Annotated in this window: 49 protein-coding genes, 1 rRNA gene, 6 pseudogenes and 1 riboswitch (1 of these 57 running past the window's edge); of the genes and pseudogenes, 36 read left to right on the forward strand and 20 right to left on the reverse strand. The window is 72.4% G+C overall.

Annotation, left to right across the window (positions count from 1 at the left end):
* Positions 1-87 precede the first annotated feature (87 nt).
* The 11 genes from rrf (at position 88) to C6N75_RS06945 (ending at position 11040) form a co-directional block, all read left to right on the forward strand.
* Positions 88-204: ribosomal RNA gene (gene rrf / locus C6N75_RS06895) — 5S ribosomal RNA — on the forward strand.
* 151 nt (positions 205-355) lie between these two features.
* Entirely contained in the window at positions 356-964 is a 609-nt protein-coding gene (locus C6N75_RS06900) for a CDP-alcohol phosphatidyltransferase family protein (RefSeq protein ID WP_105867958.1), read from the forward strand.
* A 121-nt stretch (positions 965-1085) separates the two neighbouring features.
* Positions 1086-3581 carry a mannose-1-phosphate guanyltransferase gene (locus C6N75_RS06905; RefSeq protein ID WP_105867959.1) on the forward strand — a complete coding sequence of 832 codons (2496 nt, stop codon included), beginning with the start codon at positions 1086-1088 and terminating at the stop codon, positions 3579-3581.
* Between the two features lie 100 nt (positions 3582-3681).
* Positions 3682-4605 (forward strand): DUF881 domain-containing protein, encoded by a 924-nt coding sequence (locus tag C6N75_RS06910; RefSeq protein ID WP_105867960.1) that lies wholly within the window; start codon positions 3682-3684, stop codon positions 4603-4605.
* Positions 4602-4934 (forward strand): small basic family protein, encoded by a 333-nt coding sequence (locus tag C6N75_RS06915; RefSeq protein WP_105867961.1) that lies wholly within the window; start codon positions 4602-4604, stop codon positions 4932-4934. The genes C6N75_RS06910 and C6N75_RS06915 overlap by 4 nt, the downstream gene beginning before the upstream one ends.
* A gap of 275 nt (positions 4935-5209) precedes the next feature.
* Positions 5210-6106 (forward strand): DUF881 domain-containing protein, encoded by an 897-nt coding sequence (locus tag C6N75_RS06920; RefSeq protein WP_407703203.1) that lies wholly within the window; start codon positions 5210-5212, stop codon positions 6104-6106.
* An 82-nt stretch (positions 6107-6188) separates the two neighbouring features.
* The gene (locus C6N75_RS06925) at positions 6189-7133 is read left to right on the forward strand and encodes an FHA domain-containing protein (RefSeq protein ID WP_105867962.1); all 945 of its coding nucleotides are present in this window, start codon (positions 6189-6191) and stop codon (positions 7131-7133) included.
* A gap of 17 nt (positions 7134-7150) precedes the next feature.
* The gene (gene ftsR, locus C6N75_RS06930) at positions 7151-7945 is read left to right on the forward strand and encodes a transcriptional regulator FtsR (RefSeq protein ID WP_105868002.1); all 795 of its coding nucleotides are present in this window, start codon (positions 7151-7153) and stop codon (positions 7943-7945) included.
* 109 nt (positions 7946-8054) lie between these two features.
* Positions 8055-8528, forward strand: a complete 474-nt coding sequence (locus tag C6N75_RS06935) for a bifunctional nuclease family protein (protein WP_105867963.1) — start codon at positions 8055-8057, stop codon at positions 8526-8528.
* A gap of 183 nt (positions 8529-8711) precedes the next feature.
* A complete protein-coding gene (locus C6N75_RS06940; protein ID WP_181160378.1) occupies positions 8712-9389 on the forward strand; it encodes a MerR family transcriptional regulator in 678 nt (225 codons plus the stop codon).
* Between the two features lie 115 nt (positions 9390-9504).
* Positions 9505-11040: a DNA polymerase IV gene (locus C6N75_RS06945; protein WP_105867965.1), complete on the forward strand. Its 1536-nt coding sequence runs from the start codon at positions 9505-9507 to the stop codon at positions 11038-11040.
* 77 nt (positions 11041-11117) lie between these two features.
* Here the strand turns inward: C6N75_RS06945 and C6N75_RS06950 are convergent, their stop codons facing one another.
* Positions 11118-11486, reverse strand: coding sequence for a PRC-barrel domain-containing protein (locus C6N75_RS06950; RefSeq protein ID WP_105867966.1), 369 nt, complete (start codon positions 11484-11486; stop codon positions 11118-11120).
* 114 nt (positions 11487-11600) lie between these two features.
* Positions 11601-11699, forward strand: a riboswitch (glycine riboswitch).
* A 177-nt stretch (positions 11700-11876) separates the two neighbouring features.
* Here C6N75_RS06950 and gcvP point away from each other — a divergent pair.
* On the forward strand, positions 11877-14762 hold the full coding sequence (gene gcvP, locus C6N75_RS06955; RefSeq protein WP_105867967.1) for an aminomethyl-transferring glycine dehydrogenase: 2886 nt from the start codon (positions 11877-11879) through the stop codon (positions 14760-14762).
* A gap of 102 nt (positions 14763-14864) precedes the next feature.
* Here the strand turns inward: gcvP and C6N75_RS06960 are convergent, their stop codons facing one another.
* Both C6N75_RS06960 and C6N75_RS06965 read right to left on the reverse strand, forming a co-directional pair.
* Positions 14865-15071 (reverse strand): DUF5999 family protein, encoded by a 207-nt coding sequence (locus C6N75_RS06960; RefSeq protein WP_305124919.1) that lies wholly within the window; start codon positions 15069-15071, stop codon positions 14865-14867.
* Between the two features lie 266 nt (positions 15072-15337).
* The gene (locus C6N75_RS06965; protein WP_105867969.1) at positions 15338-15961 is read right to left on the reverse strand and encodes a hypothetical protein; all 624 of its coding nucleotides are present in this window, start codon (positions 15959-15961) and stop codon (positions 15338-15340) included.
* A gap of 552 nt (positions 15962-16513) precedes the next feature.
* Between C6N75_RS06965 and C6N75_RS06970 the strand changes: the two genes are divergently transcribed.
* Together C6N75_RS06970 and C6N75_RS06975 are read left to right on the forward strand one after the other, a co-directional pair.
* Complete coding sequence (locus C6N75_RS06970; protein ID WP_105867970.1) at positions 16514-18019, forward strand: glutamate-cysteine ligase family protein; 1506 nt, start codon at positions 16514-16516, stop codon at positions 18017-18019.
* 87 nt (positions 18020-18106) lie between these two features.
* Positions 18107-18889, forward strand: a complete 783-nt coding sequence (locus C6N75_RS06975; protein ID WP_105868003.1) for a CPBP family intramembrane glutamic endopeptidase — start codon at positions 18107-18109, stop codon at positions 18887-18889.
* 10 nt (positions 18890-18899) lie between these two features.
* On the opposite strand, the gene C6N75_RS06980 is transcribed toward C6N75_RS06975, so the two are convergent.
* On the reverse strand, positions 18900-19733 hold the full coding sequence (locus C6N75_RS06980; protein WP_105867971.1) for a PhzF family phenazine biosynthesis protein: 834 nt from the start codon (positions 19731-19733) through the stop codon (positions 18900-18902).
* A 438-nt stretch (positions 19734-20171) separates the two neighbouring features.
* Between C6N75_RS06980 and C6N75_RS06985 the strand changes: the two genes are divergently transcribed.
* From C6N75_RS06985 to C6N75_RS07000, 4 genes are all read left to right on the forward strand, one after another.
* Positions 20172-20852 (forward strand): PadR family transcriptional regulator, encoded by a 681-nt coding sequence (locus C6N75_RS06985; protein ID WP_105868004.1) that lies wholly within the window; start codon positions 20172-20174, stop codon positions 20850-20852.
* A gap of 179 nt (positions 20853-21031) precedes the next feature.
* Positions 21032-21571, forward strand: a complete 540-nt coding sequence (locus tag C6N75_RS06990) for a Clp protease N-terminal domain-containing protein (protein WP_105867972.1) — start codon at positions 21032-21034, stop codon at positions 21569-21571.
* 22 nt (positions 21572-21593) lie between these two features.
* Entirely contained in the window at positions 21594-22700 is a 1107-nt protein-coding gene (locus C6N75_RS06995; RefSeq protein WP_105867973.1) for an EamA family transporter, read from the forward strand.
* A 200-nt stretch (positions 22701-22900) separates the two neighbouring features.
* A complete protein-coding gene (locus tag C6N75_RS07000) occupies positions 22901-23896 on the forward strand; it encodes a DMT family transporter (protein ID WP_258177271.1) in 996 nt (331 codons plus the stop codon).
* Here C6N75_RS07000 and C6N75_RS07005 read toward each other — a convergent pair.
* Positions 23878-24561, reverse strand: a complete 684-nt coding sequence (locus tag C6N75_RS07005) for a pyridoxamine 5'-phosphate oxidase family protein (RefSeq protein ID WP_105867974.1) — start codon at positions 24559-24561, stop codon at positions 23878-23880. The genes C6N75_RS07000 and C6N75_RS07005 overlap by 19 nt on opposite strands.
* 37 nt (positions 24562-24598) lie before the next feature.
* On the opposite strand from C6N75_RS07005, the gene C6N75_RS07010 reads away from it, so the two are divergent.
* On the forward strand, positions 24599-25933 hold the full coding sequence (locus C6N75_RS07010; RefSeq protein ID WP_105867975.1) for an aminotransferase class I/II-fold pyridoxal phosphate-dependent enzyme: 1335 nt from the start codon (positions 24599-24601) through the stop codon (positions 25931-25933).
* On the opposite strand, the gene C6N75_RS07015 is transcribed toward C6N75_RS07010, so the two are convergent.
* Positions 25924-27021, reverse strand: coding sequence for a DMT family transporter (locus C6N75_RS07015; RefSeq protein ID WP_407703202.1), 1098 nt, complete (start codon positions 27019-27021; stop codon positions 25924-25926). The genes C6N75_RS07010 and C6N75_RS07015 overlap by 10 nt on opposite strands.
* 38 nt (positions 27022-27059) lie before the next feature.
* Between C6N75_RS07015 and C6N75_RS07020 the strand changes: the two genes are divergently transcribed.
* On the forward strand, positions 27060-27986 hold the full coding sequence (locus C6N75_RS07020; protein WP_105867977.1) for a LysR family transcriptional regulator: 927 nt from the start codon (positions 27060-27062) through the stop codon (positions 27984-27986).
* On the opposite strand, the gene C6N75_RS07025 is transcribed toward C6N75_RS07020, so the two are convergent.
* Both C6N75_RS07025 and C6N75_RS07030 read right to left on the reverse strand, forming a co-directional pair.
* The gene (locus C6N75_RS07025; protein WP_105867978.1) at positions 27973-28440 is read right to left on the reverse strand and encodes a Rieske (2Fe-2S) protein; all 468 of its coding nucleotides are present in this window, start codon (positions 28438-28440) and stop codon (positions 27973-27975) included. The genes C6N75_RS07020 and C6N75_RS07025 overlap by 14 nt on opposite strands.
* 288 nt (positions 28441-28728) lie before the next feature.
* Positions 28729-28971 carry a hypothetical protein gene (locus tag C6N75_RS07030; RefSeq protein WP_105868006.1) on the reverse strand — a complete coding sequence of 81 codons (243 nt, stop codon included), beginning with the start codon at positions 28969-28971 and terminating at the stop codon, positions 28729-28731.
* Positions 28972-29058: 87 nt separating this feature from the next.
* On the opposite strand from C6N75_RS07030, the gene C6N75_RS30490 reads away from it, so the two are divergent.
* The 4 genes from C6N75_RS30490 (at position 29059) to C6N75_RS07045 (ending at position 32803) form a co-directional block, all read left to right on the forward strand.
* The gene (locus C6N75_RS30490) at positions 29059-29220 is read left to right on the forward strand and encodes a hypothetical protein (RefSeq protein ID WP_181160379.1); all 162 of its coding nucleotides are present in this window, start codon (positions 29059-29061) and stop codon (positions 29218-29220) included.
* Between the two features lie 1589 nt (positions 29221-30809).
* Positions 30810-31340, forward strand: a complete 531-nt coding sequence (locus C6N75_RS07035; RefSeq protein ID WP_105867979.1) for a hypothetical protein — start codon at positions 30810-30812, stop codon at positions 31338-31340.
* A gap of 466 nt (positions 31341-31806) precedes the next feature.
* Positions 31807-32190 carry a nuclear transport factor 2 family protein gene (locus tag C6N75_RS07040; protein WP_105867980.1) on the forward strand — a complete coding sequence of 128 codons (384 nt, stop codon included), beginning with the start codon at positions 31807-31809 and terminating at the stop codon, positions 32188-32190.
* A gap of 217 nt (positions 32191-32407) precedes the next feature.
* On the forward strand, positions 32408-32803 hold the full coding sequence (locus tag C6N75_RS07045) for a nuclear transport factor 2 family protein (protein WP_105867981.1): 396 nt from the start codon (positions 32408-32410) through the stop codon (positions 32801-32803).
* Between the two features lie 256 nt (positions 32804-33059).
* On the opposite strand, the gene C6N75_RS30495 is transcribed toward C6N75_RS07045, so the two are convergent.
* The 4 genes from C6N75_RS30495 to C6N75_RS07070 all read right to left on the reverse strand — a co-directional run bounded on the left by C6N75_RS30495 (position 33060) and on the right by C6N75_RS07070 (position 35751).
* On the reverse strand, positions 33060-33602 hold the full coding sequence (locus tag C6N75_RS30495) for a hypothetical protein (RefSeq protein ID WP_181160380.1): 543 nt from the start codon (positions 33600-33602) through the stop codon (positions 33060-33062).
* A complete protein-coding gene (locus tag C6N75_RS07060; protein WP_105867983.1) occupies positions 33589-33867 on the reverse strand; it encodes a hypothetical protein in 279 nt (92 codons plus the stop codon). Before C6N75_RS07060 ends, C6N75_RS30495 begins: the two co-directional genes overlap by 14 nt.
* Before the next feature lie 380 nt (positions 33868-34247).
* On the reverse strand, positions 34248-34643 hold the full coding sequence (locus C6N75_RS07065) for a helix-turn-helix domain-containing protein (RefSeq protein WP_105867984.1): 396 nt from the start codon (positions 34641-34643) through the stop codon (positions 34248-34250).
* Positions 34644-34944: 301 nt separating this feature from the next.
* Positions 34945-35751 (reverse strand): SDR family NAD(P)-dependent oxidoreductase, encoded by an 807-nt coding sequence (locus C6N75_RS07070; protein ID WP_105867985.1) that lies wholly within the window; start codon positions 35749-35751, stop codon positions 34945-34947.
* Positions 35752-36684: 933 nt separating this feature from the next.
* On the opposite strand from C6N75_RS07070, the pseudogene kdpB (C6N75_RS07075) reads away from it, so the two are divergent.
* Positions 36685-38846, forward strand: a pseudogene (gene kdpB / locus C6N75_RS07075) (potassium-transporting ATPase subunit KdpB).
* 56 nt (positions 38847-38902) lie between these two features.
* Here kdpB (C6N75_RS07075) and C6N75_RS07080 read toward each other — a convergent pair.
* Positions 38903-40449 (reverse strand): annotated as a pseudogene (locus tag C6N75_RS07080) (APC family permease); the annotation flags it as partial.
* 280 nt (positions 40450-40729) lie between these two features.
* Between C6N75_RS07080 and kdpF (C6N75_RS07095) the strand changes: the two are divergent.
* The 6 genes from kdpF (C6N75_RS07095) (at position 40730) to C6N75_RS07120 (ending at position 48772) form a co-directional block, all read left to right on the forward strand.
* Complete coding sequence (gene kdpF, locus C6N75_RS07095; RefSeq protein ID WP_105867987.1) at positions 40730-40819, forward strand: K(+)-transporting ATPase subunit F; 90 nt, start codon at positions 40730-40732, stop codon at positions 40817-40819.
* A gap of 8 nt (positions 40820-40827) precedes the next feature.
* Entirely contained in the window at positions 40828-42492 is a 1665-nt protein-coding gene (kdpA, locus tag C6N75_RS07100) for a potassium-transporting ATPase subunit KdpA (protein WP_105867988.1), read from the forward strand.
* Positions 42489-44594 (forward strand): potassium-transporting ATPase subunit KdpB, encoded by a 2106-nt coding sequence (gene kdpB / locus C6N75_RS07105; protein WP_105867989.1) that lies wholly within the window; start codon positions 42489-42491, stop codon positions 44592-44594. The genes kdpA and kdpB (C6N75_RS07105) overlap by 4 nt, the downstream gene beginning before the upstream one ends.
* Before the next feature lie 7 nt (positions 44595-44601).
* Entirely contained in the window at positions 44602-45318 is a 717-nt protein-coding gene (locus C6N75_RS07110; protein ID WP_105867990.1) for a potassium-transporting ATPase subunit C, read from the forward strand.
* A 154-nt stretch (positions 45319-45472) separates the two neighbouring features.
* A complete protein-coding gene (locus C6N75_RS07115; RefSeq protein WP_105867991.1) occupies positions 45473-46156 on the forward strand; it encodes a response regulator in 684 nt (227 codons plus the stop codon).
* A gap of 69 nt (positions 46157-46225) precedes the next feature.
* A complete protein-coding gene (locus C6N75_RS07120) occupies positions 46226-48772 on the forward strand; it encodes a sensor histidine kinase (protein WP_105867992.1) in 2547 nt (848 codons plus the stop codon).
* A gap of 128 nt (positions 48773-48900) precedes the next feature.
* Here C6N75_RS07120 and C6N75_RS30105 read toward each other — a convergent pair whose 3' ends face one another.
* The 5 genes and pseudogenes from C6N75_RS30105 to C6N75_RS32060 all read right to left on the reverse strand — a co-directional run bounded on the left by C6N75_RS30105 (position 48901) and on the right by C6N75_RS32060 (position 52069).
* Positions 48901-49089, reverse strand: a complete 189-nt coding sequence (locus tag C6N75_RS30105; RefSeq protein WP_146132502.1) for a hypothetical protein — start codon at positions 49087-49089, stop codon at positions 48901-48903.
* Positions 49086-49628 (reverse strand): universal stress protein, encoded by a 543-nt coding sequence (locus tag C6N75_RS07125; RefSeq protein WP_105867993.1) that lies wholly within the window; start codon positions 49626-49628, stop codon positions 49086-49088. The genes C6N75_RS30105 and C6N75_RS07125 overlap by 4 nt, the downstream gene beginning before the upstream one ends.
* 734 nt (positions 49629-50362) lie before the next feature.
* Positions 50363-51439: a cation:proton antiporter gene (locus C6N75_RS32050; RefSeq protein ID WP_322888032.1), complete on the reverse strand. Its 1077-nt coding sequence runs from the start codon at positions 51437-51439 to the stop codon at positions 50363-50365.
* On the reverse strand, positions 51328-51672 hold the full coding sequence (locus tag C6N75_RS32055; RefSeq protein WP_322888033.1) for a cation:proton antiporter domain-containing protein: 345 nt from the start codon (positions 51670-51672) through the stop codon (positions 51328-51330). The genes C6N75_RS32050 and C6N75_RS32055 overlap by 112 nt, the downstream gene beginning before the upstream one ends.
* Positions 51561-52069 (reverse strand): annotated as a pseudogene (locus C6N75_RS32060) (cation:proton antiporter domain-containing protein). The gene C6N75_RS32055 and the pseudogene C6N75_RS32060 overlap by 112 nt, the downstream one beginning before the upstream one ends.
* A 340-nt stretch (positions 52070-52409) precedes the next feature.
* Here C6N75_RS32060 and kdpF (C6N75_RS07135) point away from each other — a divergent pair.
* Together kdpF (C6N75_RS07135) and C6N75_RS07140 are read left to right on the forward strand one after the other, a co-directional pair.
* Positions 52410-52499: a K(+)-transporting ATPase subunit F gene (kdpF, locus tag C6N75_RS07135; RefSeq protein WP_105868007.1), complete on the forward strand. Its 90-nt coding sequence runs from the start codon at positions 52410-52412 to the stop codon at positions 52497-52499.
* A gap of 3 nt (positions 52500-52502) precedes the next feature.
* Positions 52503-55160: pseudogene (locus C6N75_RS07140) on the forward strand (ATP-binding protein).
* A 189-nt stretch (positions 55161-55349) separates the two neighbouring features.
* On the opposite strand, the pseudogene C6N75_RS07145 reads toward C6N75_RS07140, so the two are convergent.
* Positions 55350-55619, reverse strand: a pseudogene (locus C6N75_RS07145) (WhiB family transcriptional regulator); the annotation flags it as partial.
* Between the two features lie 161 nt (positions 55620-55780).
* Positions 55781-56063: pseudogene (locus C6N75_RS07150) on the reverse strand (zinc finger domain-containing protein); the annotation flags it as partial.
* Positions 56064-56128: 65 nt separating this feature from the next.
* On the opposite strand from C6N75_RS07150, the gene C6N75_RS07155 reads away from it, so the two are divergent.
* From C6N75_RS07155 to C6N75_RS07165, 3 genes are all read left to right on the forward strand, one after another.
* Positions 56129-56293 carry an integrase gene (locus tag C6N75_RS07155; RefSeq protein WP_258177272.1) on the forward strand — a complete coding sequence of 55 codons (165 nt, stop codon included), beginning with the start codon at positions 56129-56131 and terminating at the stop codon, positions 56291-56293.
* Between the two features lie 110 nt (positions 56294-56403).
* On the forward strand, positions 56404-57261 hold the full coding sequence (locus tag C6N75_RS07160) for a HipA family kinase (protein WP_105867995.1): 858 nt from the start codon (positions 56404-56406) through the stop codon (positions 57259-57261).
* Positions 57258-57446, forward strand: partial view of a DUF3037 domain-containing protein gene (locus tag C6N75_RS07165; protein WP_105867996.1) — the 5' end (the start) only. 195 nt of this gene lie beyond the right edge of the window; 189 of the gene's 384 nt are visible here — the first part of the coding sequence; the start codon lies at positions 57258-57260; its stop codon lies off the right edge, out of view. The genes C6N75_RS07160 and C6N75_RS07165 overlap by 4 nt, the downstream gene beginning before the upstream one ends.

The following is a 57446-nucleotide window of genomic DNA, read 5'->3' on the forward strand; positions in this document are numbered from 1 at the left end:
CCTCAGTTGCTCGCGTCCACTGTGTTAGTTCTGAAGTAACGAACAGCCGTGAATTTTGCCCGGTTGGTTTGTTTAACTTCATAGTGTTTCGGTGGTCATAGCGTTAGGGAAACGCCCGGTTACATTCCGAACCCGGAAGCTAAGCCTTTCAGCGCCGATGGTACTGCAGGGGGGACCCTGTGGGAGAGTAGGACGCCGCCGAACAAATTGTGTGGGTGAGCCCCGTGCCAGGAATCTGGTACGGGGCTTACTTGCGTTCAGGGGCATTGAGGCGGCACCCTCCTTATTGGCCGGGGGTGTGCTGGCGGTAGGGTCGGGGGGCATCGTCGGCACGTTTCCCCCAGGAGGCCCCCGGGTGGAGGTTCAGGAGACTCGCGTCCAGACCGACCGAGTCCTCACCATCCCCAACATCCTCAGCATGGCCCGGCTCGTCGGCGTACCGCTGTTCCTCTGGCTCATTCTGCTGCCGGAGTTCGGCGGGCCGAAGGCGGACGGGTGGGCGCTGCTGGTGCTGCTGTTCAGCGGGGTCAGCGACTACCTCGACGGGAAGCTGGCCCGGCGGTGGAACCAGATCAGCAGCCTGGGGCGCATCCTCGACCCGGCCGCCGACCGGCTGTACATCCTGTCCACGCTGGTCGGACTGACCTGGCGGGAGATCCTGCCGCTCTGGCTCACCCTCGCGCTCCTGGCGCGCGAACTCATGCTGCTGGTGATGGTGGGCATCCTCCGCCGGCACGGCTATCCGCCGCCCCAGGTGAACTTCCTCGGCAAGGCGGCCACCTTCAACCTGATGTACGCCTTCCCGTTGCTGCTGCTCAGCGACGGCACCGGATGGCTCGCGTCGCTCGCTGAAGTTTTCGGGTGGGCGTTCGCCGGATGGGGTACAACTCTCTATTGGTGGGCAGGAATCTTGTATGTGGTCCAGGTCCGCCGACTTGTCACGGCGGATGCAACGGCCGACTGAGTCTGTCTGAGCACGGCGTCGTGCGCCCATGCGCACACGTCTGTCAGCCGTGAGCGGGGGTGTGGTCCCGGACGGACGCGGTCGGCTTGACCGTCGTTTCTGCTAGGAGGACGCTTCCGACATGAAGGCCGTCGTTATGGCCGGCGGCGAGGGCACTCGCCTTCGCCCCATGACCTCAAGCATGCCCAAGCCGCTCCTGCCGGTGGCCAACCGGCCGATCATGGAGCACGTGCTGCGGCTGCTCAAGCGGCACGGTCTCAACGAGACCGTGGTCACGGTGCAGTTCCTCGCCTCCCTCGTCAAGAACTACTTCGGCGACGGCGAGGAACTCGGCATGGAACTCACCTACGCCAACGAGGAGAAGCCGCTCGGCACCGCGGGAAGTGTCAAGAACGCCGAGGAGGCGCTGAAGGACGACGCTTTCCTGGTGATTTCCGGCGATGCGCTGACCGACTTCGACCTCACCGAGCTCATCCGTTTCCACAAGGAAAAGGGTGCGATGGTCACGGTCTGCCTGACGCGGGTGCCGAACCCGCTGGAGTTCGGCATCACCATCGTCGACGAAGAGGGCAAGGTCGAGCGGTTCCTGGAGAAGCCCACCTGGGGGCAGGTCTTCTCCGACACGGTGAACACCGGCATCTACGTGATGGAGCCCGAGGTCTTCGACTACGTCGAGGCCGACGTGTCGGTGGACTGGTCCGGCGACGTGTTCCCGCAGCTCATGAAGGAAGGCAAGCCGATCTACGGCTATGTCGCCGAGGGCTACTGGGAGGACGTCGGCACCCACGAGAGCTACGTCAAGGCGCAGGCCGACGTGCTGGAGGGGAAGGTCGACGTCGAGCTGGACGGGTTCGAGATCTCCCCGGGCGTGTGGGTGGCCGAAGGTGCGGAGGTGCACCCGGACGCTGTGCTGCGCGGGCCGCTCTACATCGGCGACTACGCCAAGGTGGAGGCCGGCGCGGAGCTGCGCGAGCACACCGTGGTCGGCTCCAACGTGGTGGTCAAGACCGGGGCGTTCCTGCACCGGGCGGTGGTGCACGACAACGTGTACATCGGCCAGCACAGCAATCTGCGCGGCTGTGTCATCGGCAAGAACACCGACATCATGCGGGCCGCCCGGATCGAGGACGGCGCGGTCATCGGCGACGAGTGCCTGATCGGCGAAGAATCGATTGTCCAGGGCAACGTCCGGGTCTACCCGTTCAAGACGGTCGAGGCCGGCGCGTTCGTCAACACCTCGGTCATCTGGGAGTCCCGCGGCCAGGCGCACCTGTTCGGCGCGCGCGGCGTCTCCGGCATCCTGAACGTGGAGATCACCCCGGAGCTGGCGGTGCGGCTGGCGGGCGCGTACGCCACCACGCTGAAGAAGGGCGCGACCGTCACCACGGCCCGTGACCACTCGCGTGGTGCGCGGGCGCTGAAGCGGGCGGTGATCTCGGCGCTTCAGGCCAGCGCCATCGACGTACGCGACCTGGAGAACGTGCCGCTGCCGGTGGCCCGCGAGCAGACGGCGCGCGGCAGTGCCGGCGGCATCATGATCCGTACGACTCCGGGCGTGCCGGACTCCGTCGACATCATGTTCTTCGACGAGCGCGGCGCGGACCTGTCGCAGGCCGGGCAGCGCAAGCTGGACCGGGTCTTCGCCCGACAGGAGTACCGGCGGGCGTTCCCCGGCGAGATCGGCGACCTGTCGTTCCCGTCCAGCGTCTACGACTCCTACACCGGGTCGCTGCTGCGGTCGGTGGACACCTCGGGGGTCGCCGAGGCGGGGCTGAAGATCGTGGTGGACGCCTCGAACGGCAGCGCGGGGCTCGTGCTGCCCAGCCTCCTCGGGCGGCTGGGCGTCGATTCGCTGACCATCAACCCGGGTCTGGACGAGTCGCGGCCCACCGAGTCCGCCGAGTCCCGGCGGGCCGGGCTGGTGCGGCTCGGCGAGATCGTGGCGTCGGCGCGGGCCGCGTTCGGCGTCCGGTTCGACACCGTCGGCGAGCGTCTCTCGCTGGTGGACGAGCGGGGCCGGATCATCGAGGACGACCGGGCGCTGCTGGTGCTGCTCGACCTGGTCGCCGCCGAGCGGCGCAGCGGGCGGGTGGCGCTGCCGGTGACCACGACCAGGATCGCCGAGCAGGTGGCCGCCTACCACGGCACCCAGGTGGACTGGACGACGACGTCGCCGGACGACCTGACCCGGGTGGGCCGCGAGGACTCCACGATCTTCGGCGGCGACGGCCGCGGCGGCTTCATCGTGCCGGAGTTCAGCAGCGTCTTCGACGGCACGGCCGCGTTCGTGCGGCTGATCGGGCTGGTGGCCCGTACCCAGCTCACGCTGAGCCAGATCGACGCGCGCATCCCGCGGGCCCATGTGCTCAAGCGGGATCTGGCCACCCCGTGGGCGGTCAAGGGCCTGGTGATGCGCCGGGTCGTGGAGGAGGCCGGCGACCGGCACGTGGACACCACGGACGGTGTGCGCGTGGTGGAGGCCGACGGCCGCTGGGTGATGGTGCTGCCGGACCCGGCGGAGGCGGTCACCCACCTGTGGGCCGAGGGGCCGGACGACGGTTCGGCGCAGGCCCTGCTGGACGAGTGGGCCGCCGTGGTGGAGAGCGCGGGCCGCTGACGCGTTCACCGGTGTGCCGCACCCGGCGCCGTACGACACGGGTGCGGCACACCGGTACTCCATTCGGCGGAACCCGACGCGACGTGCGACGATGTGCGGCATGTCGCAGCAGCCACCTGATCGGAGCATCGGCGCGCCGCCGCGGCCCGACGCGTCCATGTCGCTGCTGAACAACGTCATGGACCACGCGCTGGACGACGGGTACGCGGAGGCCGCGGCCCGGCGGGCGGCCGAGGACCGGGGTCTGCCGCGCACCCTGCGGGCCAAGCTGGGGCTCGCGGCCGGGCTGGTGCTGGCCGCGCTCGTCGTCACGCTCGGTGCCGCACAGGCGCGTACGGCGGCCCCGGTGGTGGCCAAGGAGCGCGAGGAGCTGATCGACCGCATCCAGTCGGAGACCTCGGCGGCCGACGAGCTGGAGAAGCGGGTGGAGGGCCTGCGGGCCGAGGTGGGGGAGCGGCAGCGCCAGGCCCTACAGGAGCACGGCGGTGACCAGGGGGACCTGGTCGGACTGCTGTCGGGGGCCACCGCGGTCAAGGGGCCGGGGCTGAAACTCGTCATCGACGACGCCGAGGCCAGCGACAAGGGCGGCGGCGGGCCGCGCGAGAGCGCCTCCTTCACGGACACCGGCCGGGTGCGCGACCGGGACATGCAGCGGGTGGTCAACGGCCTGTGGCAGGCGGGCGCGGAGGCGGTCGCCATCAACGGGCAGCGGCTGACCGCCCTGTCGGCGATCCGGGCCGCGGGCGACGCCATACTGGTCGACAACCGGCCGCTGGCGCCCCCGTACACCGTGCTGGCGGTGGGGGACGCCAAGCGGCTCCACACCTCCTTCCAGGACAGCGCCGACGGGGCGTACCTGGAGGTGCTGCGCGAGAACTACGGTGTCCGCAGCACCGTTTCGGAGCAGGACGAGGTCGGTCTGCCGGCCGCGCCGAGCCTCATCGTCCGCACCGCGCAGCCGAGGATCGCCGGCGACGGCGACGGCGGGGACGGGACCGACACAGCAGGGAAGGGCACATCGTGATCGCCGTACTGGGCCTCGTCGTGGGAGTCGTGGTCGGACTGTTCATCCGGCCCGAAGTGCCGGCGGCGGTCGAGCCCTATCTGCCCATCGCCGTCGTCGCGGCGCTGGACGCGGTCTTCGGCGGTCTGCGGGCGATGCTCGACGGGATCTTCGTGGACAAGGTCTTCGTGGTCTCGTTCCTCTCCAACGTCGTCGTCGCCGCGCTGATCGTCTTCCTCGGCGACGAGCTGGGCGTGGGCGCGCAGCTCTCCACCGGTGTGGTGGTCGTGCTCGGCATCCGCATCTTCTCCAACGCCGCCGCGATCCGGCGGCACGTGTTCCGGGCGTGAGGCCGATGAGCAACGACGACCAGAGGCCCGAGACCGGCCCCGAGGCGGGCGTGGAGGGCGTTCCGGCGGCCGGTGAGCGGCCCGCCGCGACCCCGCCGCCCCCGGGGCGGCCCGAGGTGGCGGCGCAGCCGGCGGGGGACGCGGGGCAGCCGCCGCCGGAGGCCCCGGTCGAGCAGACGCTGGCCTTCCTGCCGCCGGTCGCCGCCCAGCAGCCGCCGTCGCGGCCGGTTCCGCCGGTCCGCTCGGCGCACGAGCCGCTGCCGCCGCAGCAGCCGGTGGGCGGTACGGCGGGACCGGCGTACGGGGAGGCGCGGACGTCGCCCGTCCCGGAGCGGACCCCCGAGGCGACGCCGACGCCGACACCGGCTCCGGCCGTGCCGCCCGCCGAGTCGGCCGCGTCCAGCGAGTCGACCGCGCCCGCCGAGCCGTCGGCGGGAAGCGGCGGGGACGAGGTGACCGGTCGGCAGCGGCTCTTCGCGGGGCTGTGGCCGCCGCGGGTGACGCGGGCCCAACTCGTCGTCGCGCTGCTGCTGTTCGGGCTCGGTCTCGGGCTGGCCATCCAGGTCCGCTCGACCGGTGACGACCAGGCGCTGCGCGGCGCGCGGCAGGAGGACCTGGTCCGCATCCTGGACGAGCTGGACGACCGCACCCAGCGGCTGGAGGACGAGAAGTCCCGGCTGGAGGACCAGCGCACGGAGCTGGAGAACAGCTCCGACCAGGCCGAGGAGGCCCGTAGGCAGACGGTGGAGAAGGAGCGGCAGCTCGGCATCCTGGCCGGTACGGTGGCCGCGCAGGGTCCGGGGATCACGCTCACCGTCCAGGACGGCGGCGGCGCGGTCGACGCGGACATGCTGCTGGACGCCATCCAGGAGCTGCGCGCGGCCGGCGCCGAGGCCATCCAGGTCAACGGGGTGCGTACGGTGGCCAACAGCTACTTCAGCGGCGACGCCGGCGAGATCGAGGTCGACGGGCACGAGATCAAGGCCCCGTACGTCTTCAAGGTGATCGGGAAGCCGGAGGATCTGGAGCCGGCCCTGAACATTCCGGGCGGTGTCGTGCAGACGCTGGAGAAGGAGCAGGCCACCGCGGTGGTGACCAGGTCGGAGAAGATCGTCGTGGATGCCTTGCGACCGGTGCAGCGGCCTGACTACGCTCGGTCGTCACCGCAGTGAGCCACAGGTGTACGGCGGCCGTCCGGCAGGGGCGCCGGGTTGCGGGGGGTCGGCGCACCGAGATCGCGGTGCGTGAGGGAAACTGTCCGGAGGATACGGACGTTGTGAGAATGTCCGGGTCGGCAGGTGTGTTCGTCCGAAGGTCGTCCTGCCCCACGGGCGGGTCTGTTTCGTTCAAGGGGAATCGCCCGTGAAGTTGTTTGCGAAGTTGTTCGGCAAGAGCGCACGCGAGGACGGCGGCAACGCCCGGCACCGCGCACCGCGCCATGGCCAGAGTGAGGAGCAGGGCGGCGAGCGCCCCCTGTTCCGTGACGAGGTCGCCCATCCCGGTGGTGACGTTCCCGGTGCCCAGGGCGCGTCTGTTGACCCTGCCGCGGCCGGGCCCATAGGTTTCGGGGATTCACCGACCTCGGGTGCGGGCGGCGGGTACACCCCCGACCCGTACGCCACCAGCCCGCACCACGCGGGCCAGCTTCGGCAGGAGGGTTCGTCCATGCCGGTGTGTTCGAGGTGTGGTCACCGCAACCCCGAGGCGAGCCGGTTCTGCTCCAACTGCGGCGCTCCGCTGCGCGCCGGAGCGGTGCCCGAGCGCGCCTCCGAGACCACGTCGACGATCTCGATCTCGGGCCTGGAGGCGTACGACTCCGAGGCCACCGGCCAGACGGCGCTGCCGTCGCTCTCCCCGGAGGCCCAGGCCGCCGTGGAGGCGCTGCCGCTCGGCTCGGCGCTGCTGGTGGTGCGCCGGGGCCCCAACTCGGGCAGCCGGTTCCTGCTGGACGGCGACCTGACGACGGCCGGCCGGCACCCGCAGAGCGACATCTTCCTCGACGACGTGACCGTCTCGCGGCGGCACGTGGAGTTCCGCCGCGGGCCGGACGGCAGCTTCACGGTCTCCGACGTCGGCAGCCTCAACGGCACCTACGTCAACCGCGAGCCGATCGACTCGGTGCTGCTCAACAACGGCGACGAGGTGCAGATCGGCAAGTACCGCCTGGTCTTCTTCGCGAGCCAGCAGCGGGGCGTGTGACCCGGCCGGGCACCCCCGTGCCGCGCGGCGCCGGCGACGGCGCCGCGCGCGGGGAGCAGCGCCTGGTGAGCATCGGCACGGTGCTCACCAGGCTGCGCCAGGAGTTCCCCGAGGTGACCATCTCCAAGATCCGCTTCCTGGAGGCGGAGGGGCTGGTCGAGCCGCGGCGGACGGCTTCCGGTTACCGGAAGTTCTCGCCGGCGGACGTGGAGCGGCTGGTGCGCATCCTGCGCATGCAGCGCGACCACTACCTTCCGCTGAAGGTCATCCGCGAGCACCTGGACGCCGTCGAGCGAGGCGAGGCCGAGGCCGCGGCCCCGGCCGGCCCCGGTCGGCAGCGCCGGCCGGCGGACGACATCCCCTGGACGGACGGCCCCCGGCCCGACGGCTCTCGCCCGGACGCGCCGGGGGATCCGGCGGCGGACCCGGCCGAGCCCGCGCCTCCGGTGCGGATCGGGCGGGCCGAGCTGCTGGCGGCCGCCGGGGTGGACGAGGGCCTGCTCGTCGAGTGGGAGTCCTACGGCCTGCTCCAGCCCGGTCCGGACGGCGGCTATCCGGCGGACGCGGTGACGGTGGCCAAGCTGGTCGCCGAGCTGGGCCGGTTCGGCCTGGAAGCGCGCCATCTACGGGCCGCGAAGGCGGCGGCCGAACGCGAGGCGGGCCTCATCGAGCAGGTCGTGGCACCGCTGCGGCGCCACCGCAACCCGCAGACCAGGGCGCACGCGGAGGCGACCGTCCAGGAGCTGGCCGAGCTGTCCGTACGGCTGCACGCGGCGCTGGTCCGCACCGCTCTGGGCGCGCGCCCGAGGTAGCGGGCACGGCCCTGCGCACGGCCGTTTTCGGACGCCGGGCGACGGTGTGCGGCCGATCTTGGGAGGGCCCGACTATCCAAATCGGTCCGGCACGTCCTAGGGTTGCCATGTGAACGAGCTCGATGTCGTCGGTGTCCGGGTGGAAATGCCGTCCAACCAGCCGATCGTGCTCCTGCGTGAAGTGGGAGGCGACCGGTACCTCCCGATCTGGATCGGGGCGGGAGAGGCGACGGCGATCGCCTTCGCCCAGCAGGGCATGGCCCCTGCCAGGCCGCTCACCCATGATCTGTTCAAGGACGTGCTGGAGGCGGTGGGCCAGGAGCTCACCGAGGTGCGCATCACCGACCTGCGCGAGGGCGTCTTCTACGCCGAGCTGGTCTTCGCCAGCGGGGTGGAGGTGAGCGCGCGGCCGTCCGACGCCATAGCGCTGGCCCTGCGGACCGGGACGCCGATCTTCGGCAGCGACGGGGTGCTCGACGACGCGGGCATCGCCATCCCGGACGAGCAGGAGGACGAGGTGGAGAAGTTCCGCGAGTTCCTCGACCAGATCTCGCCCGAGGACTTCGGTTCCAGCAGCCAGTAGCGCCGGGCCGGGCCGCCTCCGGCCTGCCTGCCCTCTGACGAAACGCCGATCCTTACCCGGTTAGAGGACACGCCAAACCACTCTCAGGGTGATTATCACTCGGCGTGGCGAGTGTGGCGATCGTTGACGCACCCCCGGTGACTGCCTACCTTCGACAGGGCAGGTCAAGGACGGAGGGTCGGCGTGGTGATCAGCGGCGACGGTGCGACGGGGAGCGCCCCCGGACGAGGTCCGGTGGAGCAGGGGCCGTACCCGCTTCACGGCAGAACGACCGGCCTGGGGCCGAGCGGCGCGGCGCGCGCCTCCCGCGGCGGTGCGTACGCCGCACCCGACGCCGTGCACGACGAGCGGGCCGAGACGGCCGCGGACGCCGTCGGCTACCGCGGGCCCACCGCCTGCGCCGCCGCCGGCATCACCTACCGGCAGCTCGACTACTGGGCCCGCACCGGGCTGGTGGAGCCCAGCGTGCGGGCCGCCGGCGGATCGGCCGGCCAGCGCCTGTACAGCTTCCGCGACGTGGTCCTGCTGAAGATCGTCAAGCGGTTCCTGGACACCGGCGTCGCCTTGCAGAACATCCGCACCACGGTGCGGCACCTGCGGACCCGGGGCGGGCGGGACCTGGAGCGCATGACCCTGATGAGCGACGGGGCCACCGTCTACGAGTGCTCCTCGCCCGGCGAGGTGGTGGAGCTGCTCCAGGGCGGTCAGGGCGTCTTCGGGATCGCGGTCGGCGTGGTCTGGAGCGATGTCGAGACGGCGCTGTCGCAGTTGCACGGCGAGCGGGTGGACACCGGCGAGACCCTGGTCGGCCACCACCCGGGCGACGAGCTGGCGCGCCGCCGGCGCGACCGGGCGGTCTGAGCCGGGTCGGGCCGCGGGCCCCGGACCCGCTGGTCCAGGCGGGCGGGAAGCGGCGCCCACGACGTCGTACAGGCATGCGGGGCGGTTGTCAGTGGGGTGCGGCAGGATCGGAACCGTGAGAGCCGCGCCGACCATCCTCCATCTGGACATGGACGCCTTCTACGCCTCGGTGGAGCAGGCGGCCAAGCCCAGCCTGCGTGGCAAGCCGGTGGTGGTCGGCGGGCTGGGTCCGCGCGGCGTGGTGGCGACGGCGTCCTACGAGGCCAGACGGTTCGGAGTGCACTCGGCCATGCCGACCGGGCAGGCGCGCAGACTCGCGCCGAACGCCGCGTACCTGGTGCCCAGGTTCACCGTCTACCGGTCGGTCAGCGACCAGGTGATGGCGCTGCTGCGGGAGCTGTCGCCGCTGGTGGAGCCGCTCAGTCTGGACGAGGCGTTCGTCGACCTGGAGGCCGCCGGCACGGCGTTCGACGCGCCGGGCGCGCTGCGCACGGGGGAGAGGCTGCGGGCGGACATCCGCGCGGTCACCGGGCTGACCGGGTCGGTGGGGCTGGCCGGCTCCAAGATGCTCGCCAAGATCGCCTCCGAGGAGGCCAAGCCGGACGGACTGCTGCTGATCGAGCCGGGCACCGAGCGGGAGCTGCTGGGGCCCAAGCCGGTGCGCATCCTGCCCGGGGTGGGTCCGGCGACCGGCGAGCACCTGCGGCGGGCCGGGATCACCACGGTGGCCGAGCTGGCCGAGGCGGGCGAGGACGAGCTGGTCCGGCTGGTGGGCCGGGCGCACGGGACCGGGATGTACCGGATGGCCCTGGGGCACGACGACCGCCCCGTGGTGGCCGAGCGGGACGCCAAGTCGGTGTCGGTGGAGGACACCTTCGACGTCGACCTGCACGACCGGGTGCGGGTGCGGGCGGAGGTCGAGAAGCTGGCCGAGCGCTGTGTGCGGCGGCTGCGGGGCGCCGGCCGGTCGGGGCGCACGGTGGTGCTGAAGGTCCGCCGCTACGACTTCTCGACGCTGACCCGCTCCGAGACGCTGCGCGGCCCCACCGACGACCCCGCCGTGGTCCGGGAGGCGGCGGCCCGGCTGCTGGAGCTGGTCGACACCACCGGCGGGGTGCGGCTGCTCGGGGTGGGCGTGACGGGGCTGGCCGACTACACCCAGGAGGACCTGTTCGCCCAGGCGGCGGAGGCACGCGAGGCGGCCGCGCTCGCCGGAGCCGCCGGAGTCGCGGCGGATGCCGCCCCGGGGGCGCCCGCCGCCGGATCGGACACCGCCGGGAGCCCGTCGGGCGCCCCGGACCCGGACGCCGACCCGCCGGCGGGCGCGGAGCCCGTACGGCCGCCGGAAGCCCCTGGCGGGAGCCCCCGCCAGGGGGCGGCGCCCGAGGCGGAGGCGGACGCACGGGAGCCCTCCGCGGAGGCGTCGCCGGACGGCGGGGCACGGAAGTGGCTGGCGGGGCAGGACGTGCACCACGCGGAATACGGGGCCGGGTGGGTGCAGGGGAGCGGGATCGGGCGGGTGACCGTGCGGTTCGAGTCGCCCGGCTCCGTGCCCGGACGGGTGCGCACCTTCGCCGCCGGCGACCCGCTGCTCAGCCCGTCCGAGCCGCTGCCGCTGGTGCCGCGGGACGAGACCGACCGCCCGGCGTGAGCGCGGCGGGTCCAGCCGGCCCGCCGCGGCGCCGGGGCGGGCCGGGCGCGCCGTGCCGGTCTCGCCGGTCGGCGCGGTCAGTCCTCGTGGCCGGCCAGCCGGCCGAAGTCGCGGTCGGCGGGGGGCGGCGCGGGCGGCAGGGCGATGCCGTAGTGGTGGTAGAGCTGGACCTCCTGCTGCGGCGAGAGGTGGCGGCCCACGCCGAAGTCGGGGGCGTCCCGGATCAGGGCGCGCTCGTAGGGCACCCGCAGCTCCTCGCCTACCAGTTCGCTGGGCTCCAGGGGGACGAAGGCGTCCCGGCTGAACAGCCCCGTGCGCACGGCCGCCCACTCGGGGACGCCGGTCGCGTCGTCCAGGTACACCTCGTCGATCGTGCCGATCTTGTCCCCGTTGCGGTCGAACGCCTTGCGGCCGATCAGGCTGCGCGGATCGATGTCGGTCTGCACGGTCCCTCCAACAGGTCGCGCCCGCGGTACGGACACTACGAAAGGGCATGACGGTGACGTCGGCCACTCGAGGGATGCGCCCGGGACCCCGCTGGTAGGCTGGCTGATGGCCGCTGAACCCGCGCGGGAGAGTCCTCCGAGCAGCACCGTCGGAGGCGCCGAAGGAGCAAATCCTCCCCGGAATCTCTCAGGCACCCGTACCGCGTGGACGAGGTCACTCTGGAAAGCAGGGCAGGCGTCGGACGGCACCCGCCCTCACCGACGGTGAAAGCCGGTCCGCCCCCGGGCGGCCCGGTGAAGCTCTCAGGTTGAGATGACAGAGGGGGAGGCCGTCCGGGCACCCGCGCCACGGTGCCCCTCGCAGGTCGTGAGACCAGGAGGCCCCCGCAGATGACCGCCAACCGTATGCCGCTCGCCGACCTCGAGCAGGGCATCCCCTTCGAACAGCGGCACATCGGGCCCGACGCCGAGGCGCGGGCCAAGATGCTCGCGCACGTGGGCTACGGGTCGCTCGACGAACTGACCGACGCCGCCGTGCCGGACGTCATCAAGAGCGCCGAGGCGCTGGGCCTGCCGGCCGCGCGCACCGAGGCCGAGGTGCTGGCCGAGCTGCGCTCGCTGGCCGACCGCAACCAGGTCCTCGCCCCGATGATCGGCCTCGGCTACCACGGCACCTTCACCCCGCCGGTCATCCTGCGCAACGTCATGGAGAACCCGGCCTGGTACACCGCGTACACGCCCTACCAGCCGGAGATCTCGCAGGGCCGGCTGGAGGCGCTGCTGAACTTCCAGACCATGGTCGCCGACCTGACCGGGCTGCCCACCTCCGGCGCCTCCCTGCTGGACGAGGGCACCGCCGCCGCCGAGGCGATGGCGCTCTCCCGCCGGGTCGGCAAGGTCAAGCAGGGCGTCTTCCTGATCGACGCGGACGCCCTGCCGCAGACCATCGCCGTCATCGAGACCCGCGCCGAGCCCACCGGGGTGGAGGTCGTCGTCGCCGACCTGGCCGACGGCATCCCCGAGGAGATCGCCGAGCGCGGGGTGTTCGGCGTGCTGCTCCAGTACCCGGGCGCCTCCGGGGCCGTACGGGACCTCAAGCCGGTCATCGACCGGGCCCACGAGCTGGGCGCGATCGTCACCGTCGCCGCCGACCTGCTCGCGCTGACCCTGCTCACCTCGCCGGGCGAGCTGGGCGCCGACATCGCGGTCGGCACCACCCAGCGCTTCGGCGTGCCCATGGGCTTCGGCGGCCCGCACGCCGGCTACATGGCCGTCCAGGCCAAGCACGCCCGCAGCCTGCCCGGCCGGCTGGTCGGCGTCTCCGTGGACGCCGACGGCAACAAGGCCTACCGCCTCGCCTTGCAGACCCGCGAGCAGCACATCCGCCGCGAGAAGGCCACCAGCAACATCTGCACCGCGCAGGTGCTGCTGGCCGTCATGGCCGGCATGTACGCGGTCTACCACGGCCCGGACGGCCTGCGGACCATCGCCCGGCGCACCCACCGCTACGCCGCGATCCTCGCCGAGGGCCTGCGCGCCGGCGGCGTCGAGGTCGTGCACGGGCGGTTCTTCGACACGGTGACGGCCAAGGCGCCGGGCCGTGCCGCGGACGTCGTGGCCGCCGCCCGCACCGGCGGCGTCAACCTGCGCCAGGTGGACGCCGACCACGTCTCGGCCGCCTGCGACGAGACCACCGGCCGCGACCAGGTCGCCGCCGTGTGGGAGGCCTTCGGGGTCTCCGGCGACATCGAGGCACTCGACGCCGCCACCGAGGACGCGCTGCCCGCCGAGGGGCTGCGCGGCGACGCGTACCTCACCCACCCGGTCTTCCACGCGCACCGCTCCGAGACCGCGATGCTGCGCTACCTGCGCCGGCTCGCCGACCGCGACTACGCGCTGGACCGGGGCATGATCCCGCTCGGCTCCTGCACCATGAAGCTCAACGCCACCACCGAGATGGAGCCGGTGACCTGGACCGAGTTCGGCCAGATGCACCCCTTCGCCCCGGCCGGGCAGGCCCAGGGCTATCTGACGCTCATCCGCGAGCTGGAGGAGCGGCTGGCCGAGGTCACCGGCTACGACAAGGTCTCCATCCAGCCCAATGCCGGCTCCCAGGGCGAGCTGGCCGGGCTGCTCGCGGTCCGCGCGTACCACCGGGCCAACGGCGACACCACCCGTACCGTCTGCCTGATCCCGTCCTCCGCGCACGGCACCAACGCCGCCAGCGCGGTGATGGCCGGCATGAAGGTGGTCGTGGTGAAGACCGCCGACGACGGCGAGATCGACGTCGAGGACCTGCGGGCCAAGATCGAGCAGTACCGCGACGAGCTGTCGGTGCTGATGATCACCTACCCGTCCACGCACGGCGTGTTCGAGGAGCACGTCGCCGACATCTGCGCCCAGGTACACGACGCCGGCGGCCAGGTGTACGTGGACGGCGCCAACCTCAACGCGCTGGTCGGCCTCGCCAAGCCCGGCCGCTTCGGCGGCGACGTCTCCCACCTCAACCTGCACAAGACCTTCTGCATCCCGCACGGCGGCGGCGGCCCCGGCGTGGGCCCGGTCGGCGTGCGCGCACACCTCGCCCCGTACCTGCCCAACCACCCGCTCCAGCCCGCCGCGGGGCCGGAGACCGGCGTCGGACCGATCTCGGCCGCCCCCTGGGGCTCGGCCGGCATCCTGCCGATCTCCTGGGCGTACGTCCGGCTGATGGGCGGCGAGGGGCTCAAGCGCGCCACCCAGGTCGCCGTGCTGGCCGCCAACTACATGGCCAAGCGCCTGGAGCCGCACTACCCGGTGCTCTACACCGGCCCCAACGGGCTGGTCGCGCACGAGTGCATCGTGGACCTGCGCCCGCTGTCCAAGGCGACCGGCGTCAGCGTCGACGACATCGCCAAGCGGCTGATCGACTACGGCTTCCACGCCCCGACCATGTCCTTCCCGGTGGCCGGCACCCTGATGATCGAGCCGACCGAGAGCGAGGACCTGGCCGAGCTGGACCGGTTCTGCGAGGCGATGATCGCCATCCGCGCGGAGATCGAGAAGGTCGCCTCGGGCGAGTGGCCGGCCGAGGACAACCCGCTGCGGGGCGCCCCGCACACCGCGGCCGCGCTGGGCGGCGACTGGGACCACGCCTACACCCGCGAGGAGGCCGTCTTCCCGCCCGGGGTGTCGGCCGCGGACAAGTACTGGCCGCCGGTGCGCCGGATCGACGGCGCCTTCGGCGACCGCAACCTGGTCTGCTCCTGCCCCCCGCTGGACGAGTACGACGGCTGAGCGGACACCAGGCGTGAACGCGCCGGGGCCGTGAACGCGCCGAGGGCCGGTACGGAAGTCTCCGTACCGGCCCTCGGCCGTGTCCTGGTCCGCCGGCGCCGCTCAGGCCGCCGTCATCACCTGCGCCGGGCCCAGCGGCCGGCGCGGGGCGATGACCTGCCCGTCCGGCAGCAGCTCGCCGGTGTCCTCGAAGAGCAGGACGCCGTTGCACAGCAGGCTCCAGCCCTGTTCCGGGTGGTGCGCCACCAGTCGGGCCGCCTCCCTGTCGGCGGAGTCGGCGGTGGGACAGGCTGGCTGGTGCTGGCACATGGATGGGTTCTTTCGCTGCGGTGTCGTGTGTGTCCTGCGGCTCGACGCGGAGTCCATCGCCGCCCCCCGTTTTCCCTCGGTTCCTGTGGGACAGGTCCGATCCCAGTGTTGCCCCACGGACGGCGATCCGCAGGGATTTCGCAGCACAGCTCCTACACGCTCCATGACGTGTCACCCGCGCGGATGGTTCAACCCCACTGGACCATCACTTCGGATGGTTCGGACTGACACCGACTGACTAGTCCGAACGGGTGGGGCGGTCGGGCTCAGGCGGTGGACTCCAGCAGCGGGGGCGGCGCGAGGCGCAGCGTCATCACCGGCAGCAGGTCCGCGACCCGGTAGGGCAGGTGCGGGGCGATCCCGGGCGGCGCCGGCGCCAGCGGCACCAGCAGGTCCGTCGGCGCCGGCACGCCCCCGGCCGGATCGGCCTCGGCGTTGCCGTGCAGCCACAGCGTCAGCATGTACAGCTCCGGCACGGACAGCAGCCGGGGCTGGTAGCGGGTCGCCATGCTCTCCGCCTGGCGCAGCGCCCGCTCGGTCGAGGCCAGATAGGGGCCCTCGAAGAACTGCGAGACGCTCCAGCCGCCGTCCGGCGTGGGCAGGGTGTCCGCGGCGGCCACCGGGCGGTCGCCGCTGCGGATGTGGAACCGCCAGCCGGCCAGCCGGGTGCGCGGCACCCCGGCGCGAGTCGGCCGCACACTGCCGGAACCGGCCGCGGACGGGGCGTCACGTACGTCCAGCACATGGACGGGCAGAGGCAGTTCGGGGCTCAGCGGTCCCTGGACGGACCGCAGGGCGGGGGTGTGGACGCCGCGGGCGGCGGGGGAGCCGAGCGCGGCGAGGACGGAGCGCAGGGCGGGCGCGGGAGCGGGGGATACCTGAAGCGGCATGTGGGTCGCCTCTCGGTCACAGGACACGGGCGTGCGGGAGACAGGTGCGAAGGGGTGGAGACAGGGTGCTGCGAGTGCTGCGAAAAGGGGACGCGGACGACGTTGTCGGCTGCGGGGTCGGAGGTGGGCGCCGGGCTCGTGGCCGGACGCGCGACTCTCTGCCTCGTTCCGCGGAGTTTATACGACGGGTGTTCACTGATTGTTTCGGCTAGCCGTCGGCGCGGTTACCGGCAAGGGCGCATCCGGACTTTGTTTCGCGGCGTTCCTGTGCATTCACCGCGGGGGGCGCGACGCTCATCTGCGCCGTCGCCCGGAACGCGGTCGGCTGGATCGCGACGCCCGATTCCGGGGCGGCGCGCGCCGTTTCGGCGGGCCGTCGAGGCGGTTACTGCCCGCGGCCTCATGCCTCCGGAATGTGCCGCGTGAAGGACCTATCCAGACTACCCGGCGCGGCCCGCCGGTGCGGGCGTTATGGATCAGCCCGTGTGGGCAGTATGGTCCGTGACGCAAGCGGCCGGTGCCGCGTACCCACCCATGAGGAAGGACGCTTCGATGGGGGAGAAGGTCGTGGCGGACGGGTTCGACCTGTCCGACCGGCAGAGGTACCGCGCGAAGCTCCAGCAGTGCCTGACGGGCCTCGGGCGGCTCCTCGCCGAGAAGCGCTTCGACAAGCCGCGCAATCTCATGGGACTGGAGATCGAGCTGAATCTGGCGGGCGCCGACGGGATGCCGCGCATGATGAATGGCGAGGTGCTGGAGCGAATCGCGAGCCGCGATTTCCAGACCGAGCTGGGAATGTTCAACCTCGAAGTGAACATCCAGCCCCACCGGCTCGGCGGGCGGGTGCTGGAACAGCTCGCCGAGGAGCTGCGCACCGGGCTGGCATATGCGCACCGCAAAGCCCGCGAGGTGGACGCCGGAATCGTGATGATCGGCATTCTGCCGACCCTCGCGGAGAAGGACCTGGTGTCGGCGAACCTCTCCGACGTCGACCGCTACGTCCTGCTCAACGACCAGATCACCGCCGCACGGGGCGAGAGCTTCACCCTGGACATCGACGGCGTGGAGCGGTTGACCAGCACGGCCAACTCGATCGTGCCCGAGGCCGCCTGCACCTCCGTGCAACTGCACTTGCAGGTGACGCCGGACCGGTTCGCCGACGTGTGGAACGCCGCCCAGGCGCTGGCCGCGGTGCAGATCGCCGTCGGCGCCAACTCGCCGTTCCTCTTCGGCCGGGAGCTGTGGCGCGAGTCCCGCCCGCCGCTGTTCACCCAGGCCACCGACACCCGCCCGCCGGAGCTCCAGGCGCAGGGCGTGCGGCCGCGGACCTGGTTCGGCGAGGGCTGGATCTCCTCGCCGTACGAGCTGTTCGAGGAGAACGTCCGCTACTTCCCGGCGCTGCTGCCGATCTGCGACGACGAGGACCCGCTGAGCGTGCTGGACGCCGGCGGCGTGCCCACCTTGCAGGAGCTGGTGCTGCACAACGGCACCGTCTACCGCTGGAACCGGCCGGTGTACGAGGTCGTCGAGGGCGTGCCGCACCTGCGGGTGGAGAACCGGGTGCTGCCGGCCGGGCCGACCGTGGAGGACGTGGTCGCCAACGCCGCGTTCTACTACGGGCTGATCCGGGCGCTGGCCGACGACGCCCGGCCGGTGTGGCGGCGGCTCCCCTTCGAGGACGCCGCCCGCAACTTCGACACCGCCTGCCGGCACGGCATCGACGCCGAGCTGCGCTGGCCCCGCCCGGGCCGGGGCGGCGGGGTGACCACCGTGCCCGCGGTGAAGCTCGTCCGCGACGAACTGCTGCCGCTGGCCGCCGCCGGACTGGACGCCTGGGGCATCGAGAAGGCCGATCGGGACCGCTACCTCGGCATCATCGAGCAGCGCTGCCGGCGCGGGGTCAACGGCGCCTCCTGGCAGGTGGACACCTTCCACCACGCCCTGGAGGAGGGCCTCGAGCGGGACGCGGCGCTGGCCGCCACCACCCGCCAGTACTGCCGGCTGATGCGGCAGGGCGAGCCGGTGCACACCTGGCCGACCGGCATCGGCGACGACTGACCCCCGCGCGCGGGACCGGCCCCGCGTCGGGCAAGCTGTCGGCTACGGCAGGCAGCGGCATCCGACCGGAGGCAGGTGTACGGGCACGTGGCAGCAACCCTTCCCGTGGAGGGCGTCTCACGGCGGACCCTGCGGTCCGAGACCTGGATCGTGCTGGCGCTCTCGCTGGGGGCGAGCGGCGTCTCCGCGCTCATCAGCTTCGTCGGCTCGCTCACCCGGCCCGAAGGGCTGAAGGACCAGGCCGCCACCCTCAACGGCTCCTACGCGCCCGGGCGGCCCTGGCTGGACCTGGCCTGGCAGTTGTTCGGCATCGCCTCCGCGCTGGTGCCGGTGCTGCTGGTCGCCCATCTGCTCACCCGGGAGGGCGCGCCGGGGCTGCGCGCCATCGGCTTCGACCTGCGCCGCCCCTGGTCCGACCTGGGCCGGGGCACGCTGGTGGCGGCCGGCATCGGCAGCGCCGGTCTCGCCTTCTACCTGGTGGTGCGGGCGGCCGGGGCCAATCTGACGGTGGTGCCCGAGTCGCTGCCCGAGGTGTGGTGGAAGTACCCGGTGCTGGTGCTGTCGGCGATCCAGAACTCCGTGGTGGAGGAGGTCATCGTCGTCGGCTATCTGCTGCGCCGACTGGACGGCCTGGGCTGGACGCCGTACGCCGCGCTGGCCGCCAGCGCGCTGCTGCGCGGGTCCTACCACCTCTACCAGGGCGTCGGCGGCTTCGTCGGCAACATGGTGATGGGCGTGGTCTTCGTCTGGCTCTACCGCAGGTGGGGGCGAGTGGGACCGCTGGTGGCGGCCCACGCGCTGCTCGACATCGTGGCGTTCGTCGGCTACGGACTGCTGGCCGGGCGGGTGGACTGGCTGCCCACCGCCTGACCCTCGCGCCCTAGGCGGGCGGGGTGAGCAGCTCGCCGTCGATGACGGTGACGGCCCGTCCGGTGAGGGTGGTGCGCTCGCCGCGCAGCGCGGTGCGGACCAGGCCGGTGCGGGCGCCGCCCTGGAAGCCGGTCAGCTCGGCGCGGCCGAGACGGGCCGACCAGAACGGGGCCAGCGCGGTGTGCGCGCTGCCGGTCACCGGGTCCTCGTCGATGCCCAGGCCCGGGAAGAAGCAGCGGGAGACGAAGTCGTAGCCCCGGCCGGGCTCCTCGGCGGCGGCCGTGGTGATGATGCCCCGTTCGGACAGCGCGGCCAGCCGGGGGTGGTCGGGGGCGAGTCCGCGGACGGTCCGCTCGTCGGCCAGCTCCACCAGCAGGTCTCCGATGTGGGCGGCGGTGTCGTGCACCGACACCACCTCGGCCCCGAGCGCCTCGGCGAGGCCCGCCGGAGCCGGCGCCGGCGTCAGCGACGAGGTCGGGAAGTCCATCGCCAGGGCGCCGTCGCCGGCCGCTGTCGCCGACAGCACCCCGCTGCGGGTGGCGAAGCGGACCGTGCCGGCGGTGCGCCCGGCGGTGTGCAGCACGTGCGCGGTGGCCAAGGTGGCGTGCCCGCACATGTCCACCTCGGCGACCGGGGTGAACCAGCGCAGCGCCCAGTCGGCGTCGCCGCCGGGCGGCAGCGGGTGGGCGAACGCCGTCTCGGAGAGGTTGACCTCGGCGGCGACCCGTTGGAGCCAGCGGTCGTCCGGGAACGACCGGTGCGGGCCGTCGTCCAGGAGCAGGACCCCGGCCGGGTTGCCGGCGAACGGGCGGTCGGTGAAGGCGTCGACGATTCGGATGCGCATGGCGCGACGCTAGTCCCTGCCGGCAGGTCGCGGACGGGTGCCCGGGCCCGTACGTACCCGCGCGTCCGCCGGCCCTCTCCGGAGACGTTCTCGCGGGGGTGCCGCGCGGCTGACGGCGGACTTTCCATGATCATGACGCCGATACCGCCCGGCCACCCGCCACCCGGGCGTGGGCGTGGCCGGATGGACGCCCGCCGGGCGCAGGACGTGTTCGTCGTGGGTCTGGCCCGGTCCCGCTCCCACCCGCGCCGCCAGCGCACACCTCGCCGCGCCGGGGAGCCGCCCCGCGCCAGTTGCTCCGCACCCGGGGCCGCCGGCACGGCGTCCGTCCGGAGTCGGCCGAAAGGTTGCTCGGCGAGTGTTTCCGATATATCGTTGAAGCATCGCGAGCGATTGACGAGCTTGCGGATGAAGGCGATGTGGAAGGAAGTGACGCAGATGCGTTTCCAGGGATTCCCGGGATCGGGACACGAGCACGGCCACGAGCGTGGGCACGAGCACGGCGACCGGCACGGCCGGGGTCGCGGACACCGCGGGCCCGGACCGCGAGGCTGGGGCGAGGGCGGCGAATTCGAGCGGCTGCGCGCCGCGTTCGGGCCGTTCGGTCCCGGCTTCGGCGGCGGCCCCTTCGGCGGCGGACCGCCCTTCGGCGGGCGCGGCCGGGGCGGCGGACGGGGGCGGGCCCGCCGCGGTGACGTGCGCGCCTCGATCCTGGCGCTGCTCAAGGACCGCCCGATGCACGGCTACGAGATGATCCGCGAGATCTCCGAGCGCAGCGGCGGGGCCTGGCGGCCCAGTCCCGGCTCGGTCTACCCGACCCTCCAGCTCCTGGAGGACGAGGGCCTGATCGGCAGTGAGAGCGAGGGCGGCAAGAAGCTGTTCACGCTCACCGAGGCCGGGCGCGCGGAGGCCGAGGCGGGGCCGGACGCCCCGTGGGAGGAGGCCGGCAAGGGTGTCGACTGGGATGCGGTGAACGAGGTCAGGCAGGCCGGGTTCGGGCTGCTGGAAGCGTTCGGCCAGGTCTGGAAGACCGGCAGCGCCGAGCAGCGCGAGAAGGCCCTCGCCGTCATCAACGACGCCCGCAAGAGGATGTACCTGATCCTGGCGGACGAGGACTGACGACCGACCGGCGGAAGCCCGCGGCCCACGGGTCGCGGGCTTCCGCCATGCCCCGGACCCGGAGGCGCGTCTCATTCCTGAGGAGGAGGGCGCACGGCGGCGGCCCGCCCTGCGTGGGACGGCGGATTACGCCCGGGTGAGGACGACTTCCGGCCCGGGGCCGTGATGGGGTCGGCAGGGTGCACACCTCCACGCCCCGCCCCTCCGCGCTCCGCACCCCCGCCGACCGGCCGGCGGCCGTCGAGGAGCCCGCCGCGGTGGTCGCCGGCGCCCGCCGCCGGGCGCACCGGGACGGCGAGCGCCGGATCGACACCGCGCACCTGCTGCACTCGCTGCTGGAGTCCGACCCCGCCGCCCGGGCGTGTTTCGCCGACGCGGCCGAACTGGCCCGGGTGCTCGGCTACCTCGTCCAGCGCAGCATCGGCTACGGGCTGCGCTGGCAGGGCGTGCCCGAACGCTCCGGCCGCCTGACCGCGGCCGGACAGCCGGACGTGCCCGGCTGGTCGCCGGCGGCCGTCGCCGCCATGGAGGCCGCGCGGACCGCGGCCGCGCGGCGCGGCGACGACCGGCCGCACGGGACCGACGTGCTCGCCGCGCTCGCCGCCGACCGGGAGTGCCGGGCCGCCGAGGTGCTGCGGCGGGCCCGGGTGGACGCCGCCCAGCTCAGCGCCCGGATCGCCCCGCCGTCTCAACAGGCGTCACGCGTTTCACGGTGCTGACGAGCGCTGCCATGATGACCCGATGCACGCGTCCCCACACAGAAGAACCGGCCTCGGGCTCGCCCTGCTGTCGGCCGTCGCCTTCGGCGGCTCCGGCGTAGCGGCCAAGCCGCTCATCGAGGCCGGGCTCGACCCCCTGCACGTGGTCTGGCTGCGGGTGACCGGCGCGGCGCTGGTCATGCTGCCGCTGGCCTGGCGTCACCGCGGCCTGCTGCGCCGCGAGCCGGGCCTGCTCGCCGGCTTCGGCCTGCTCGCCGTGGCCGGCGTCCAGGCCTGCTACTTCGCCTCCATCTCCCGTATCCCGGTGGGCGTCGCGCTGCTGCTGGAGTACCTCGCTCCGGTGCTGGTCCTCGGCTGGGTCCGCTTTGTGCAGCGGCGGTCGGTCACCCGGGCCGCGGTGCTCGGCGCGGTGCTGGCGGTCGGCGGACTGGCGTGCGTGGTGGAGGTGTGGTCCGGGCTGCGGTTCGACCCGCTGGGCGTGGCGCTCGCGCTGGGCGCGGCCTGCTGCCAGGTCGGCTACTTCGTGCTGAGCGGGCGCGGCGGCGACGAGGACGAGCCGGTCGACCCGCTGGGCGTCATCGCGTACGGGCTGCTGATCGGCGCGCTGGTGCTCACCGCCGTCGCCCGGCCGTGGGAGATGGACGCGGGGGTGCTGGCCGGCACCGCGGACCTGGGCGGTACGGGGGTGGCGGCCTGGCTGCTGGTCGGCTGGGTGGTGCTGGTGGCGACCGTGCTCGCGTACGTCACCGGGATCGTCTCGGTGCGCCGGCTCTCCACGCAGGTGGCAGGCGTGGTCGCCTGCCTGGAGGCCGTCGTGGCCACCGTCCTGGCGTGGGTGCTGCTGCGCGAGCACCTGACCGCGCCGCAGGTGGCGGGCGGGGTGGTGGTCCTGGTGGGTGCGTTCATCGCCCAGACCGGGACGCCCGCGGGACCGTCGGCGCAGGTCGCCGGCTCCGGATCGGCGGCGGACGCGGCGTCGGCGACCGGGACGGCAGTCGATGCGGCGACGGCGACCGGGGCGTCGGCGACCGGGACGGTGGGGGAGCGTGCGCCGGCCGGCGCGGTGCGGGGGCGGCCGCGGGCCGCGGCGGTGGACAAGGCGGGGGCCTCCCGGCCGGACGCGGGGTAGGGTCCCGATCATGCACGCAACCGTACTGCCGCCTCCCGCCGCCTAGGCGCGGACGGCCGGCCCCGCGCATCGGTGCGGGGCCCTCCTGACGGACGGACACCGGGCTCGCGAGCGGACGCTGACGCCGCGAGCGGTTCGTCGCTGCCCGCGTACGCGCAGACCAGCGGCCAGCCGATCCCGCTCTCCCGTGGAGAAGTCACGTGTCGTCCACCCTCCGTTCCCACTCCGTCCCGTCCGCCGTCGTGCCGGTGCGGCGGAGCCTGATCTTCCTCGCCGTCGCCGGTCTCGCCTGGGGCACCGCCGGCGCCGCGGCCTCGCTGGTCTTCGCGGTCGGCGGCCTCGGGCCGATGGCCCTGTCCTTCTGGCGCTGCGCCGGCGGCCTGGTGCTGCTGCTCGCCGCGCTCGGCCTGCGCGGACGCCGGCCCGCGTCGGCGGCCGAGCCGCGTCGGCGCCGTATCCTCCGGATCGCCGCCACCGGCGCCGGCCTCACCGTCTTCCAGAGCGCCTACTTCGCGGCCGTGCAGTCGACCGGACTCGCCGTCGGCACCGTGGTCACCCTGGGCGCGGGCCCGGTGCTCATCGCTCTCGGCGCGCGGCTGCTGCTGGGGGAGCGGCTCGGCGCGGGCGGCACGGTCGCGATCGGTGGCGCGCTGGCCGGGCTGGGCGTGCTGGTGCTCGGCGGGGACGCCGGGACGGTACGGCCCGCTGGAATCGCCCTGGCGCTGCTGTCGGCGGCCGCGTACGCCGTGATGACCCTGCTGACCCGGTGGCTCGGGCGGGACGGCGGCGGCGACGCGCTGAGCACCACCACCGCCGCCTTCGCGGTCGGAGCGGCCGGGCTGCTGCCGTTCGCGACGGCCGAGGGACTGGTGCCGCGGGGCACGCACACCGCGGTGGTGCTGGGACTGCTCCTCTACATCGCGGCCGTGCCCACCGCACTCGCCTACGCCTTGTACTTCGCGGGCGCCGCACGGGTCCGCTCGGCCACCGTCTCGGTGGTCATGCTCCTGGAGCCGGTGAGCGCGGCGGTGCTGGCCGTCACCGTGCTGGACGAGGAGCTGACCGCCGCGACCGTGGCCGGGACCGCCCTGCTGCTGACCGCGGTGACCGCGCCGGCGGTCGCGGAGGCGCGGGGCGTCCCCGCCCGAGTGCCGATGCCGGGCCCGTCCGCGCCGGGTCAGGCCCCGGTCAGGTAGTCGGGCACGGCCACCGCCGGGTCCAGGTCTTCGGAGGGGATCGGCGTGCCGTACCCGGTCGTCACCGGCAGGACGCCCGCCCAGTACGGCAGCGCCAGGTCCTCGGGCTCGTCGTGGGGACCGCCGGTGCGGAGCTTCGCGGACACCTCGGCCAGGTCGAGCCGGAGCACGGCCGTCGCCGCCAGCTCCTTGGCGTCGGCCGGGCGGGAGTCGGCGGCGCGGCCCGGCACCACGTGGTCCACCAGCGCGTCCAGCGCCTCCCGCTTCTCCTGCGGGTCGGTGACCTGGTGGGCGGTGCCGTGCACCACGACTGAGCGGTAGTTGATCGAGTGGTGGAACGCCGACCTGGCCAGCACCAGCCCGTCGACATGGGTGACGGTCAGGCAGACCGGCAGCCCCGGGTCGCCCTGGCCGGCCGCGCGCAGGGGCCGCGAGCCGGTCGACCCGTGCACGTAGAGCCGCTCGCCGACCCGTCCGTAGAGGGTGGGCAGCACCACGGGCGCCCCGTCGCGGACGAAGCCGAGGTGGCAGACGTACGCCTGGTCGAGCAGCCCGTGCACCAGCTCCCGGTCGTAGGAGGCGCGCTCGCGGGCCCGGGTCGGCACCGTGCGGTCGGTGGCCGGGTAGGGAGCGGGGGAGGTCGCCTCGGCGGCGGCGTGTGACATGATGCGGACTCCATTGCACTAGTGCATAATGTGTTTTGTGCTAGAAGAGTATCGGATCGTCGGGCGGGGTGCGTCGGAGATCGCCGCCAGCGTGGAGCGGGGCGTGGCCGACGGCGCTCTGAAGCCGGGCCAAGGACTGCCGCCCATGCGGGAGTTGGCGACATCGCTCGGGGTCAACCCGAACACCGTCGCGGCCGCCTACCGGACCCTGCGCGAACGCGGGGTGATCGAGACGGCCGGGCGGCGCGGAAGCCGGGTGCGGGCCCGGCCGGCCACCACGGCCCGCGGCTCGCTGCGGGTCGAGCCGCCGCCCGGGGCGCGCGACCTGTCGGAGGGCAACCCCGACCCCGCCCTGCTGCCGCCGCTCGCGGACGCCTTCGCGGTGGCCGCGCGGCGGGCGGCCGAGGAGCCGGGGCTGTACGCGCGCCCGCCGGTGGACGAGGGCTTCGGGAAGCTGGCCCGGACCGCGATGGACGCGGACGGGGTGCCGGCCGGGCCGATCGCCGTCACCTCCGGGACGCTGGACGCCGTCGAGCGGGTCTTCGCCCTGCACCTGCGCCCCGGGGACGCGGTGGCGGTGGAGGACCCCGGGTGGGCCAGCCTGCTGGACCTGGTGCCGGCGCTCGGGCTGAAGCCGGCGCCGGTCGCGGTGGACGACGAGGGGCCGCTGCCGGACGCGCTGGAGGCGGCGCTGAAGGCCGGTGCGCGGGCGGTGGTGGTCACCGCGCGGGCGCAGAACCCGACCGGGGCGGTGGTGAGCGCCGAGCGGGCCGAGCGGCTGCGGGCGGTGCTCGCCCGGTGGCCCGAGGCGCTGCTGGTCGAGGACGACCACGGGCACGCCTTCGTGGACCAGCCGCTGCACACGCTCTGCGGGGTCACCGCCCGCTGGGTGTTCATCCGCTCGGTGGCCAAGGCGTACGGCCCCGACCTGCGGGTCGCCGTGATGGCCGGCGACCCGGTCACCGTCGACCGGGTGCAGGGGCGCCAGGACCTGGGGCCCGGCTGGGTGAGCCGGCTCCTCCAGCGTGCCGTGGCCCGGTTGTGGGAGACGGGCGCGGTGGACGTGCCCGCCGTGGCGGCGGCCTACCGGCAGCGGCGAGAGGCGCTGATCGGGGCGCTGGAGCGGCGCGGGGTCGAGGCGTACGGGCGCAGCGGGATGAACGTGTGGGTGCCGGCGCCGGACGAGACCGGGGCGGTGGCCCGGCTGCTGCACGGCGGCTGGGCGGTGGCCCCGGGGGCCCGCTTCCGGCTGGAGAGCGGGCCCGGGCTGCGGCTGACCGTCTCGGAGCTGGTCGACGCCGAAGACGTCGAGCGGCTCGCCGACGCCGTCGCCGCGGCCGTCGCCCCGGTCGCGCCGCGCACCTACGGCTGAGGGGGCCGCGGTCGGGTCGGTTCTCCCGAACCGACCCGGGCGCGGCGGGGGCGGCTCTGGGTGAGGGCCGCGCCGGCGATCACGACGAGGGCGCCGACCGGGGTGTTCCAGCCCAGGGTCTCGCCCAGGATGGAGACGCCGGCCGCGGTGGCGATGACCGGGACGAAGTAGGTGACCATCTGGCCGGTGGTCGGACCGACCTCCGCCACCAGGCCGTACTGGATCAGCACCGCCAGGCCCGTGCCCAGCGCGCCCAGGGCGGCTACCGCGAGCAGCGGCAGGACCGGGAAGGCGTCCGGGACGGTGGTGAACAGGGGGGTGACCACCGCCAGTTGCAGCATGGCGAGGAAGAGCTGCGATCCGGTCAGCGACAGGTGCGACTCCGTGCGCCCGGCCAGCGTGCGCCGCACGTAGATCCAGCCGACCGGGTAGCTCAGCGAGGCGCCCAGGGCCATCGCGGTGCCGGTGGCGTCCAGCCCGGAGAAGCCCTGCCAGGCGCCCAGCACGGTGAGCACGCCCAGGAAGCCGATGCCCAGACCGGCCACCCGGCGGCGGGTCGGCCGGTCCTCGGAGAGGGCGACCACGGACAGTACCATCCCCCACAGGGGTGAGGTGGCGTTGCAGATGCCGGCCAGCGTGGAGGGGATGGTCAGCTCGGCGTAGGCGAAGAGCGAGAACGGCAGCGCGTTGAGGAGGAATCCGGCCACCGCCAGGTGCCCCCAGGTCCGCGCCCCGCGCGGCGGCGGGGTGCGCTTGACCGCCATCGCCACCGCGAGCACCGCCGTGCCGAACAGCAGCCGCCCGAAGGTGACCTGGAACGGGGCGTAAGCCGAGGTGCCCACCTTGATCAGCAGGAAGCTGAAGCCCCAGATGAGCGAGAGCGCCGCGAAGCGCAGCCGCCAGTCCAGCGCCCGCCGGGCGGTGCCCACCGCGGTGGACGCGACCGGGGTGGACGCGATCGGGATCGGCGCGATCGGGGTGGAGGGCGCGGCGGCGGACACGGCGGCCGCGGGCGCGGGGCCGGGCGCGGCGGACAAGGGCGGGGTGCTCATGCGCCGACGATGCCGCCCACCCACCTCGTAGCACAAGCGAGATTACGTTGTGCTGATGGCTTAGCATCGCTTACATGTTGAATCTGGAGCGCCTGCGCACCCTGGACGCCCTGGCCCGCCACGGCTCGGTGAGCGGCGCGGCCGAGGGCCTGCATGTGACGACGTCCGCCGTCTCCCAGCAACTCGCCAAACTGGAGCGCGAGGTGGGCCAGCAGCTCGTCGCCAAGCGCGGGCGCGGAGTGCGGCTGACCGATGCCGGGATACTCCTCGCCGACCACGCCGCGCGCATCCTGTCGCAGGTCGAGCTGGCCCAGTCGGACATCGAGGCGCAGCGCGGCCAGGTGGTGGGCGAGGTGCGCGTCGCCGGCTTCCCCACCGCCGCCCGCGGACTGTTCCCCGCCACGGTCTCCGCGCTGCGCCGGGACCACCCCGACCTGTCGGTGCGCACCCGGGAACTGGAGCCCGAGCCGGGCATCCACCACGTCGTACGCGGTGACGTGGACGTCGCCGTGGTACTCGACTGGAGCAACAAGCGGCTGCCGGTGCCCGAGGGCCTGACCCGCGTCAAGCTGCTGGACGACGTCGCCGACGTGGCCCTGCCGGTCGGCCATCCGCTCGCCGGGCGGGGTGAGTTGGACCTGGCCGAGCTGGCGGAGGACGAGTGGGTCTCCTGGCCGGAGGGCGAAACCTGCCACGACTGGCTGGTGTTCACCCTGCGATCCGCCGGCGTCGAGCCGCGCATCGCGCACACCGCGTACGAGCACCACACCCAACTGGTGCTCGTGCGGGCCGGTCTGGGGGTGTGCCTGACGCCCCGGCTGGGGCGCGACCCGCTGCCCGACGGCGTCGCGCTGGTGCCGCTGCGCCACCGGCTGCACCGCCACATCCACGCCGCCTGGCGCCAGGACGCCGACCGCCGGCCGTCGGTGCGGGCCGCGGTCGACGCGCTGCGCGCCGCCGGCACGGCCGCGGCGACGACAGGCGTGGTCAGCCCAGCCTGATCTCCGAGCCGTCCACGGTGATCACGGCGACCGGCAGCGGCGCGGTGGCCGGCCCGGTCCTGACGCTGCCGTCCGAGGCGTCGAACGTGCTGCCGTGGCAGGGGCACCGGATCAGCCCGTCCGCCACGTCCTTGACCGCGCACCCCGCGTGGGTGCACTTCGCCGAGAAGGCCCTGAACTCGCCGGGCCGAGGCTGGGTCAGCACCACATCGCCCACCACCGTGCCGCCGCCCCGCGGGACGTCCGCCGTGGTGGCGATCACCCGCCCGCCGGCCGGCCCGGCCGAACCGCCCGCAGGGCTCGGCACACCGGTGGCCGGCGCCGCGCCCTCCCCGGACCCGCCGCAGGCGGTGAGCACCGCCGCCAGCCCCGCGCCGCCCGCGGCCGCCACGACCGTCCGGCGCGCCACCGCCGGGTCGGCCCCGCGCCCGTCCCCGTCCCGTACTGCCGTCATGCCGGTCCGCCCTCCGCTCGCGCCGTCCTGTCGACTCCGGATACGGGCGGACCGGCCGCGGCGTTCACCCGGATCCACCCGAGGGCCGCCGCGCCGGGTGCGGGGGAGGCGCGCTGTCCCGCCGCCCGCGACGAGGAGAGCGGCCGCTACGAGACCGCCGACGAGCCGCACGGCCCGCCGGAGCTCCGGACGCGGCTGCGCGCCCGCCGCGACAGAGCCGCCCGCCACCGCGGGCCGGACCGGCCCGAACGGCTGCGGCGGCTGCGCCCCGGCCGGCCGGCCCGGGGCTCAGGCGCCGTTCGCCCGCTTGCGCTCCTCGCGGGACGCGCGCCAGTTCCGACCCGCCCGCTGGGCGCGGGCCGTGTACCAGTCGCGGAACTTCCACAGGGCCACCACGAAGGGGGCGCAGGCCAGAGCGATCAGCAGGGAGCTGCCCCAGTCGTGGTCCCGCAGCATGCGCAGGTACAGCGTCCCGGCGACGAACGCCAGGAGGAGCAGCAGCAGGTACTTCACCGGTCTCGGAAGGCTCATGACGACCCCGGTACCCCGGATCCGACGGGCCATCAGCGGCCGTCGACCCGCTCGCCCGCGATCACCCCCGGTCACTATGCTGCCTTCATGGTGAAGGTCCACAATGCGCAGGGCCCTGGGAAAACGCTGAGAGAGGTCACCGCGACCCGCTATGTCACGCCGCTGCGTGAGGGTGGCTCGCTGCCCGGGATCGTCGAGGCCGACGACCTGGGCACCTACGTCATGAAGTTGTCTACCTGGTGGCGCTAACCTGCATCGATGCGGGTGCACCCGCCCCTGAACTGCGCGGATATGTCTTTCAGCGTCTTTCGGGATCGTGCTGTGTTACGCGGTCGATTCTCCCCACGCGCTCCCCAGGCCCGCCGATACTCCCCAGATTCTCCCCAGGAATGGACGTTGCGGCGGGGCTGGTGGCACGGGATATCACGCCCCTGCAGCTGCTGACAAAGGCACGTTGAGTGGCTGTCTGCGGGTGCAGGGCAGCGGCCTGCGCTGAGCGGGTGAGCGCAAGGCGTAAGTCAGAGCGCCCTGAGTAGGCTCGGGGGGCTCTGACACCAGGTGATGAAGCCGGGGGCAGCGGTGGCCGACAGATCACGCCTCATGCTTCCTGCGGCACGAGAAGTGCTCGGGCAGCCCTTCGGGTCCTGGAAGGCTGGCGGGCTGACCGCAGCCGAAGCGGCAGAGCGGGATCGCTTGACCCTGCGCGTCGACCGGCACCTTGGCGGCCTCGGTTTCCCGGGGGCGGGACTCAAGGACGATTGCGCGGCTACCTCGTCTTTGCTGCGGCTCAACCCGCACCTCCGAAGCCGGACGGTCCTCGGTCATCTGTCGCGCCGGTCCCTCTGTCGTACAGATGACTGGCGCTCCTTGTCGTCCGAGCGGGGCCCGTTCGCCTCGAGGTATTGCTGCCACTGCCGTGCGGGGAGTCAACCGTGGTGGCCGCCCCGTTGGAACGGGATTCGCTCGCCGGCCGCAGCTTCCATGATGAACTGCGTGAGGGTCAGGCGGCCTACCCCTGTGAAGGGGATTGAAATCAGGCACTACAGGAATTTGCCTGGGCGTCTGGCCGCGCCGGAGCAGCAGGCGTCGGCGGCAGGGGCCGCTCGGGACGCCTGACGTCGGTGCAGTCACGCGGGGAAGGACCGCTGGAGGGGGTGAGGAGCAGGCGTTCACCCTGCGACTGTTGTGCCTCTGACGCGGAATCAGTCAGGCGAGCTCGGCAGTGAGCTCGCCTCTTGGCTTGAACAGGCCGCCTGAAGGCTTCTCCCTCTGGCTGGAAATCGCTGCACCTGTAGCTCGGGAACGTGGTGCACAGCATCGCAGCTCACATTCTCCGCTTACCTGAGATTAGCGAAAGTATGGCGGAGCATTAAAACATCGAGGTTGAGCGTGGCGTGCGTCACCCTGGCGTCCTTCCTGCCTCTCCCGGCCTGCAAAGGGGCGTTGTTATCGCGGCATGATCGCATGGCTGATTCCCCTATTTGCGTGCAACCGAGCTAAATGGTCTGCTCTCCCCAACCACCTGATCAGCTACCTCTGGAAGGGGAGAAGGTACGCCTGATCCCATTGCGTCCACCCCTCTTCCGTGGGTACGAACCTCATCTACGAAGAAGGCTCTCACGGACCAAAAATGGGCCAGGGGAAGTCAGTGGTGTTTCTACGGTGATCGGCTGATCGGGGTAGTGGTGCTCGTCGGTGCCGTTAATCTGCCCGATTCGCGGTGACTTTCCTTCGTGATATCGGGTGTCACTAGCGCGGACCGGATGGAGTATTTCGTTCGGCAATTCATGTCCGCCGTACCGGCGGATGCAGGGCTTTACATGAGAGAAGGAAGCAGTATGAAGTCCACGCGTGCCATGGCTGTTGTCGTGACCCTGGCGGGAGTTACGTTGCTCGGCGCGGGCGTAAACGCGATGGCCCACGACCGGGGAGTACCCGGCTCGACAACGCCGAAGGTTCAGGCCGCGCCGACCGAGACTCCGAAGGATGTGGCGATCGACCCGACGGATTTGGTGATCGAGGCACCGGTAGAAGAGGCACCGACCGAGCACCGGACTGATCTGGTGCTCGACAATCTCGTGTGGGACACGATTCCTTCCTGGCCGACCGGGGACCCCGAGCACATCCTGCGCATCGCTAACGACCCTGGTGTCGAGCCCGGCGGCAAGTACTTCCTGTGGGACGACGTCGAAAACACCCGCGGAGGACAGTTCCTGATAGGTAGTGACGTGGAACGCCCCTACGTCGGGGACTGGAAGGCGGCGCAGTTCCAGGCGGCAGGTGACAGCGTGCAGGTGCGCTACGGCGACCCCAAGAAGCCCACGGAGGCTAAGACCATCGCCTCGTACAAGAAGGCTCCTGTCAGCTAACGCGAGTAGACCTAGAAATAGCAGGCCCCAGGACCGCTTCTTGACGGTCTGAGCTTCCGTATCGGGCTTTCGCCGGCATGGAAACGCGAGGATGCACGCGCACCGGTGTGCGGATCACTCGTCCTCGGCGGCGCCCGGCCTGACGGCCGACGTGGGGGGACGCCTCCGCGTCGGCAGAAGGAACATGGTGAGCGGAACCGCCGGTGCGTCAGGCGGCGCGGTGGTCCGCGGGCCACCGCGACCGTCCCTCCCTTTTCGGACACTCCATGAACGGCCGAGGCTGTCCCGGTCTGGCCTCCTGGGCTGCGAGTCCGTCCAGCGGGTGAGCGCCGGAGGGCGGGGGCGGCAGTCGGTCGACTCAGCGGCGGGCGTAGGCCCAGACCAGCTCGCGGCGCTCTCGCAGCCCACCGGTGCCGGGAGTCACCTCGCCGCTCGCCTCCCCCAGCCCGCCCTGAATGGAGTTACCGTGAGTGACCTGGAGAAGAACAAGGCTTCGGCTAAGGCGTTTTACGACCTCATGTTCAACACATGCCGTCCCGCCGAGGCTGTCGATCGGTACGCCGGCGAAACCTACATTCAGCACAACCCGCACGTCGGCGACGGCAAGCAAGCATTTGTCGAGTACTTCGAGCGTATGGCCGCCGAGTACCCGGGAAAGCGCGTCGAGTGGAAGCATGTCTTCGCCGACGGTGACTACGTCATTTTGCACTGCCATCAGATCTGGCCAGGCGACAAGGATTACGCGGGAATCGACATCTTCCGCTTCGATGCTGACGCAAAGATCGTCGAGCACTGGGACGTACTCCAGGCCATCCCGCATACCTCGAAAAATGACAACACCATGTTCTGAGCGGTCAGCTGGTTGTCACATTGGCCTCTGACGCAATGCGTTCAGATCCTAGGCAAGATCATATCGGGGTTTACAAGTAATGCGAATGATGCGAGAGACGTGCGTATTTCCGTCGCGGTGGGAGGGGTGCAGTCATTGCCGTGCGAAAAGGTACGTCTCGCCGGAAGAGCCGTCCGGTCCCTCGGAACGGGCAGCCGCAAAGGAAGGGCTTGCATAAATGACCGCAACGAACACGGACGTTGCCCGATCATACTTTAGGGCCGTACAGAATGGTGACTTGGAAACGGTCGGCAAGCTGCTCGACGAGCACGTCATCTGGCACCAGCCGGGCGCGAACCGGTTTTCCGGCGTCCGCAGGGGGCGTGATGACGTGTTCCGGATGCTCGGCGGGATGATGGAAGTCAATCAGGGCTCGTTCTCTATCGAACGGGTCCATGCATTGATGGGTAACGGCCAACTGGTAGCCGCCACGATCCGCTTCGCCGGCCGCCGCGACGAAGCGTCGATGGCGATGGACGGCGTCGACCTGCTGCGTATGGAGAACGGGAAGATCGTCGAAGCATGGCTGTTCTCCGGCGACCAGGCCGCCGAAGACGCCTTCTGGGGCAAGTAGGCCGGACCGGGATGGGCCTGGAGGCGAAACGTCGGCGGCTGTGCCCAGGCCAGGGCGCGCGTGGTTCACGCAGCCGAAAGAACTGAGCCCGGTTACGGACGCGCGGTGAGATCGGCCGGCTTATTGTCCTGCCAGCAGTGAGCTCTTTCCAACCTGCCGGTCGAGCCGAGCTGTTGGGCTGACAGACAGGTGAAGCCCCTGGTGGATGGGTTTTCGACCAAGAAATTCATCTCTACCAGGGGCTTCGTGTGCTTGTCTATCCGTCGGGCGTCGACGTGTCCAGCTCTGCCCTTCGCTTCCTGTCCGCCAAGCTGCGCAGGCATGGCCCGACTGAGGTTGGAAAAGGCTCAATGACCTGATCCTCGAAGCGCAGAGGAAGGTGCTTGGCCGCGGTGTCCAGGACCTGCGGTTCTGCCGTCCACGGGCGCCGGGAGTGCAGGTCGACCGTGGTGGCGCAGCAGTCGACAGCGACGGCCTGGAAAGCGTCGATCTCGTCGATGATGACGAAATCACGGGCGCGGAGCACGAACTCGCGGACGGTGACGGACCGGACCGGGCGGCCGTCGATCTGGATGCCCACCCGCATGGTGCCCTGGATGAAATTGTGGTGATTGGTGAAGCTCACCGCGGCGTCAGCGGCCTGGTAGGCCGGGGTGAACTTGCCGCAGGTCGGGATCCAGGGGCAGGCCAGCATGTCTCCGCCGCCGCGCAGGCTCAGGCAGTTCTCCTCGCCGGGGCGGTAGATGCCGGCGGCGTCGAGCCAGTGCTGCGCACCCGTAGGCGAGTTAGTCGACGTCAAGGCGGCCTCGCTTGCCCCATTCCCCGGGGGTGTCGGGATGCTCCTTGACGAGGGCCGCGTGCTTGAGGGCGCGCTCGTGTCGCGAAGAGGGCGACATCAGCGGAGCATATGTCGCCAGGTGCTCGGTCTTGCCCGCCTCGTGCAGGATCTCGAGGCCATAGCTGATGTCCCAGACGGAGGCGAGTGTGGCCTTGACGTCGGGGACGAGGAGGGTGACGCGGTAGTCGTCGAGGGCAGCCCACGAGCCCAGGGGCCGAACCAGCACGGACTTACCGGTTCCGGTCGGCGCGTCAGACGCGCAGCGGGGCCCGCCGGCGCTGTATTTCGGCTCTGGGCGGCGGGGGTCAGGCGGCCCTGACCGTCGGCGTCGAGCTGCATCCTCTGGCGGGAGCCAGCGGACATCTCGTCCGCCCTTACGATGATCTGGTTCTGAAGCGGTCGCAGTCTAGGACGTCGGCCCGGTCCGCGGGAGCGGGCGGTGGAAAGAGCGTTCGGTTACTACCGTTTCGGGGGGCGACGGCCTTCAAAGCCGAGGCCGCGGTAAGCCTCACGACCCCTCCAAACGTGGAAGAAACCGTTCGATTACTCGAACGGGCAGGGTTCGGCCTCCTCGTTGTCCGATCCGGGAAAGCCCGCCCGTCCGCTTCATCCCGAGGCCCGTACCGATCCGACGCGGGCCTTGGTCACGGCCCTGGCGGGCGCTGCCCGACGTCGTTGTGCCGCGCTCCGCCTCCTCAGGTGCGGTAGGTGCGGCCGCCGCGGCGGGGGAGGAGCTTGGGGGTCGTGGGAGGGTGTCTGGGTGACGTCCAGGGCCAGGTGCAGGTCGGCGCGGACTGCGGCGTCGGCCAGGCTGTGGCCGAGGGCCTGGGCGCACTGGCCCAGCCACGTGGTCAGGGTGGTGCGGTGCAAGTGCAGCTCGGCGGCGGCCAGCGCCGTCTTGCCGCCGTGGAGCAGCCAGCAGCGCAGGGCGATGCGCTGCTGGCTGCTCCAGACCGCCGACCAGTTTGGTGGCCACGCGCGTACGGCGTCGGTATCGAGCATCCCGCTCGGCAGCGCATCGACCGTGGCGGCCGCCGGCGGCGGTCCGGGGCGCGGGCGGGGGTGCTGGTGGGGCCCTGCCCGCCACCTCTGTCTGCGACGACGAACACGGCCGCGGCCTGGCCATCGTCCGCCACCTCACCACCTGCCACGGCCACCACCGCGCCCCCACGCCTACCGCTCCCCGCGCCTGGGCCGTCATCGGGTCCAATGATGGATGACTGCCAGGTTGTGCCAACCTCCCTCGCGTCTTCTGCCAAGATTGCCAATCCTGGCGGGAGTGTTACGCAGGCGTACTCCTCCTTCAGCCGGTGTGGCCGACGAGCAGGCCGGCGAGCTTGTTAAGCCGCCTGACCGCGCGTTCCTCGGTGGCGACCGCGGCCGGCGTCGCGAGCTGCGAGCCCTCGTAGTAGGCGCCGTTGACGATCTCGGTGGCCGGGTCGCACAGGCGCGCGATGTGCAGCGCGGCCTCGGCGGCCGGCCGGCCCGAGTGGCCGTACAGGTGCATCAGAGCGGTGTCGCAGACGCCGGGGTCGACCGAGACGGCGGTCACCCGCGGGTCGGAGGCGAAGACGGTGAGGGCCAGTTGGGACTGGGCGTACGCGGCGAGCCGCGCGTATCGGCGGGTGCGGTTGGGGTCGTTCCACTGGATGGCGGCGGTGCGGTGGAGCGAGGAGGAGACGTTGACGACACGTCCGCCGGCGTCGGAGGTGAGGGCCTCGGCCAGCCGTTCGGTCAACAGGTAGTGGGCCAGGAAGTTGACCTGGAAGGCGACCTCGTTGCCGTCCACGGTGAGGGTGCGGCGCTCGGGCGCCTCGATGGCGGCGTTGTTGACGAGCACATCGAGGTGCGGGTGCTCGCGCACCACGGTACGGGCCAGTGCCTCGACCTCCTCCAGATGGCGGAAGTCGGCGGCGACCGGGCGCAGCCGGGAGGCGTCGGAGCCGACCGTGGCGATCAGGCGGTCGGAGGCCGCACGGGCTTCCTCAGGGGTGCGTCCGTGCAGCAGCACGGTGGCGTCGCGGTCGACGAGCCGGCGGGCGGTGTCATAGCCGATGCCGCTGGTTGCGGCGGTGACGAGGACGGTCCGTCCGGACAGGGATGAGGACATGTCGGATCCTGGGATCAGGCATGGCCGGTGTACCGGGCACCCGGGTCGCGTGGACAGGCGGGCTCCGGCTCGGCTCATGCGGTGAGAGGTGGGTGCGTGGGCGGCTCGGCGGCGCAGAGGAAGTCCGCGCGGCACGCCGCGGCTACGCGAGGGGAAGCGAGCGCGCCTTCGTCAGACGGGCACACGGGCAGCGGGCGCTGCCGGCGGCACCGGATTCGGTGGCCGGTCATGGTGGCGCGAACCGCTTTTCATGGCCGCATCCCAACGCACCCGGTCAGCCGACCGCAAGTCAACGGGCCGGTGTTGACGCCCCTCTGGTGGTCTCTCGACGCTTCGGCGACCGGCGACGCCCGGAGTGCCGGCCCGTCTCATCAGGGGCGCGTCAAAACTGGGCGCCGCCGCGAAAGGATCGTGTCAGGGCGGCCGGACGGCGGCACCAGGGCGGGGCAGACTGGCCTCGCGACGGAGGGAGACGGACGTCGCGCGGCAACGGCCCAGGCGGGTGACCTGAACACCGCGCCGACGCCCGCACGACCTGGACCGGGGGGTTTCGGGTCGGCTGCGACCGTGCGATGCCCCTCCCGTCGTACGACATATGGGCCGTTCGACTCCCAAGGAGGGCTCGGGAGTCGGCGGCCCATCTGCGTGTCCTGTCCGCCGGTCATCGCACCGCCTTGACGCTTCGGTGACGGGCCCTTGGCGGCTTCCGTCCGCCGGCGTCAGCAAGTCGCCAATTTCTCGCCGCGCGACAGTCATCGGGCGGAGGCAGCCCGTAACTTCCTGGCTGTCGCACTGCCTCGGACACGGCTCGCCCGCCGGTGGCCCAGGGGCCCCGCGGCGGTCGGTCCGGGGCCGCGTCCGTCCAGCCGTCGGCGTCCCCTGCTCCGCGCATCGGGACGGCGCACGCCCGCGCCCCCCCGAGAAGGTTCTTCGATGTCCACCGCCGCAGCGCCCCGCCCGTCCCCCTCCGCCGGGACTCCTCGGCAGTCACCTCCGCCGCTTCCTCCGGCCCGTCGCCCGCCGCACCGGCGTCCCGGCCGGGTACGCGTGCTGCCGCCGGGGCAGCTCGCGGTGTCCGCGCTGGAGGCGTGCCGCAAGCCGCGCCCCCACGAACTGGTTCGTAAACCGGTGCTGTTCGTCGTCGCGGTGGGGTCCGCGCTGACGACCGTCTCGGCCCTCGCGCACCCTTCGGTGTTCACCTGGGCGATCAGCATGTGGCTTTGGCTGGCTGACGGTGCTGTTCGCCAACTCCGCGGAGGCGGTGACGGAGGGCCGAGGCCGAGCCCAGGCCGCCTCACCGCGGAAGACCCGCACGGACACGGTCGCGGTGCGGCTCAACCACTGGACGTAAGGGGTGGATCCGCGGAACGCCGCCGGTGAGGCGGTCTCCCCGGCCGAGCTCGAGCCCTTCGACTTCGTCCACGTCCGGGCAGGTGAGACCGTGCCGCCGACGGTGACGTGGTGGACGGGGCGGCGGCCATGATGGACGAGTCCGCCGTGACCGGGAGTCGGCGCCCGTCCTGCGGGAGTCGTGAGGTGACCGGTCGGGGTCGCCGGCGGCACCACGGTGCTGTCCGGACGGGGTGGTGGTCCGGGTGACGTCCCGGCCGGGGCACAGCTTCATCGACCGGATGATCCAGCTGGTCGAGGGAGCCCACCGGCGCAAGATCCCGAACGAGATCGCGCTGAGCATCCTGCTGGCCGCGCTCACCTCGGTCTTCGTCCTGGTCGTCGTCGCCCTCACCCCGATGGCCGGCTACGCGGGGGCCGCCCCGTCCACCACCGTCCTGGTGGCCCTGCTGGCCATCCTGATACCCACCACCATCGGCGCCCTGCTCTCGGCGATCGGCATCGCCGGGAAGGACCGCCGGGTGCAGCGCAATGTGCTGGCCATGTCCGGCCGGGCCGTCGAGGCGGCCGGCGACGTGGACACCCTGCTGCTCGACAAGACGGGCACCATCACCCACGGCAACCGGCGGGCCGTCGCCTTCGTCCCGCTGCCCGGAACGGACCACACCGCGCTGGCCGACGCCGCCCAGCTGTCCTCGCTCGCCGACGCCAGACCCGAGGGGCGGTCGGTGGTGGAACTCGCCGAACGCTTCGGTCGCACCCCGCCGGACGCCAGCGAACTGAGTGGCCCGCGGTTCGTGAAATTCAGTGCCCGGACCCGGATGAGCGGGTCGACCTGCACTGGTGCGACGGCTCGGGCGTCGCCATCCGCAAGGGTGCGGCCCCATCAGGGGGTGGGTGCTGCGGCGCGGCGGAACGGTCCCGCCCGAAGCGGCCGCCTGGTCGGACGAGTTCGCCCGGTCCGGGGGCACTCCCTTGCTGGTCGCCGTCCACGACGGCGGCCCCCGGGTGCTCGGCATTGTCCACCTCAAGGACGTGGTCAAGGACGGCATCCGGGAACGCGTCGCCGAGCTGCGCCGGATCGGCATCCGGACCGTGATGGTCACCGGCGACGGCGAACTGACCGCTCGCGCCATCGCCGCCGAGGCCGGTGCCGACACCCACCTCGCCGAGGCCACGCCCGAGGAGAAGCTGGCCCTCATCGAGCGCGAGCGGGCCGGCGGCAGGCTGATGGCGATGACCGGTGACGGCACCAACGATGCCCCCGCCCTCGCCCAGGCCGATGTGGGTGTGGCGATGAACACCGGTACCTCGGCCGCCAAGGAGGCCGGGAACATGGTGGACCTGGACTCCGACCTCACCAGGCTGGTCGAGATCGTGGAGATCGGCAGGCAGCTCCTGATCACCCGGGGCGCGCTGACCACCTTCTCGATCACCAACGACGTGGCGAAGTACTTCGCCATCATCCCGGCCATGTTCACCGCGGCCTACCCCGGCCTGGAGGCGCTGAACGTGATGGGGCTGCACAGCCCTCTGTCGGCCATCACCTCGGCGATCATCTTCAACGCGCTGATCATCATCGTCCTGATCCGGCTGACCCTGCGCGGTGTCCGCTACAAGCCCGCCTCCACCCTCATCTGCTGCGCCGCAACCTCGCGGTCTACGGCCTCGGCGGCCTGCTGCTGCCCTTCGCCGGGATAAAGCTCATCGACCTCGCCGTGTACACCGTGCCCGGCCTCGGGTGACTCCGGAGGAACGCGCCGCCGGACGGCGGCCCCGGCCCGCCGCGCGCCGCCGACGCGCCCAGGGAGCGGGCGGCGGTCAGTGCCTGGGAGGTCAGCCGGGAGATGCCGGAGACGGGAACAACCACCAGGGAGCGGACCCGCCGAGGCGGGCCGGGACCCGGCCGAGTTCCAGGCATTCGCCGATCCGGCCGTAGGCGCGGTGCACCTGCTCGAACACGGCGACGAGCAGGGGCAGGGCGAGGACGATCAGCCAGGCCCCCTCGGTGAACTTGGTGGCGGTGACGACCACGGCCGCGATGCCGGTGGTCAGCGCGCCGAAGCCGTTCAGGGCCGCCTTGGCCCGCCAGCCGGCGGGGCGCAGGGTGCTCCAGTGCCGGACCATGCCGGCCTGGCAGAGGGTGAAGCCGACGAAGACGCCGATGGCGAAGAGCGGGACCAGGATGTTGGTGTCGCCGCCGGAGAGCACCAGCAGGCCGGCGGAGGCGACGGCCAGGGCGAGCACGCCGTGCCGGTGCACCTGCCGGTCGGCCTTGAGGGCGAAGACATGCGGGAGGTGGTTGTCGCGGGCCAGCAGGCTCAACAGCACCGGCAGCCCGCCGAAGGAGGTGTTGGCGGCGAGCGCCAGCAGCACCATGGTGGCGAACTGCACGACGTAGAAGACCGCGTTGTGCCCGAAGGACGCGTCGGCGAGCTGGGCGAGGACCGTCACGCCCTCCACCGGTCGCAGCTGGAAGCGGCCGATGAGCACGGACAGCCCGATCAGCATGGTGCCCAGCAGGACTCCGAGGGCCACCTCGGTGCGCTGGGCGCGGCGCGCGGCCGGTGCCCGGAAGGACGGTACGGCGTTGGCCACGGCCTCCACGCCGGTCAGCGCCGAGCAGCCGGCCGCGAACGCCTTGAGCAGCAGCAGGGCGCCCACGGCGGTGGCCCCCTCGCCGAGCGCTGAGGCGTGGCCCGCGGCGGAGGCCGTGCTGACCGGGGTGTCGCGGAGCAGACCGGCCACGATCACCGCCAGGATGGAGCCGACGAACACCGCAGTGGGGGCGAGGAAGGCCTTGGCGGAGCCGACGATGCCGCGCAGGTTCACCGAGGTGACGAGGACCAGCACCGCCAGGCAGAGCCACACCCGGTCCGCCTACAGCGCCGGGAAGGCCGAGGTCAGCGCGGCCACGCCGGCGGTCACCGAGACGGCCACGTGCAGTACGTAGTCCAGGACCAGCGAGCCGGCGGCGACCAGGCTCGCCCGGCGCCCCAGGTGCCGGCGGGCGACCGCGTACGCACCGCCGCCGTCCGGGAAGGCGGCGATGACCTGCCGGTAGGAGGCGACCAGCACGGCCAGCAGCGCGGCGATCGCCAGGGTGACCGGCAGGGTGAAGCCGAGCCCCTGGGCACCGGCCACCGCGAGGACCAGCACGATCGCCTCGGGCCCATACGCCACGGAGGCCATCGCATCCAGTGGCAGCGCCGCCAGACCCTGGAGCCGCCGCCGGGGCCGCTGCCCGACGAGGAGGCCCGTCTTGTCGCGGTCGCCCTGGCCGCCCAGGCCGGCGGCGCGCTGGACTCCGCCGGACCGGCTCGGCGGTGACCGGGACGACACCCCCACGTGGTGAGGGCTCCGGCCACGCGGGGCCGCCGGCGTCAAGGCCGCGTCAAGGCCGGGGCCGTCGGCGTATGGGCCGCGTCAAAGCTGAGGCCTCCGCCGTAAGAGGCCCATCAAAGTCGCTTACCGCGCGCCTGCCGGCGTTGTTTGCTCTTCCTCGGCCACTCCGGCCGAATCTCGTCCCTACAACTCAGGAGCTCACGATGGCCGATCTGGCCTTCGTCGCCGCCACGGTCGCGGTCTTCGCGCTGGTGGCTCTCGTCGCCCGGGGGGTGACCAAGCTGTGACCGTCGAGAACATCGTCGGCCTGGTCGTGGCCGCCTCCCTGCTCGGTTATCTCGTCCTCGCCCTTGTGTACCCGGAGAGGTTCTGAGCGCCGGTATGAGTTCCCAGATCGCTGGCCTGCTCCAGCTGCTCGCTCTGATCGGCGCCCTCGCGCTGGCCTACCGTCCGCTCGGCGACTACATGGCCCGGGTGTACTCCTCGCAGAAGCACTACGCGCCGGAGCGGTGGATCTACCGGGCCATCGGCGCCGACCCCGCGGTGGAGATGCACTGGCCCGCCTATCTGCGCGGGGTGCTCGCCTTCTCCGCGGTGAGCGTCCTGTTCCTGTACGGGCTTCAGCGGCTTCAGGGCGGCATGCCCGGCTCGCTCGGCTTCGTCTCCATCGACCCGGACCAGGCGTTCAACACCGCCGCCTCCTTCGTGGCCAACACCAACTGGCAGTCGTACTACGGCGAGCAGGCCATGGGCCATGTGGTGCAGACCGGCGGCCTGGCGGTGCAGAACTTCGTCTCCGCGGCCGTCGGCATCGCGGTGGCGGTCGCCCTGGTCCGCGGCTTCGCCCGCAGTCGCACCGGTGAGCTGGGCAACTTCTGGGCGGACCTGGTGCGCGGTGTGGTCCGTATCCTGCTGCCGCTGGCGGTGATCGGCGCCCTGGTGCTGGTCGCCTGCGGCGTCATCCAGAACTTCGCCGGCATCCACGAGGTGGGGCAGTTCACCGGCGGCACCCAGCAGTGGAACGGCGGCGCGGTCGCCTCCCAGGAGGTCATCAAGGAGCTGGGCACCAACGGCGGCGGCTACTTCAACGCCAACTCCGCCCACCCCTTCGAGAACCCCACCCCGTTCTCCAACCTCTTCGAAATCTTCCTGATCCTGCTCATCCCCTTCGCGCTGACCCGGACCTTCGGCCGGATGGTCGGCAGCCTGCGCCAGGGCTACGCGATCCTGGCCACCATGGGCATCATCTGGATCGCCTTCACCGCCCTGATGATGTGGACCGAGTTCGCCGGCCGCGGACCGGCCTTCGAGGTCGCGGGCGGCGCCATGGAGGGCAAGGAGACCCGCTTCGGCATCGGTGCCTCGTCGATCTTCGCGGTGGCCACCACCCTCACCTCCACCGGCGCGGTCAACTCCTTCCACTCCTCGTACACCGGCTTCGGCGGCGGCATCACCATGCTCGGCATGCAGCTGGGCGAGATCGCCCCCGGCGGCGTCGGCTCCGGCCTCTACGGCATGCTGATCATGGCGATCATCGCGGTGTTCATCGCGGGCCTGATGGTGGGCCGCACTCCGGAGTACCTGGGCAAGAAGATCGGCACCCGCGAGATCAAGCTCGCCGCCTGCTACATCCTGGTCACCCCGGCGCTGGTGCTGTGCTTCACAGCCGCGGCGATGGCGCTGCCCACCCCGGCCGACTCCATGACCAACTCCGGCGCGCACGGCTTCTCGGAGATCCTCTACGCCTACACCTCCGGCGCCAACAACAACGGCTCCGCCTTCGCGGGCCTGAACGCCGACACCCAGTGGTTCAACTCGACGATCGGCATCGCGATGCTGCTGGGCCGCTTCCTGCCGATGGTGTTCGTGCTGGCGTTGGCCGGTTCGCTGACCGAGCAGAAGCCGGTCCCGGAGACGGCGGGGACCCTGCGTACCGACAAGCCGCTGTACGCGGGTCTGCTCGTCGGCACGATCGTCATCATCACCGGTCTGACCTACTTCCCGGCCCTGGCACTGGGGCCGCTCGCCGAAGGACTCGCAGCATGAGTACCGCCACGCCCACCAGGGCTCCGCAGCACGACACATCCTCCGGCGAGCAGCCCGGCGGCGGGCGGGTCGGCGGCGGCCTGTTCGACCCCCGGCAGCTGCTGACGTCCTTCCCGGACGCGGTCCGCAAGCTGGACCCCCGCGTCATGGTCAAGTCCCCGGTGATGTTCGTGGTGCTGATCGGCTCGGTCATCACCACCGTGCTGGCCTGCGCCGATCCCACGGACTGGTTCGGCTGGGCGATCACCGCCTGGCTCTGGCTCACCACCATCTTCGCCAACCTGGCCGAGGCGGTCGCCGAGGGCCGCGGCAAGGCCCAGGCCGACACCCTGCGCAAGGCCAAGACGGACTCAGTCGCCCGCCGCCTCAGCGAGGACGGCACCAGCGAGGAGCGGATACCGGGCTCCCAGCTGCGCATCGGCGATCGCGTTGTCTGCGAGACCGGCGACATCATCCCCGGCGACGGGGACGTGGTCCAGGGCGTGGCCTCGGTGGACGAGTCCGCCATCACCGGCGAGTCGGCCCCCGTCATCCGCGAGTCCGGCGGCGACCGCTCGGCCGTCACCGGCGGCACCAAGGTCCTCTCCGACCGGATCACCATCAAGATCACCACCAAGCCGGGCGAGACCTTCATCGACCGGATGATCAACCTGGTGGAGGGCGCCGCCCGGCAGAAGACGCCCAACGAGATCGCGCTGAACATCCTGCTCGCCTCGCTGACCATCGTCTTCCTGCTGGCCGTCGTCACCCTCCAGCCGTTCGCCGTCTACGCCGGCGCCGAGCAGTCGATGATCGTCTTGGTCGCCCTGCTGGTCTGCCTGATCCCCACCACCATCGGCGCGCTGCTCTCCGCCATCGGCATCGCGGGTATGGACCGCCTGGTCCAGCGCAACGTCCTGGCCATGTCCGGCCGGGCGGTCGAGGCCGCCGGCGACGTCTCCACGCTGCTGCTGGACAAGACCGGCACCATCACGCTCGGCAACCGCCAGGCCGCCGAGTTCCTGCCGGTCCCCGGCACCACCGAGGACGAACTGGCGGACGCCGCCCAGCTCTCCTCGCTGGCCGACGAGACCCCCGAGGGCCGCTCGGTGGTGGTGCTGGCCAAGGAGCGGTACGGGCTGCGCGAGCGGCACCAGGGAGAGCTGGCGCACGCCGAGTGGATCGCCTTCACCGCCCAGACCCGGATGTCCGGCGTGGACGTGGACGGCCGCAAGGTCCGCAAAGGCGCCGCCGGATCCGTCATCGTCTGGGTCCGCGACCAGGGCGGGCAGGTCGGCGAGGCCGCGGGCGAGCTCGCCGACCGCATCTCCCAGGCCGGCGGCACCCCGCTGCTGGTCGCGGTGGAGGACGGCGACGGCGCCCGCGTGCTGGGGGTGATCCACCTCAAGGACGTCGTCAAGGACGGGATGCGCGAGCGGTTCGACGAGCTGCGCCGGATGGGCATCCGCACCGTCATGATCACCGGTGACAACCCGCTGACCGCGAAGGCCATCGCCGACGAGGCCGGGGTGGACGACTTCCTGGCGGAGGCGACGCCCGAGGACAAGATGGCCCTCATCAAGCGGGAGCAGGCCGGCGGCAAGCTGGTGGCGATGACCGGCGACGGCACCAACGACGCCCCCGCCCTCGCCCAGGCCGACGTCGGCGTGGCCATGAACACCGGTACCTCGGCCGCCAAGGAGGCCGGGAACATGGTGGACCTGGACTCCAACCCCACCAAGCTCATCGAGATCGTGGAGATCGGCAAGCAGCTCCTGATCACCCGGGGCGCCCTGACCACCTTCTCCATCGCCAACGACGTGGCGAAGTACTTCGCGATCATCCCGGCCATGTTCGCCGTGGTGTACCCGGGCCTGGACACGCTCAACATCATGCGGCTGGCATCGCCCGAGTCCGCGATCCTCTCCGCCGTGATCTTCAACGCATTGATCATCGTGGCCCTGGTGCCGCTCGCCCTCAAGGGCGTGCGCTATCGGCCCACCAGCGCCGACCGGATGCTCCGCCGCAACCTCGGCCTCTACGGACTCGGCGGCCTGATCGCCCCGTTCATCGGCATCAAGCTCATCGACCTGTTCCTCTCCCTCATCCCCGGAATCGGCTGAGACGACCATGAACACCTCCGTAGCCAAGACCGCGCGGCTCCTCGGGGCCGGCCTGCGCGCCCTGATCGTGCTCACCGTGATCTGCGGCGTGATCTACCCGCTAGCCATCACCGGAGTCGCCCAGACCCTCTTCCCCGGCAAGGCCGACGGCTCCGAGATCAAGGACGAAGGCGGCCGGGTCGTGGGCTCCTCCCTCATCGGGCAGACCTACACCCTCCCCAAGAGCAACCCGGACGACCCGGAGGAGGCGGCCAAACCAGACCTGCGATGGTTCCAGCCGCGCCCCTCCAACGGGCTGGGCGCCAACAGCGTGAACACGCAGTACACGCTGCTCCTGTCCGGCGCCACCAACCGCTCCGCCGACAACGGCGCGGTCGACGGCGCCTGCCCGAAGGACGCGGCGGAGGGCACCCTGTGCGCCCAGGTCACCGCCGCCCGGCAGGCCGTCGTCGCCGACAACTCCACCCCGACCCACCGCGTCAGGCCCGAGACCGTACCGGCCGACGCGGTCACCTCCTCCGGTTCCGGCCTCGACCCGCACATCTCGCCCGCCTACGCCGAGCTCCAGGCCCACCGGGTCGCCGAGCGGAACAAGCTCGACGTCAAGCGAGTCGAGAAGCTGGTGCGGGAGCACACCAAGAATCGCGCCCTCGGCTTCATGGGTGAGCCCCGGGTCAACGTCCTGGAGCTCAACACCGCCCTGAAGTCACTCACCCAGAGCTGATGGACGGGCAGTCCCGGACCGAGATGGTGGCGGNNCCGCCACCATCTCCGAAGGCCCCTCCCCAGCGGGGCCCGCGGCCCGCAGCCGGGAGGGCGCCCCTGACCGCACGGCCGGGCCCCTGACGTACCGGCGACAGACGAAGGAAGACCTGCCCATGCCCCGGGTGCTCGTGGTGGAGGACGACTCCCAGCTCGTCCGCGCTCTCCGGATCAACCTCCAGGCTCGCCGTTTCGAGGTGGAGGAGGCCATGGACGGCGGCACCGCCCTGCGCCTGGCCGCCGCCCGCACCCCCGACGTGGTGATCCTCGACCTGGGGCTGCCGGACATGGACGGCATCGACGTCCTCAAGGAGCTCCGCGGCTGGAGCCGGACGCCGGTGCTGGTCCTCTCGGCCCGGCACACCTCGGCGGAGAAGATCCGCGCCCTGGACGCCGGCGCGGACGACTACGTCACCAAGCCCTTCAGCATGGACGAGCTGCTGGCGCGGCTCCGCGCGGCCGTACGGCGCCAGGAGGCGCCCGCCCATGGCACCGTGCCCGCCACTGTGCGGACCGCGGACTTCATTATCGACCTGACCGCCAAGAAGGTGGTGCGTGCGGGCGTCCCGGTGCGCCTCACGCCCACCGAGTGGCATCTGCTGGAAATCCTCGTCACCCACCCGGGCCACCTCATCTCCCAGCGGAAGCTGCTGCTGGAGGTCTGGGGGCCGACCTATCGGGAGAACACCAACTACCTGCGGGTCTACATGGCCCAGCTGCGGCGCAAACTGGAAGCGGACCCCTCCCACCCCCGGTACCTGATCACCGAGCCCGGTATGGGCTACCGCTTCGAACCCTGAAAGGCCCCGGCCGGTTCCGGCCGGGGGCTTGGGAACCACCTCACCAGCACACACGAGAAGACGGCGGGTATGGGACGCGGCAAGCTTCGGATCTACCTCGGCGCGGCACCGGGCGTCGGCAAGACCTACGCCATGCTCTCCGAGGCGCACCGCCGCCTCGAACGGGGCACCGACTGCGTCGTCGGCTTCGTGGAGCACCACGGCCGGCCGCGGACCGAGGTGATGCTGCACGGCTTGGAGCTGGTCGGGCGGCGCGAAATCGCCTACCGGGACGGCGTCTTCACCGAGATGGACGTCGACGCGATCCTGGCCCGGCGCCCCGCCGTCGCCCTGGTGGACGAACTCGCCCACACCAACGTCCCCGGCTCGCGCAACGCCAAGCGCTGGCAGGACGTCGAGGAACTCCTCAAGGCCGGCATCGACGTGGTCTCCACCGTCAACATCCAGCATCTGGAGTCCCTCGGGGACGTGGTCGAGACGATCACCGGCGTCCGCCAGCGCGAGACGGTCCCCGACGAGGTGGTGCGGCGCGCCGACCAGATCGAGCTGGTCGACATGTCCCCGCAGGCGCTGCGCCGCCGGATGGCCCACGGCAACATCTACCAGCCCGACAAGGTCGACGCGGCCCTCGCCAACTACTTCCGCCCCGGCAACCTCACCGCGCTGCGGGAGCTGGCCCTGCTGTGGACGGCCGACCGGGTCGACGAGTACCTCAACGAGTACCGCGGCGAGCACGGCATCCGCTCCACCTGGCAGGCCCGCGAGCGGATCGTGGTCGGCATCACCGGCGGCCCGGAGGGACGCACCCTCATCCGCCGGGCCGCGCGGCTGGCCGAGAAGGGCGCGGGCGGCGAGGTGCTGGCGGTCTATATCGCGGCCAGCGACGGACTGACCTCCGCCTCGCCTAAGGAGCTGGCCGTCCAGCGCACTCTGGTGGAGGACCTGGGTGGCACCTTCCACCATGTCATCGGGGAGAAGGTCTCCGACGCGCTGCTGGAGTTCGCCCGCGGGGTCAACGCCACCCAGATCGTCCTCGGCGTCAGCCGCCGCAGATCCTGGCAGTACCTCTTCAGCCCCGGGGTGAGCGCCACCGTCGCCCGCGAGTCCGGCCCGGACCTGGACATCCACATCGTCACCCACGACGAGGCCGCCAAAGGCCGCCGGACCCTGCCCGTCCCCCAGCGGGCACGGCTCGGGCGGGCCCGCGTCGTCTGGGGCTGGCTCGCCGGAGTGCTCGGCCCGGCCCTGCTGACCCTGCTGCTCCGCCAGGCGGTGCCGGACCTCGGCCTCGCCAACGACATGCTGCTCTTCCTCACCTGCACCGTCGCGGCCGCCCTGCTGGGCGGCGTCCTGCCCGCACTGGCCTCGGCGGCCTTCGGCTCCCTGCTGCTGAACTACTACTTCACCCCACCCCTGCACCAGTTCACGGTGTCCGACCCGAAGAACATCGTCGCCATCGCGATCTTCGCCGGGGTGGCCGTCTCCGTCGCCTCAGTGGTCGACCTCGCCGCCCGGCGCACCCACCAGGCCGCCCGTCTGCGTGCCGAGTCCGAAGTGCTCTCCGTGCTGGCCGGCAGCATCCTCCGCGGTGAGGACACCCTCGACGCCCTGCTGGAACGCCTGCGTGAGACCTTCACCATGGACTGCGTGGCCCTGCTGGAGCGCGCCGGCGAGACCGAGGCCTGGTCGACCGTCGCCTCCGTCGGTACCGCCCCGGCCGACCGGCCCGAGGACGCCGACGTCGACCTGCCCATCGGCGACCACCTGGCCCTGGCCCTCTCCGGCCGGGTCCTGCCCGCCGAGGACCGCAGGGTCCTCACCGCCTTCGCCGCCCAGGCCGCCGTCGTCCTCGACCGCCAACGCCTCCGGCACGAGGCGGGCCAGGCGCGCGAACTGGCCGAGGGCAACCGCATCCGCACCGCCCTGCTGGCCGCCGTCAGCCACGATCTGCGCACCCCCCTCGCTGGCATCAAGGCCTCGGTCACCTCCCTCCGCTCCGAGGACGTCGCCTGGTCCGACACCGACCAGGCCGAACTCCTCGAAGGCATCGAGGACGGCGCCGACCGCCTCGCCGCCCTGATCGACAACCTGCTGGACATGTCCCGCCTCAACACCGGTACCGTCATCCCCCTCATCCGCGAGACCGACCTCGACGAGGTCGTCCCCATGGCCCTGGGCGGCGTCCCCGAAGGCGCCGTGGTCCTGGACATCCCCGAAACCCTGCCGATGATCGCCGTCGACCGTGGACTGCTGGAACGCGCCGTGGCCAACATCGTGGAGAACGCCGTCAAGCACAGCCCCGACGACCGGCCCGTCCACGTCTCCGCCAGCGCCCTGGCCCACCGGGTCGAACTGCGCGTCACCGACCGCGGCCCCGGCGTCCCCGACGAGGCCAAGGACCGCATCTTCGAACCCTTCCAGCGCCACGGCGACGCCCCGCGCGGCGCCGGCGTCGGCCTGGGCCTCGCCGTTGCCCGTGGCTTCACCGAAGCCTTCGGCGGTACCCTGACCGCGGAGGACACCCCCGGCGGCGGCCTCACCATGGTCATCACCCTGCCGGTGGCGGCGTCCGGCCCCGCACCCGTACCCGAACCGTCCGCCACGGCAGCCGACTGACGGACCGGAACCGTCTCCGGGCCGGGCGCCGGAAAGAGACGGCACCGCCGAGGTGCGGAGACGGTTCGGGGCAGCCCTCGGGGACCGTGCCCGTGAGGGCAGGTGGACCATCGGAGCCGGAGAGGTCATCACGGTCGGTAGACCATCTCCAGCAGTCCCGCGACGACCAGCAGGAAGGCCGCGAGCACCAGCGGCCACAGCCATCCCGTCGAGGCCCCGCCGCCCGTGGACACCAGGGCGGCGAGAAAGCAACCCCAAACGACCCGGCGGAGGGTGGCGGCGGAGACGCCACGCCTGGTCCGACGGGAGAGGTTCACCGCGTCAGCTCCCCTACATCGATGGGGCGCCGCCACAGTATGCTCCGGCGCACCTGGGCCAGGTCGGCCTCCAGGGGAGACGGCGGTACGGCCAGTACGGGGCAGGGGGCGAACCGCAGGCAGTGGGCGGCGACCGAGCTGCGTGGCCACCGGCGCCGTGCCCCGGTGCCCACCACGATCAGATCGTCCGGCCGGCAGGCCAGTTCCAGCAGCGCCGGCCCGGGTGCCCCTCGTGCGGCGACGCCCGCCAGCGTCACCCCCGCGCCCCGCCCGCCGAAGGCCTCGTCCAGGACACCGCGTAGACGGGCGACGGCGTCCGACCGGCACAGCTCGTGGAGCGGCGGTCCGCCGTGGTGGTGCCGGGCACCCAGTTCGCCACCGGGCGACTGCCAGGCCAGGACGACCCACAGTTCTCCGCCCCGGTGGCGCGCCTCGTCGGCGGCCCGGTGCAGCGCGGTGAGGCTGCCCGGGCTTCCGCTGACTCCGGCCACGATCCGCCTTGCCCGCGCCGGTTCGCCCGGCGCGTCCCTCGGGTCCATTCGCGCTCCCCTCCTCCGGCCGCCGTGCCCGGCCCGGCGGCCATGGGCGGCGGCCGCGTCCGTCAGACGGCGCCGAGCTGCTCGGCCGGGCGGCCCGACCCATGCGGGACGCTACCCCTCGCCGCGCCGCCGGAGCCGCGCCATGACGCATCACTGATGCCCTCCTGCCGAAGATTGACGGCTTCCTGACGGCGGATCCGTCGCGCCCCCGCCGGCCTCGCGTGGCCCGGCCACCGGCAGGCCGGTCTTCGGGCCCGCCGATCCCGGGGCCCTTTGCGGCAGGCGGGCCCGGCGTGCCCACGGCGGCGCCCCCAGGTACGCCGTCCCCCGGCCTCGGCCCCCTGAGTCCCACGTCGGCCGGACCCGGGTAGACGGCCGGTCTTCGGGCCCGCCCACGGCCCCTGCCGCGAGCCGGCCGCTCGTCGCGCCCGTCGATTCCCCCGCGCCTCCCGGCGGTCCCACGGCGCCCGAACACGGCCAGGCCGCTCTTCAAGACCCGTCGATCCCATGGCATTCCGCGGGCGGTCCGGCCGGAATCCGGCCGGCGCACGCCGGTGCGCTGCCGACAGTGCGCGGCCCAAGACGGGCGTGACGGGGACGGGGCGGGACCGCCGTAGTCGGTCCGTCCCCCTCCGCCCGGCTCGCGGCCCCGACCGTACGCGCCTCCCGGCGGACTTCCCGGCGGATGGCCGCGGACTCCCCGGCGGATGGCCCCGGCGACGGCCAGGTGTCCCTCAGCCGACGGCACAGGGTGGCCGTACCCCGTGGTCCACCGCGGTCACCGATCCCGGTAGCTTGGCGCGGCCCACGAAAGGCACGGTGGCCCACCGGGGCGGCCCGTGAGGGGCACCTCGGCCCACCGGGGCGGTCCGCCGGTCTGGGGTGCGCGCCGGGTGCCACGTACGCTCAGGGCGGGGCACCGGGCGGCCGGGCGGCGTCCAACCGGCGGTGGCGGCTCCGGCGTTCGCGCGGGGCGGTCGTCTCGCCAGTTCCAGCCGGGCCTCCTCAAGGTCCAGGGAGCGCTGGAGCCGGCGGCGGGTGGCGTCGCTGATGCGGTGCGTGACGTAGAGCCGCCGCAGCTCGGCCGCCCCCGCCCGAATCAGATCGCGGCGCAGCGAGCGGTAGGCGTGGTCCTCGGACGGTCCGAGATCGCCTTCGCCGAGACGCTCGCGGGCGTCGTCCAGACGGGCCTGGAAACCGCGCCGGGCACGGTCCGCCACGATGGTCGGCACCGCCTCCAGATCGGCCATGTCGTCCAGGCGCCGGATGCCGGCGGCCGCCAGGCTGCACCGCGCCTCGGCCTCCTCGCGTTCGGTGTGGTCGGGTTCGAGGGCGATCCCGGACCGGCGGACTACTCCTTCCAGGGTGAATCCCTGGGCGACCAGGGTCACCACTACCACCGACGTGGTCAGGACGAGGAAGAGCGGGCGCTGTTGCAGCAGACCGCCGCCGTCGGTGGTGACCGGGATGGACAGGGCCGCGGCGAGCGGGACCACGCCGCGGGTGCCCGCCCAGGTCAGCACGGCGGGCAGCCGCCAGAAGGTGCGTTCGCCGGCGCTCCGGTAAAGCACCGCCGAGAGGGGTAGGACCAACAGCATTCGCACGGCGACTAGGGTGGCGGCGACGGCCAGGGCGTAGAGGGGCCAGAGCCGGTCGGCGGCACCCAGCGCGGCGACCTGACCGGCCAGGGTGAGGCCGATCAGACTGAAGACGACGCTCTCCAGGAGGAACAGGACGGTGCCGTTGACCGCGTGCAGCTGAAGCCGGATGCGGGCGTTGGTGAACCGGTGCGTCCGGCCTCCCAGCAGCACCCTGCGACCACCACCGAGGTCACCCCCGATGCGTGCACGGCCTCGGCGGGGATGTACGCGGCGTAGGGGGTGAGCAGGACGATCACCGTCTCCAGCACGGGATCCTTGGTCCGGCGGCGGATCAGGGCGACCAGTCCGGCGACCGCGCACCCGACGAGGGTGCCTTCGCCGGCGAGGAGGGCCGGCGAGGAGGGCCGGCGAGGAGGGCGAACTGCGTGCCCACCAGTTGCCAGGACACCGTGGCCGAGGCGGTGGCGACGACCACCGCGACCCGGAACAGGATGAGCGAGGTGGCGTCGTTGAAGAGGCTCTCCACCTGGACGAGGGCATGGATGCGGGGAGGCAGGGCCAGGCGGCGGCCCAAGGCGGTGACCGCCACCGGGTCGGTGCTGGCGAGGACGGCTCCCAGGACCAGCGCCATCCGCCAGCTGAGCGGATGACCAGTGAGGCGACCACCCCGACCGCGGCCGCCGAGGCCAGCACCAGGCCGACGGCGAGCACGCTGACGGACGTCCACACCCGGCGCAGCTCACGCCAGGGCACCTCCTCGGCGCTGGCGTAGAGCAGCGGGGGCAGCACCACGAGGCCGACGATCTCGGAGCTGACGCGCATCTCGGGGACGCCGGGCACCAAGGCGACGGCGAGGCCGGCGACGACCAGCAGGGAGGGCGCGGGCCCCCGGCCAGCGGCGGGCCCCTGTGGTCACCATTGTGGCCAGCGCCACGAGAAGCATGACCGTTCCGACGCTGCGCATGTGGCCCCCACCCGGGTCGTCGCGGTCCGGACGGACCGCGTTTCGCCGACCAGGCTTCCCGGCACAACGTCTCCACCCTATCGGTGCAACGACCGTCAACGCGGCGTCAGTATTGCGCTGAGCCGGTGTCAAGACCGCGTCGGAAAGGCCTCGTTTCCGTCCTCACCGGTGTTCGCTGGTGCGGATCGGGGTCGTACGACGGAGGGGCGGATGGGCGTGAGTACGGAGACTGTTGTCGGCATCGCGGTCGCGGTGGCACTGGTCGGCTACCTGGTCTTGGCGCTGATCTTTCCGAACACGTTCTGAGACATGGCCGTGGTGGAGGGAGCGCTCCCGGCGCCGGACGCTGCGAGAGGGCACACGGACATACGGGCCGGTCGGCTCAAGATCTTCCTGGGCGCGGCGCCCGGGGTGGGCAAGACGTACCGGATGCTCGACGAGGCCCATCGCCGGGCGGAGCGCGGTACGGACGTGGTGGCCGCTTGGGTGGAGTGCCACCGCCGGCCGCACACCGAGGCCAGGCTGGAGGGGCTGCCGGCCGCCGACCGCGAGTACCGCGGGAGCCGCCACCGCGGGCTGGACCGGGAGGCGCTGCTGGCCCGGCGGCCCCAGGTGGTACTGATCGACGACCTCGCCCACACCAACGTCCCCGGCGCCGACCGCGACCCGAAGCGCTGGCAGGATGTGGAGGAGATCCTGGCCGCCGGCATCGACGTGGTCACCACGCTGAACATCCAGCACTTGGACTCGCTCAGCGACATCGTCGGCAGGATCACGGGGGTGCCCCAGCAGGAGACCGTGCCCGACGAGTTCGTCCGGCGCGCCCATGAGATCGAACTCGTCGACATACCGCCCGACGGACTGCGTCGGGCGGATGGCCCACGGCAACGTCCACCCCCCGGAGCGCGTCGACGCCGCCCTCGCCACCTGCTTCCGCCCGGGCAATCTGATCGCGCTGCGGGAGCTGGCCCTGCTGTGGCTGGCGGGGCGGGTGGACGAGGCGCTGCAGAAGTATCGCGCCGAACACGGCATAGGCCGCGTGTGGGAGACCCGCGAGCGGGTCGTGGTGGCCCTGACCGGCGGCCCCGAGGGAGAGACCCTTGTCCGGCGGGCGGCGCGCATCGCCGACCGGGCCGCCGGCGGGGAGCTGCTGGCCGTGCATGTCACCTCCAGCGGCCAACTGGCCGCCGGGGTGTCGTCCGCGGCACTGGCCGGGCAGCGGGCGCTGGTCGAGGACCTGGGCGGCAGCTACCACTCGATCATCGGCGACGATGTGCCCACAGCCCTGGTGGACTCCGCCGACGCGGAGAACGCCACCCAGCTCGTGCTGGGCCACCCAGCTCGTGCTGGGCACGAGCCGCCGCGGCCGGCTGGACCGCTTCCTCACCGGCCGGGGCATCGGTGAGACGGTGGTGGAGCTGTCCGGGGATATCGACGTCCATATGGTCACCCACGAACGGGCGGGCCGCGGCCGGCTCCTCCCCGCCCGCGGGCGCACCCCGGCCCTCTCCCGGCTCGTCGCGGGTCCGGTCGCCGCGCTGCTGCTTCCGCTGCTGCTCGCGGTGGGTCTCGACCGGGTACGCGGCAGCCTGAATCTCACCAGCGAGGCGCTGCTCTTCCTGGTCGTGGCGGTGGGCGCGGCCTGCGTCGGCGGAGTGGCCTCCGCCCTGATCGCGGCGCTGACCGCCGCGCTGCTGCTCAACTGCTGGTTCATGCCGCCCGTCGGCGCGTTCACCGTGGACGACCCGGACAGTGCGCTGGCCCTGGTGGTCTTCGCCGGGGTGGCCGCGATCATGGCGGCCCTCGTGGACCGGTCGCTGCGGTTGTCCAAGAGGGCGGCGCGGGCCACCGCCGAGGCCGAGACGCTGTCCTCGCTGGCGGGCAGCATCGTCCGGGGTGACCAGGCGATCCCGGCGCTCCTGGAGCGCACCCGGGAGACATTCGGCATGGAGTCGGTCGAACTGGCCTCGTGCCCCTCCCTCTCGCGCTCCGCCGAGTCCGGCCTAGCCGCCCAGGGCCAGGACGCGGGGGCCGCCGTGGTGGTGGCCGCGGGCCCCGAGGTCTCGCTGGTACTGCGGGGGCGTCCGCTGCCGTCCTCCGACCGGCGGGTGCTGGCGGCCTTCGCCGCGCATGTCGGCGCCGCGGTGGAGAACGCCCGGCTGGCCGAGGCCGCCGCGGAGGTCGAGCTCATCAGGGCCGCCGACCGGCTGCGGACGGCCCTGCTCCGCGCGGTCAGCCACGACCTGCGCACCCCGCTGGCGGGCGCGCTGGCGGCGGTCAGCTCGTTGCGCAGTCCGGATGTGGCCTTCTCCGAGGAGGACCGGGCCGAGTTGCTGGGTTCCGCCGAGGTATCACTGCTCCGCCTGCACCGGCTGGTGGAGAACCTGCTCGACCTGAGCCGCCTCCAGGCCTGCGCGCTGACGCTCGAGTGCGCCCCGCAGCACTGGAGGAGATCCTGCCGGTGGCGCTGGAGTCGCTGGAGCTCGCGCCGGGCACGGCTGGTGGTTCCCGGGTCGATCTGCGGAGCCTGGAGGGGCACCGGCCGTGCTGGTCGACCCGCCCCTGCTAGAACGGGTGCTGGCCAACATCGTCGGCAACGCCGTACGCCATTCTCCGCCGGATCGTCCGGTCCTGGTTACCGCCGGCGGACTGGCGGGCCGGGTGGAGGTGCGGGTCGCCGACCGGGGCCCCGGCATCCGGGCCGCCGACCGTGAGCGGGTCTTCGAACCCTTCCAGCGCCTGGGCGACCGGGACAACGCGGTCGGCCTCGGTCTGGGCCTCGCCCTGGCCAGGGGGCTGACCGAGGCGATGGGGGGCACCCTGGCCCCCGAGGACACCCCGGGAGGCGGACTGGCCATGGTGCTCTCCCTCCCGGCCGCCGGCATCCCCCCGTTCGCCCCCGACCCGGATCTCTCCCTGTGGGGCGCCGAGGGATCCGGCCGGCCGGCGGCGGCCGGGACGCGCTGAGAACGGGCCGGGCCACCACGGCGGCGCGGCCGGGCCCCGGGACAGCCGTCACCCTGCGACGGACCGTCAGCGGCATCCGTACGCCGGACGGGGCACCGGGGCAAGGGGGTCGTCAGGGCGGAATCAGGGTTTCGTCAAGCGCCTTGTACCACCCCGGCCCACGCCGTTGTATGGCGGTACATGCTGCGGCGGGCGCCGCTCGGCTTCGGTGAGGCCGCCCCAGACGCCCTCCTTGAGGACGTTCTCCAGGGCGAAGTCCAGGCATTCGCGGCGGACGGGGCACCAGCCGCACAGCTCCTTCGCCTCCGCGATCTCCTCGTGGTCGCGAGGGCCGGGGAAGAAGACGGCGTCGGCGTCCTCGGCGTCCATGCCGTGGCACGCTCCGCGGGTGTGCCAGCTGGTGTCTCCGATGCTGCGCAGGCCGGTGGTCGGCGCGTCGTGGGTGGTGATGTGGCGCAAGGCGAGTCTCCGATGTGCTTCCACACCGGCCGGGCTAGGGCGGTGCTCGGCGGGTGCGGCGTCGGGTGCCGGATGCGGCGCGTGGGCGGGCGCCGCAGCCGGGGCGGGACGGTGATGTTGCGGCGGTGCAGCGGACGGGATGCACGCGCCGGCGGCGCCGGTCATGCCAGGGCGGGCTGCTGGGCCTGCTCGGCGTGCCGGGCCTGCCGGGCGGCGAGATCCACACGGCCGGGGTGCGGGGTGGCGCACGGCGTGTTGGCGCGTACTCCGTCGTTGGGGCCGATCCGGCGGCGGCATGGCTCGCCGACCGGGGCCAGGCACCACTCGCATCGCACGCTCAGGTGCGTCGGGCTGTCCTTGTGCGACGGCGGCTTCGCGTGCTGCCCGGGCGGGCCGGAACGGTGTGAGAGCGGCTCGGGCGGCGGGCGGTATGCAGGAGCCGAGCCTGGCAGTGGGCGCCGGCCCCGAAGGACGGCTTCCATGTGCTTCGGCACACCTACGCTTCGATCATGTTGGAAGCCGGAGAGTCCGTTGTGACCCTGGCTCGATGGCTCGGGCACTCCTCGCCTGCGATCACTCTCGGTTACTATGCTCACTTCATGCCGGAGGCCGGCAGCAAGGGGCGCGGCACCATCGACGGTCTGCTGGGGAGCGCGGGGGGATCAGCTTGCTAGGCGAGACTCCCCAGATTCTCCCCAGCGCTGTGGACTCGTGTTCCCGGCCTCTATGCTCCGGAGAAGCCTTCCGGGGAATGCAAGGTTGATGAGATGGGTGGCCTGGGAAAGTGCTGGAAGAGGTGGTAGCGACCCGCTATGTCACGCCTTTGCGTGAGGGTGGCTCGCTGCCCGGGATCGTCGAGGCCGACGACCTGGGCACCTACGTCATGAAGTTCACCGGGGCCGGACAGGGGCGCAAGACCCTGGTCGCGGAGGTCATCTGCGGGCTGCTGGCCCGGCGGCTGGGACTGCGGGTGCCCGAACTGGTGGCGATGGAGCTGGATCCGGTGATCGGACTCGGCGAACCGGACCAGGAGGTCCAGGAGCTGCTCAAGGCCAGCGGCGGGCTGAACCTCGGCATGGACTACCTGCCGGGGTCCATCGGCTTCGACCCGCTGGCGTACGAGGTGGGCTCGGCCGAAGCCGGCCGGGTGGTCTGGTTCGACGCGCTGGTCAACAACGTCGACCGGTCCTGGCGCAACCCCAACATGCTGGTCTGGCACGGCGATCCCTGGCTCATCGACCACGGCGCCACCATGATCTGGCACCACAACTGGCCCGGTGCCGAAGCCTCCGCGGCCAAGCCCTACGACGCCTCCGACCACGTCCTGGCCTCCTTCCGCCCCGACGTCGCCGCCGCCGCGGCGGAGCTGGCGCCGCAGGTCACCGAGGAGCTGCTGACCGAGGTCGCCGCCCAGGTCCCGGACGCCTGGCTGGTGGACGAACCGGGCTTCGTCACCACCGACGAGCTGCGCCGCGCCTACGTGCGCCCGCTGCTGGCCCGGGCGGCCGGCGTGCACGAGCGGATCACCCTGGGGAAGCGCACCGAGCGGCCCGCCTCGCGGGCCCCCGGCTGGCTCACCGAGCCGGCCCGGCCCTGGCCGCACACCGCCGGGGAGAAGAACGAGGACGGGTCGGCACGATGAGCGAGCGGGACGTCTTTGAATACGCGGTGCTGCGCGTGGTGCCGCGGGTCGAGCGCGGCGAGTGCTTCAACGCCGGCGTCGTCGTCTACTGCCGGGCCCGCTCCTACGTCCGGGCCCGCACCCACCTGGACGAGGCCAGGCTGCGGGCGCTCGACCCGGGCGCGGACACCGCCGGCGTACGGGCC

Origin of the sequence: Streptomyces solincola (assembly GCF_002982015.1) — a bacterium.
In the GTDB taxonomy this organism is placed as follows: domain Bacteria; phylum Actinomycetota; class Actinomycetes; order Streptomycetales; family Streptomycetaceae; genus Streptomyces; species Streptomyces solincola.

Excerpts from the sequence above, each read along its gene's own strand:
- C6N75_RS06905 (WP_105867959.1), top strand. The coding sequence starts at position 1,086 with ATGAAGGCCGTCGTTATGGCCGGCGGCGAGGGCACTCGCCTTCGCCCC.
- C6N75_RS06910 (WP_105867960.1), top strand. The coding sequence starts at position 3,682 with ATGTCGCAGCAGCCACCTGATCGGAGCATCGGCGCGCCGCCGCGGCCC.
- gcvP (WP_105867967.1), top strand. The coding sequence starts at position 11,877 with ATGACCGCCAACCGTATGCCGCTCGCCGACCTCGAGCAGGGCATCCCC.
- C6N75_RS06960 (WP_305124919.1), bottom strand. The coding sequence starts at position 15,071 with ATGTGCCAGCACCAGCCAGCCTGTCCCACCGCCGACTCCGCCGACAGG.
- C6N75_RS06965 (WP_105867969.1), bottom strand. The coding sequence starts at position 15,961 with ATGCCGCTTCAGGTATCCCCCGCTCCCGCGCCCGCCCTGCGCTCCGTC.
- C6N75_RS06970 (WP_105867970.1), top strand. The coding sequence starts at position 16,514 with ATGGGGGAGAAGGTCGTGGCGGACGGGTTCGACCTGTCCGACCGGCAG.
- C6N75_RS06980 (WP_105867971.1), bottom strand. The coding sequence starts at position 19,733 with ATGCGCATCCGAATCGTCGACGCCTTCACCGACCGCCCGTTCGCCGGC.
- C6N75_RS06985 (WP_105868004.1), top strand. The coding sequence starts at position 20,172 with ATGCGTTTCCAGGGATTCCCGGGATCGGGACACGAGCACGGCCACGAG.
- C6N75_RS06995 (WP_105867973.1), top strand. The coding sequence starts at position 21,594 with ATGCACGCGTCCCCACACAGAAGAACCGGCCTCGGGCTCGCCCTGCTG.
- C6N75_RS07005 (WP_105867974.1), bottom strand. The coding sequence starts at position 24,561 with ATGTCACACGCCGCCGCCGAGGCGACCTCCCCCGCTCCCTACCCGGCC.
- C6N75_RS07020 (WP_105867977.1), top strand. The coding sequence starts at position 27,060 with ATGTTGAATCTGGAGCGCCTGCGCACCCTGGACGCCCTGGCCCGCCAC.
- C6N75_RS07025 (WP_105867978.1), bottom strand. The coding sequence starts at position 28,440 with ATGACGGCAGTACGGGACGGGGACGGGCGCGGGGCCGACCCGGCGGTG.
- C6N75_RS07030 (WP_105868006.1), bottom strand. The coding sequence starts at position 28,971 with ATGAGCCTTCCGAGACCGGTGAAGTACCTGCTGCTGCTCCTCCTGGCG.
- C6N75_RS30490 (WP_181160379.1), top strand. The coding sequence starts at position 29,059 with ATGGTGAAGGTCCACAATGCGCAGGGCCCTGGGAAAACGCTGAGAGAG.
- C6N75_RS07035 (WP_105867979.1), top strand. The coding sequence starts at position 30,810 with ATGAAGTCCACGCGTGCCATGGCTGTTGTCGTGACCCTGGCGGGAGTT.
- C6N75_RS07045 (WP_105867981.1), top strand. The coding sequence starts at position 32,408 with ATGACCGCAACGAACACGGACGTTGCCCGATCATACTTTAGGGCCGTA.
- C6N75_RS07065 (WP_105867984.1), bottom strand. The coding sequence starts at position 34,643 with ATGCTCGATACCGACGCCGTACGCGCGTGGCCACCAAACTGGTCGGCG.
- C6N75_RS07070 (WP_105867985.1), bottom strand. The coding sequence starts at position 35,751 with ATGTCCTCATCCCTGTCCGGACGGACCGTCCTCGTCACCGCCGCAACC.
- kdpA (WP_105867988.1), top strand. The coding sequence starts at position 40,828 with ATGAGTTCCCAGATCGCTGGCCTGCTCCAGCTGCTCGCTCTGATCGGC.
- kdpB (WP_105867989.1), top strand. The coding sequence starts at position 42,489 with ATGAGTACCGCCACGCCCACCAGGGCTCCGCAGCACGACACATCCTCC.
- C6N75_RS07110 (WP_105867990.1), top strand. The coding sequence starts at position 44,602 with ATGAACACCTCCGTAGCCAAGACCGCGCGGCTCCTCGGGGCCGGCCTG.
- C6N75_RS07115 (WP_105867991.1), top strand. The coding sequence starts at position 45,473 with ATGCCCCGGGTGCTCGTGGTGGAGGACGACTCCCAGCTCGTCCGCGCT.
- C6N75_RS07120 (WP_105867992.1), top strand. The coding sequence starts at position 46,226 with ATGGGACGCGGCAAGCTTCGGATCTACCTCGGCGCGGCACCGGGCGTC.
- C6N75_RS07125 (WP_105867993.1), bottom strand. The coding sequence starts at position 49,628 with ATGGACCCGAGGGACGCGCCGGGCGAACCGGCGCGGGCAAGGCGGATC.
- C6N75_RS07155 (WP_258177272.1), top strand. The coding sequence starts at position 56,129 with ATGTTGGAAGCCGGAGAGTCCGTTGTGACCCTGGCTCGATGGCTCGGG.